This window comes from Microvirga sp. HBU67558 (assembly GCF_018069605.1).
Taxonomy (GTDB): Bacteria; Pseudomonadota; Alphaproteobacteria; order Rhizobiales; family Beijerinckiaceae; genus Microvirga; species Microvirga terrae.
The window spans coordinates 57,672-99,424 of the sequence record NZ_JAGPUP010000553.1; the positions used below are offsets into that span (position 1 = coordinate 57,672).

Consider the following 41,753-nt stretch of genomic DNA (forward strand, 5'->3'; position numbering starts at 1 on the left):
ATCAAGCCGGCTGGTTCTGTGTGATCATTGGGAGGATATGCGCCGCCTTGGATACATTTCGAACCGCGTCTTTGATGTCCTAGCGGCTGGTGGGAATTTGGCGGTCGATCCTGTTGAAGGCCTTTCCGACCTCCTGCCGAAGGACGCGTACAAAGTGTACCGCAATGGCGAGGAATTGGCATCGCTCATGAAGAACTCAGAAGAGGTGAACTTTGAAAGGCGCGCCGAGATCGCAGCTTACATTGCCGCAAATCATTCCTTCGATGCACGTGCCGAAACAATCATGCGCAAGTTGCGGGAGTGGCATATCTGATCTGATCGCAGCAACTTCGATGCAGAGCTCCGATCACAGATATCGTGCGTTAATCGATACGGGAGTATCCCTGCGGCTTTGGTGAACCGCTCTCGGAACGGCTCTGCTATGATCTCCATTCATTTCAGTTCCCGCACCATCTCGACATTTACCTAGAAACTGAGCCAGGCGTCGGACCCGCGCGTGCCCTGTCTCAGCGCTATGGGTCCAGCATTCGAAACAACTGCACGTGGCACGAACGGGAGGCGCTACACTGATAACATCACAGCAGCCGACCGTGAACTGAACGTGGGGCATAGAAGCGCTTGGCCGCACACGTGACAAGCCAATTGCATCGTGGAGCGCTTCAGGGATTGGGTGTGGCCTATAATTTTGGGCATCATGATCTGTTGCCAAACTGACGTTGGAGAACGGCTCGGCAGCCCAATCAGCCCTGCCACAGGAAGCGCCAGCGCGCACTCAAGGGTCTCTACTGAGGATGCTGTCTAGCAACGGCCGACCGGTGGGTTAAAACTAGCCGACTTGCAGTTTAACCTCCCAAGTTCCGCAGCATTGTCGAATGGTTCATAAGACGTTACTCATGCTCCGGACATTGCGGTGACGATAGCTGAACAGGAGAAATAGCTATTCCGCGATGTTGTCCAAAAGTGAAACTGATTGGTAGCTTGCGTGGAGCGAACAAGGTATAGAGGTACAGTCTCCTGTCAATTCTTACCGACTGCGCTGGAAGTTTTTCACGATATGGTCACTTATACACGTGAAGCACTGGGTGACATGGCCCAAGATCTCGGATGGGATATCGGAGAGCATACCTATGGCATTCCGACTGTTCTCACTTGGGGAGAAGGTACCACCCTCAGGATCGGCAAGTACAACTCCATTGCCGATGATGTAACCATCTTCCTTGGTGGGAATCATCGAACAGATTGGGTGACTACTTATCCGTTCAATGTGCTTGATCCCGTGGCTGAGCATATTAAGGGCCATCCGCATAGTCGAGGTGACGTAATCATTGGCAACGACGTGTGGCTGGGCAGAGGCTGCATGATCATGTCAGGCGTGACCATTGGAGACGGCGCCTGCGTGGCAGCCAATGCTGTCGTTACCCGGGATGTCGCTCCCTACACCATCGTTGGCGGCAATCCCGCGAGAATGATCCGCAAGAGGTTCACTGACGCTCAGATCGAACATCTGCTGCAAATTGAATGGTGGAATTGGCCACAGGAGAAGATTGTAACAGTCTATGAGCAATTGCTCTCGCCAGGTATCGACCACTTTATTGCTATCGCCACTGGAAAATCGAAAAGCCCGAAGTCATTACGGTCCGGAATTGTCGACAGACTGAAACATAGTGCGAAAGAGTTCAGAGCCGCCGTCCTCAAATCACGATAGCTGGTCCTCCAGCACTCATGCTTTAGAACGAGCAAGAATGCCCGCACAGGATATCTCGACAGTCATGATGCTTCATGATTTGGCGAGGACGAAGCTACGCTCCAGAGTGAGTGTTAGCCGTCTTGATCGAGGTTAGTGCTGAGAGAATCGAACTTGTCATTTCAATTGGCCGCTGCAGTCGCAGATCAGTTAACGAGGCCGCGACCTGCGGGACACACTTTGGGATTAACCCGCCCGCAGCGTCGAAGGGATCGCTTCGACGCTAGGTCCATTACGGGGCGCTGACTTTACATTTTCGACAAGCCCAACCAATGACATCACTGAATTTTGACACGTCGGGAGGACGCCGCGTGATGAATTCACCGAATATTTGGCAGCCGGCGGTGCCAGGTGCACAGAGCCTGATAGGGATTTCTACCGAGAAGGCTTATGGCTTGATGCTACGCCGTTGTCGCTTATTGTCTGCTCCCTTCTGAGGGCAATCCCATTGTCATTCCCTTGAGTGCGTTGGCGACCATCTTCAAAAACGACCTTCGACGGCAACTCCGCGCCATCGATGATAAGCCTCCATTTCTCTAGACGCACGCTGTCTGGCATTGGAACACCATAGGATGAGGTTGCTAAGACAATGTGCTCCCACGCGACTCGTTCCAGTAGTGTAACTCAGGCTAAAGCCCGTGAAAGTGAATTTACCTCTCTCTGTACGGGCCAATTTTCAGCCGCTGCAGGTCTGCCTTAAGTTGCCGGACAAAATCCTGGTTTGGATGGATAAATCCATCACGAGCAGTAGGCTCGAGGCCCGTGGGATAGGCTGTAGCCAGTGCTGCGCTGAAGAACCGCACATCCTGATAAATGCGGATGGCACGGTAATACGTGACGCCGGCCAATACGACACTGGCACTTACGGCCAGAGATGCCGCGAGTGATGGCCAACTCAAACCGCCTGATTGAGTTGGCGCTCCAGACGTTTCGCGCCCGGCCATCAGATAGGCAATATAGTAAACCTGTCCGAGCAACAGGTAGACACCGAAGATTGTATAGCGGCTGGCATTCGCATTTGAGACACCGGCAGCATCGAATGCCGCCCGGCCCCACCCTGTGACCAGAGCCGACCCGCCCGCGAAAAGAGCAAACCCAGCAAGGATTAGTGCTGCAGGCCGGCCGTTGCGCAGGTCACCCCAGGCTCGCCAGGCCCAGAAGCAGGCCGCAGCAACCAAAGCGACGCCGCAAATGCCGTTGAACATGGTCGAGACAGGAACATCGAACTGGTTCCTGAACGGAAACCAAATTAGGCTTCCGAGTGGAGCTCCAAGATAAACGAAAGTAAACCAGATCAGATCGATTACACTTGGGTGCGCCGACTCCATGGAACCGCTCATGCCTGGGAGATAGGTGAGCAGAACAGCTGCAAAGTTTGCAACCCAGAACAGGACCCACTTACTCGGCCGCCATAGAATAGGCGATCCGAGTTGCAGGGTGATGATGATAGCGATGAAAGCTACTAAGCCGTTCGTGAGGCAGTAGGTCGCCAACCAGCAGCTGAGTGCCCCCAGCACATGGTTCAACCACTTCGTGGGATTGGTGAATGTGACCAGGAACGCAACAGTGATTAGAACGTTGGTCGCGTTCAACTGAAACATCATCGACCACCAGTGATTGTTGTGGCCGGCCGGCGAGAATACAAAAATTGAGACCACTAGCAGTGCTGCAGGCAAGACAAGCCCGCTGGAAGAAGGAGCAAGCTTCTTCAGTGCCCACCAATGGCATGCGAATGTGCCGAATATCGCCACATACATGTAGATATATTCGGAACGGATGTCCCACGCTGTAAGGATGGCATTGGCCATCATCACACCGCGATAAACGAGAGGACGCGTATGGTTGTGGGGAGCCAGCAGACTAGAGAATGTGAAGGTCCCATCATGCCACGCCGAAATCCACCGGATTAGTTCAGTATGATCCCAAAATGGCAATGTGATAGCTGAATACTGTATAACAACAAATACATAGGCGGCAGGAAGCACCGCGAGGACATACAGAGCCCTGCGAGCGCCAGCAGAAATACCAGCTTCTCTCGAGATCTTCAATTTTTTGAGTTCCTGTGCTTATATGAGGCTTGTTTGGCCAACTGCCATCTGTCAGCGGCACGTGAATTTGTCAACTTATCCAGAACGAAAGGCCTTCGAACCGGTTGAAAGCCTTGGAGTATATCAATGCAGCCGGCAGCGAAGGGTTGGACAAGACTCAGCTGTTCAGACGGTTTATCGGCCCAAAGCGGTACTCAACCGCCGTGATCATCAGGTCCTACACGTCCCACCCTTGATCCCTTCGGTCGTCGCCACATGGCCCAGCACCTCCCGGTCGCAGCAGTCGAGGGCAAAGGCGACCCACACCTTCTCGCCGTTGTCGCAGCCGATCTCGAACCCGTCCGAGCACCAGCGCCGATTGGAGCGCTCCACGGCCACGCGCCCGTCGTGCCGGCGCGCCTCGTCCCCTCCGGTATGGCGCTGCAGCTCCCGGATCTGGTTCGGCAAGGCCCGGCACTCGGAGGCGGCCACCACTTCGTCCTGGGCGCTGGTGGCCGTCAGCGCTCCCTGGGCGGCGAGCTTGCGCCAGCGGAAGAGCTGGTTGGGCGCCACCCCATGCTGGCGGGCGACCCGACTGACCGTGGCGCCGGGTTCGTAGGCCCTCCTGAACGACGGACAGCTTCTCGGAGGCCGTCCAGCGGCGGCGGCATTGCGGTCCGTCAAGGATCTCTGACTTCGAGGAAGAACCCGTTATAGCACCAACACTGCTCCTACCTCTTAGCGAGGTGGGAGATCGTGTCCGGTCATTTCGGGGGCTGCTTCAGGTAGCAAGAAATGGCTCCAATGTTTTCGGATTCGAGACTGCGCCCGGCCTTTTACAGGGAATCCCTGATTTCTAACGCCTTAGAGGAAATACACCGGGATCGGACCAAATTAATGTAATGATGGTGCTTGGCCCAAGCCACCTCTTATTCGGTGTCGAGGTACCTCGCGGCGATACTCAAGGTGCACTACAGGTTCATCACCCTGGGAGTATTCGACGTCCGAGGCACTTTGAACTGGCAACCTTATTGCCGCGCCCCACAAGCTCTACATTCAACGAAAGTTGAACCTGATTGAGTTCCATACATCAGGAAAATTCAGGAACTCACAAATTTTTGATATAAAATAACATGCAAAATGCAGGCGAGGGTTGGTGCATCCGATCAATCGTACTGCGCTTAGCTGGCTGGTAGCTCTTGCCTTTAAGCTGAATTATGCGAGATGAGCAGGCTCAAAGTCCAAAGAGCAAGTGAAACGCTGGCGAATGTAGCTGCCGTCCAACATTCATATATAGGCATTCCTCTATGAATCCCTTCCAGAAGTTTAGATTGCCAGAATCGCGTTCGAGAAGGTCGAAGTCATTTCTCGTCCTTGCGAAGGTGGTCGTCTCGACGGCCATCCTCATTTTCCTTGGACGGAATCTGGAGATCGCTGCCATTGAGCGCACCTTCAGGACGATGACGGTGGAAATGTTCGGCCTTTGCCTTCTGCAACTCCTCCTCATTCCCGTTCTTGGGGCGATTCGTTGGAAGATCGTCCTCTCTCGCTTGGGTTACGCCCTGAGGTTGAGACCTTTAGGCCGAATCTTCTGGATCGGGATGGCGCTCAATCAAATTCTTCCTACGGCCGTCGGTGGTGATGCCATCCGGACTTGGATGATCTATCGGGATGGCGTCAATCCGGTTGATGCGACGATCAGTGTTCTTCTTGAACGCATTGCCTTGCTCGGCAGCCTACTGACTATGATCTGCATGGCGGGTTGGATCGGTTCGACATTCGTGCCCCATGCCCTCTTCAAACTGACGGGACTTGCAGTCCTTGCCGGAATTGTTGCCGTTGCCCTCCTTCCGTTTGGCGAAAGACTTTTTGCCCTACTACCCAACAGCAGGTTTGTCCGCTTGGGCCACAGCATGTGGTGTAGCTTGAGCAAGGTCATGCTCAACTACTGGGCTCTTCCCCTCGGAGTTCTCTGTATCCTGACCAACCTGAACTTCGCCATAGCAGGATGGTGGCTAGGTCTTGCCATGAATCTGCCTTTCGACGGTGCGGTTTACCTCGTCGCCATCCCGGTCGTAACACTTGCGACCGTGATCCCGATATCCGTCGGCGGATGGGGTGTCCGGGAAGCTGCCATGGTTGGAATGCTTGGGCCGCTTGCAGGAAACGACGTGGCCCTCCTCTATTCGGTGATGTTTGGTATCGCGCTCCTGCTGTCGAGTCTCCCGGGCCTTATTCTGTTGCTTTGGAACCCAGCCGTCGCTCACAACCCCAACGTAACCGCTAGCCCCGCCCTGAGAGGGTCAAAATGAATGCCATCGCCCAACCCACGCGACCGGTCCTCACGATCCTGTGCCCATGCTTCAACGAGCAAGGGGTCGTCAGTGCTTTTTTCGACCAGCTTCGCCCAGTGATCGAGTCGGTGTCAGCTCGCTATCACGTCAAGACGATCTTCCTCAACAACGGTTCCACGGACGGTACCCTTGATGAAATCCTCGCCCTTAGAGCGAAATGGCCGGACGTATATGTAATAACGTTTAGTAGAAATGTCGGCTACCAGCGCTCGCTCGATAGCGGCCTGCGGAATACAATCAGCGATCTATATCTCTTCATCGACGTGGACTGCGAGGATCCACCTGCACTCATCCCAGTGTTTCTTGAGAAGTACGAACAAGGCTACGACATCGTTTATGGCGAACGCGTCGACCGCGAGGAGCCTGAGGCGCTGAAGTCCGCTCGACGGTATTTCTATCGCCTCCTCAAGAGCCTAGCCGATGATGAAATCCTCCTCGATATGGCCGAGTTCGGTATGTTCACAGCCGAAGTGCGCGAGGCAATCATCAGCGACCAGAACTCTTTCCCGTTCATCCGGTCTTCCATTAGCCGAGTCGGATTCAGGCGCTGCGGCATTCCGTTCAAGCGCCAACGCAGGATTGGCGGTCAGACCCACTACAACATCATGGGAATGGTGATCTTTGCCGTCGCGGGGATCTTATCCGCGTCTACTCTTTTCTTGCGTCTCCCGATTTACATTCTCCCTTTCTGGATCCTGATACTGACAGGCCTGATGATTGCCTTCCTGCAGACGGGCGCGTCTTGGGTGGCGGCGCTTGGTTTGTACGTCTTTGCAATTTACATCGGCACAGCATTAGCATTCCTCAGCTTGTACGTAGCGCGAAGCTACAAGAATGGATTGCAGCGACCGAGCGCCTTCATCAACCGCAAAGACACCTATCTTGAACCCGCAGTCACTGGGGCGACCGCTTGATGACTGCCAGCATGGACCCGCAGCACAGGCACCGTTCCCCCGGCGTCGTGCCCGCCTCCCTGCATCTTCGGAGCTTCGATGGGGGAGTGCACTGCGACGTACATGCTCTCCGGCCAGAGTCCTATAGAGCCATATCTGCCCTGGCGGCAGGACACACCCCACTCGTCCCGCGGGGGCAGGGCCTGTCGTATGTGGCCGCGAGCTTCGGACCAACAAGCACGGCGGTCGACATGCGCTCCTTCGACCGGGTTCTGGATTACGATTCTGACACGGGCGACGTCGTCGTCGAAGCAGGCATAACGTTGGCGAGTCTCTTCGAATTTCTGCTGAGGAAAGGACGATACCTGCCGGTCCAACCCGGGCATGGTCAGATTTCGGTCGGAGGCTGCATCGCGGCAAATGTCCATGGCAAGAACCAAGCCAGGGACGGAACATTCTACGATCAAGTTCACCAAATTACCCTCTTTCATCCCCGCCATGGCATCGTCACAGTGAGCCGCGAACAGTCGCCAACGATATTCGAGACCACCTGTGGCGGCTACGGCTTGACCGGACTTATCCTGACGGCGCACCTCAAGACACGGCGCATCCCAGGCGGTACCGTGACGTTGAAGATCTCTGCGGTTGACCGGCCCGAGACCGGAATGGAACTGATGCGCACGGCAGCTTCAGCCTGCGACGTCATCTATTCTTGGCATGACCTGATCGGCTCAACAGGTTCGGGCCTTGTCGTGACTGGCTGCTTCGACGAGGGCCCATTGGGGGCCGAACGTCATCAGCGCCAGCGCGAGATTTCATCGAATTGGCGCGCTGCAATGCCGATCTCCTTGCAGACGGCGCTTGTCGGTCGAGCGGTCAACACCCTCTATCGCCTTTTGAACCAACCGGGCGAGAAAAAGGTCCATCTGCGCGAAGCTCTCTTTCCGGCGCAAGGTAAGGAAGTATATTTCCGTCTATTCGGGAGAGCAGGCTTCCACGAATACCAAGCCATCGTCCCAGGTTCGCAGTTCTCCGACTATGTTGCACAGGTGCAGGCGTGCGCACGCAAGCACAGATTGCCCATCGTCCTTGCGTCGGGAAAAAGCTTCGAAGGTGTTCCAACACTTCTTCGCTTCACCGGCGCTGGAACGTGCTTTGCCATCAATGTGCCGCGTACGGGAAGCTCGCTCAGTTTTCTCTCTGAGCTCGACGGCATTGCCATTGATCTCGGCTGCCGCCCTAACATCATCAAGGACGCGCGCCTACCCCGCTCTGTTGTAGAGGCCACCTACCCGGACTACGATCGTTTCAAGAGACTTCTCACTGAGTGGGATCCCGAACGCATGTTCCGATCTGAACTCTCCGAAAGGTTGGGCCTTTGACTGCCGTTATCCTTGGTGCGACCGCCGGCGTTGGACGCGCACTTGGCCGAGAGCTGGCCCGGCGCGGGGTGGATGTCCTTCTGATAGCTAGGGACGAGCAGAGCCTACAGGCCGAGGCGGCCCACCTTCGCTTGATGTACGGCATCCGCGCTTCCATCGTCGTGGCGGATGGCATGCGGCCTCAGGAACTGGATGCTAGGCTGTCCGAGGCATGTAGTCACCTGGACACCATCGACGCTCTGCTGTGTCCGATAGGGGCATCCCGTTCTGACGATGACGGTTCCCAACCGTTGCAGGAGACGCAGTCTCTGATCGACACCAACTTCACCGCGGTCGTAGTGGCTACGGACGTTGTACTTCCTGCTATGATTCAGGCGAAGCGTGGAACGATCGTCGGATTCAGTTCGATCGCAGCGACGCGGGGACGCAGCGCAAACGTCGTTTACTCTGCATCCAAGCGCGCGCTCGAAAGTTACTTCGAAAGCATGCGACACCGACTGGTGGATTCCGGAGTTCGCACCACAATTTATCGCCTCGGATATGTCGCGACTCAGCAAAGCTACGGCAAGGCTTTGCTTTTACCAATCGCTACTCCAGAGGCCGTCGCCCGCACAATCTGCGACCATCTACAGAAGCGGGAGGGCTGCATCACCTACCCGCCATTCTGGCTGCCGATTATCCGCATTATACGCGTACTGCCCTGGCCCATTTTCAAGAAGATGAAGTTCTAGATTTCTGATCCAGGGCTCTGTGATGCGTACTTTTCAGCAGCATGGCGAGGTATGCGATAGACGCACTACCTTCCGATAGTGCTCCTGGTGCACTCCCGCGAAGCTGGACCAGCGAAAGAAAGAGTTTTTGGCTAGGTTGGTCCTAACCCGAGACGCCAGTCGCTTTCGAAGACAATCGATCAAGCACCTACAGTCTCTTACTTCGGACGAGTGGAGACTCATCGGGCATCTGCAAGGAGCTGGATATCAGAAATATAGGTGTGATCGTAAACTGCGTCGGCTCCAGGGCCTGGATCGAACTCGATGCGCAGTTGCGTTATGGATCCTGGAGACCAATCGAGCAGTATTTGCTGTTGACCGCGGTCATCATTGCGCCGTGCGGGATCGAGGTAGCGGGAAACCTTCTTGAGAGGCTCTCCATCAGCACCGAGGCCGATTACGCGAATCTCAGCGCCGTTTGAAGCGGGCTCGTTCGGATGATCAGCATATTGAAGGCCGTACGAGAGCTTCACTCCATGCCAATCACTAATGACGGGAATCGTAGTCGAGCACGGCGCGTGAAACACGTATAGCGGCGAGGTTCCCCCCGAAACGACTTTTGGCGAGGGTGGAAACATACATTTTTCGGCGTTATGAACAAGATCGCGTAATATCAATGAGCTGGCGAGACGATCTGGAAGAAGACGCGGAGCGTCATTCCGGATCTCAAGTTCGAAAAGATCAATTTGGACACTAGAAGACCAAAACCATTCCATCTTAGGTTCGGTCTTTACGCGAATCGATATCACTCGGTCGCTCGGGCGGCTTTGAGTAACGATACTTGTCTGCATTAGACGCGCAAATGATGCGGTTTCGGCGACAAATGGCGAGAGCAGAAAGCCCGCTTCACCTAAGGCAGGTACAATTTGATGCCTTGTTTCCGTTCCGTCTGCAAGGGTTTGCTCCAGAATTACATGCGGGGCCTTGTAGAATGGCTTCAGAAGCCTGCCTAGAAGTGAGGGTTTCACCCGCATTTCCGCCCAGAGCAGCTTTTGCCCGCGAGGCAATCGCAATTCATCGCCCCAGCCTACGCGCTTGAGAGAGAGTGGAGCGAGTCTATATGGAAGCGGCTCAGCTCGTTTCTTAAGAATTAGGAACTCGTTGTCGGCATCATACAGTTCATAGCGAGATATCAATTCCGGCCAGGAAGGTCCGTCGGCTGTAGCTGGATGTCTGCTGTCTACGGATCGACTCGGGTGAAGCACTTGAAAAAGCACAACCTCCGGCCCATTGATCTTCAAGTACTCTGCGTTTCGCTTTGCAAGCGTAGTTGTATGCGCGTTCAATGACAGATATGCCGGGCGTGGAGTATACTGAAACTGCGGGTGGGCAATCACGACTGCAGTATGCTGCGGATATATGTCTGCTGAACCTTGAAGGTCAGTTCTAATCGGCACACCCTTACGAATGCTCGCCATTAGTAGGCCCCATGACTCTTGAGGGGCAGAAAATTCTCCGTTGATTACCCGAGCAAGTGCGCTCGATTTTTCACCGAGCTTTTTCGCAATGTTCTCTAAATAGCTTGAACCCGAGCCTTTGACGACCTGGCAGCCAAGGAACACTGTGAGAAGTGCTAAAGTGGCCGGCTGTAGTGATACCTTCCATGCATTCGGCCTCATCGGTGAGACAGCAATCAAGAACCACAGTGCCACAAAGATCTCGCCGATTCCTTGCTCAATCTGATTGCCGCCAATCGCGTGCTGCCATGCTAAGCCAGCACAAACTGCACAGCTTAGGAAAAATCCGCATCTAATACGCCGGCTTTCGAGCTGGGTCGCCACAAGCCATGCTGTCGCAAGGAAACATAGCAAAAAACCTGCCAGTATAGTGACCGTTGAAAGGTTGTAGGGATTGAAGAAACCTTTCGACATCGCATCGGCGTAGCCGCCAGATAGATCGAGGGATGCAAGAAACCAAATTGGGAGATGGCTGATCTGCTGCCCCGCCGCAACCCACGCGATGGCAGTTGTGCCTACCCAGACGGCAAAAATATATGGCAGCCGGCGGAAGGAGAGATCCAGTACCAAGATAATTATTTGGATAGAGAGGCCGAGTACGAAAACGTTAAACTTCACGAGCCCGACCCAAGCTGCTGCGACTGCCGCAACCAGCGCAAGTATGAGTTGGACCCGTGGACGCTTTTCCTCCGAGTGAAACACTTGATAAAGACCTAAGTAAAGACTCGGAAAGAACCAAAAGCCCTGATCGAGTCCTCCAACCCACAGTGTAATGAGACCAAGAAAGCCGAGAAATAATATCAGCCGAACGACAAGGCTGACTTTACTCTTCATAACGACTGTGAAACCAATGCTGATTACCGCAATCACAATCACACTGTTTATAACAACGAAAATCGGATAAATATTCGATGGAACAATAGGTGACGCGAGTAGGCCCCATGGACCGTACGTAAATACAACGTCTGACCCGTACTGCGCTCCCGACTGAAACAGAGCCGGTAGGGCAAGAACAAAAGCTGCATCAACCGATAGTTCCTCAATGGACTCGATCGTCCATCGGAAGGATTCCCAAGGTACAAGCATGAACAAAGCAAGCATACACGCGAGCAGTAGAATTAGACTCAAAAGGGGCGAATAGCGAGTGAGTTTCATTGAATACGGGCTGGCAATTATCGTGCGGAGAATTAGAAGAGATTCGCTCCTTCTCCTATAGTTTGACCCTGCATTCAAGAGGCTCCGCCCTGAGGGACGCTGAACTATCGGCCGGCTCAGATATGTTTGGCCGGCCGCCCATTCATTGGGCCGGAATGCACATCGATCTCGCAGGGCTGGCCTGTGAAGATTTGCCCGGCCCCATGGTATTGGGACCGCTTCGGCTGCGGTCTGAACAGGAATTTCCACGTAGCTGCTTGCTCATTTCCTCCTGTTAAGCAGCCACTCTGACAACAGCCAGACCAAGTCTCACGCACTACTGCCTCTGGCCCCGAACCACCTATGACTGTCAGGGTCTTTAATTTTCTTGACGCTTGGGGTATGTGCCCAAGTTCAAACCGTTTGAAGGGCCCAACATGAACGTGCGTAAAGCTGTGATTCTCGCTGGTGGATACGGCACTCGGCTATCAGAGGAAACTGGTTTGCGCCCGAAACCCTTAGTTGAGATCGGCGGACGTCCTATACTATGGCACATTATGAAGACGTATTACCATTATGGAATTACGGAGTTCATTATTTGCTTAGGTTACAAAGGGTATATGATTAAGGAATATTTTTCTAACTATTTCCTTCATATGTCTGATGTTACTTTCGACTTCAACGACAACAGCACGACGATTCATGATCGCCGCTCAGAACGCTGGAAGGTGACTCTTGTCGATACTGGCCAGGACACCATGACAGGGGGACGCCTCAAACGTATCGCTCCCTATGTCGGCGATGAGACGTTTTGCATGACTTATGGTGATGGAGTCGGTGACATCGATGTTGGTAAGCTTATCCAGCATCACGTCGATCGGAGGCGAGATGCTACAGTCACTCTCGTCCGTCCTCCTGGACGTTTCGGCGCGGCTGACCTTAGTGGCGACACCGTCCACGGGTTCAAGGAAAAACCAACCGGCGGCAGCGGCTGGATCAATGCCGGATATTTCGTGCTGTCCCCTTCGGTGTTCGACCTGATCGAGGGAGATGCGACGGTATGGGAGCGCGAACCATTGGAGCGCCTCGCAGCAAAGGCGCAATTGAGCGGATATAAGCATGAGGGCTTCTGGGAGCCGATGGACACATTGCGCGACAAGAACAACCTTGAGGACTTGTGGGCTCGCGGTTCGGCGCCGTGGCGCGTTTGGGGGTGAGCAACCTATGGATAGACTATCAGCACCTCAAGTGCTAGAAAGTTACAAGTCTCGTCGCGTACTTGTTACCGGGCATACAGGGTTCAAAGGTTCATGGCTCACTGCGTGGCTGCATGCGCTTGGCGCTGAGGTGACCGGCTTCTCGCTCCCACCTGATCAGGGACCTGACAACTTATTCGAACGGGCTGGAATTGGTGAGTCGTGCTGCTCGCGAATAGGCGACATATGCAACTTCGATGCCGTTCGACGTATTTTCGAGGAAGCTCGTCCAGAGATCGTGCTGCACTTGGCTGCTCAACCGTTGGTGCCGCGGAGTTATTCCGACCCAGTCGGTACAATGGCAACAAACGTGCTCGGAACCGCTCACGTCCTTGAGGCCGCTCGGCTCTGCCCCAGCGTCAATGCGGTCGTATGTGTAACCACGGATAAAGTGTACCGTAATCACGAATGGGCCTGGCCATATCGTGAAACGGACGAACTCGGCGGCTTTGATCCATACAGTGCGAGTAAGGCAGCGGCCGAGATGGTTGCCCGGTCCTATCGGACTGCTCTCGCCCCAAAAGACCGGCCTTTCGCACTAGCGACCGCACGTGGGGGCAACGTGCTGGGAGGCGGAGACTGGTCTGCCGATCGCCTTGTGCCGGATATGGTGCGAGCACTCCGTGCCGGCGTCCCTCTCGAGATCCGGCATCCGAACGCGATCCGTCCGTGGCAGCACGTCCTTGATCTCTGCTATGCCTACCTGCTCATTGGAGCCGTGCTCTTCCAGCAGGCCGAGGGTGTTGACGTCGATGCTTGGAATATCGGTCCCGATCAGGGCACTTCAATCCCGGTTCGTACTCTGGCAAGCCTGTTCTTCCAGGCTTGGGGCGCGCCAGATCACCCAATAGCTTCCACGGATGCGATTGGCTTTGAGGCGCGGACCCTGTCGCTTGACTCATCGTTGGCCCGCAGCCGTCTCGGTTGGGCACCGGTGCTCGGGCCAACGGAAACCATCCACTTTTCTGCCAAATGGTACCGTGCATATGTAGATGCGCCCGAACAGGCCCGCGCTCTTATGGATGCGCAACGTACCGCATTCGAGCAGCGTCTCTTCCATAACGATTTCTGACTAGCTCCTGAAAGCAGCTTAGCTCCATGCAACATTCAAGCTCCCCCACTTGCCGTCACTGCGGCACCGCATTGAAGCTCACCTTCGCTGATCTCGGATCGACGCCGATTTCGAATGATTTCCTGTCGGCCGATCAGGTGAACGGGCCGGATCCCTTCTATCCACTGAAGGCATTCGTTTGTCAGGAATGCAGACTTGTACAACTTCAGGACTTTTTCCGCTCGGATGACCTATTTCGCGAGGATTATGCGTACTTTTCGTCCTACTCGCCCTCGTGGCTGCAGCACGCTGAGCGTTATGCTGCGGACATGACCGAGCGGTTCAAGCTTGGCCCCCAGAGCCATGTCGTCGAAGTAGCAAGCAATGATGGATATCTGCTGCAATATTTCAGGATGCGGGGTATCCCGGTTCTAGGCGTGGAGCCTAGCCGATCAGTCGCAGATGTTGCCGTAGCTGAGCGGCAGATCCCGACTGAGGTTCGCTTCTTTGGCATCGACACTGCGCGCGATCTGCTGAACGATGGCCATGCGGCGGATCTGATGGCGGCCAATAACGTACTCGCGCACGTGCCCAACATCAACGATTTCGTAGGTGGTTTTTCGGTGCTCCTAAAGACAAACGGTGTGGTGACCTTCGAGTTCCCGCACCTTCTTAACCTGATACGCCTCAATCAATTCGACACGATTTATCACGAGCACTTTTCCTACCTTTCTCTTCTGGCGGTCGAGCGGATTCTGGCAAAGAACGGGCTACGCGCTTTCGATGTCGAGGAACTATCAACCCATGGCGGCTCCTTGCGAGTTTTCGCATGCCGCCCCGAAGCAAGCCACGAGGAGAAGCCTGCCCTCAAGGCTGTTCGTGCCAAGGAGGTTGAAGCTGAGCTCGACAGAGATGACGCATATTTGGCCTTTGGCGAGCGGGTTCGAGAAACAAAGCGCAGCTTACTTGAACTTCTCATTCGCCTTAAGCGCGACGGTAAACGCATCGTCGCATACGGCGCACCCGCGAAGGGGAACACTCTCCTGAATTACTGTGGTATTGGCACGGATATGCTCGACTTTACGGTTGACCGCTCCCCTTATAAGCAGGGGCGCTTTCTACCAGGCACGCGACTTCCGATCTACGATCCAGCTGCCATCGATCAGGCTCAACCAGATTATGTGCTGATATTGCCGTGGAATCTCAAGGAAGAAATCATCGAGCAGCTATCAACGATCCGCTCTTGGGGCGGGCGCTTCATCGTGCCTATTCCGTCTGCTACTGTACTTGACTGAATCTGGCGGCGATCACAATGCAGGTTCTCGATACTCCGCTTCCGGGCTGCCGGCTGATCAAGCCAGCACCCTTCAACGACGACCGCGGATACTTCGTTCGTCTTTTCGATGCCGAGGTGTTCGCGGCCTGGGACTTGAACCCAGTTCTTGCGCAGGCAAGTCTGTCCTTCAATCGGCATAAGGGCACCTTGCGCGGACTGCACTATCAGGCGCATCCCCATATGGAGGACAAGCTAGTGCGTTGCACGAGCGGGTCTATCTTTGATGTAGCGGTCGATATTCGGCTCGGATCCCCAACCTTCGGACAGTGGTTTGGGGTGGAACTCTCGGCCGATAACAACTATCAGCTCTATATTCCGGCCGGGTTTGCACACGGATTTCAATCCCTTACTTCAGATGCGACCGTAGCCTATCACATCAGCGTCCCTTACGACCCGGCGCTGACCGCAGGCTTGCATTTTGACGATCCGGACGTCTCCGTGACGTGGCCTTTGCCTCCGACACATATGTCCGAAAGGGACCGGAACCTGCCACGGCTTTCTGAACTGGAATCGAGCGGCCTCATGCCGTGTCCGGAAATTGCCGGGATTCAGCAGTGAGCAAGCGCCTACTTATAACTGGAGCTCGAGGATTTATCGGACGACGGATCGTCGCGGCTGCGCAGCAGGCAGGATTCGACGTGCATGCAGTCGGGACAGCAGCGCCCCCCAGTGATGAAGCACGATCGGTTCGGTGGCATGTCGCAAACCTACTTGTAGAAGGCGAGCCGCGCCGCTTGGTCTCTGAAATCAAGCCGACACATCTTCTGCACGCTGGTTGGGAAACAAGCCACGGGAGTTACTGGACAAGTCCGAACAACGTCCTGTGGCTCGGCGTTACTGCCGCCCTTGCACACGCATTTGCGAGTACGGGCGGGCGTCGCTTTGTACTTGTCGGTACCTGCGCAGAGTACGACTGGCATCAGGGGGTGATGGTTGAGGGTGTGACGCCAAACCGTCCTCACACGCTCTATGGTGCGTGTAAACTTGCCGCTCACGATCTGCTCCAGGCCATGGGTCCGGAATTGGGTTTCACAGCTGCGACAGGACGGGTTTTTTTCGCTTATGGCCCACGGGAGAATGCTCAGCGGCTAATCCCGTATATTTCGCGCACGCTGTCCGCTGGCGGCGTTGCTCACCTGACTAGCGGTCGCCAGATCCGAGACTTTCTTCACGTTGACGATGTAGCGCGTGCCTTCCTAGCATTGTTGAACAGCGATGCGAACGGCGCCTTCAATATCGGCATGGGTGAGCCCGTGCGGCTATCTGAGATCGCACGGATTTTAGGCAGAATTAGCGACGCATCAGATCGAGTACTTCTTGGTGCTCGGCCTGATCGACCCGACGACGTCCCAGTGTTGGTACCTGATATTCGGCGCCTGCAAGACCTCGGTTGGCAGCCGCTTACCTCACTTGAGCGGGGTTTGACCGACACCTACGCCTGGTGGGCGGCTCAAAAACTAGAGTAGCTTGGTTTCTCAGGTTTCAACATGGCTCTGTGTGATCAGACGGAGTCGCGGGCGCGTTGTTTGGAGCGTCTGCCAGGAACGTTGCTGCATGTTTGCTCGTTGAGCGAAAGAGCCCTGATGGGCGCGTTCTGATCAAGTTGCAGAAAGCCTTCGTCCACTCTCGTAGCTCCGACAATGGCCAGCCTACGGCGTGTTCGAATTCGCTGAATTCGTGTTCGTATTGCGCAAGACTCTTATCCACGAGTGGTACTCAAACTGCACCATCGGGCGCTAATCTGAAAGCAAACCCCAGAACTATGCCCGACCTCTCACTAACGCCTTCCATCCGGGAATACCGATTGTGCGATCGCATCGTAGTCGAGAATTGGGTAGCGGCATTCCAGCGATGCCACGGTGGCACACGCAGTCACACCCACCAAGTCGATGCGGTTCTTTGCGTCCTCAAGCGCCCTGGCAACGGCCTCAGGAGTGACCTCATCTAGGCTGATAAATTTATCCGAGCGCTTTGAAAGATCCTTCGATGCATATCTGTTTGTGATCGTCACACAGCCTGCGCTGGCCATTTCTAACGGAGGGTAACTCGGATGGGGACTTATCATTAGCGACAGTCCGATCGCTGACCGATTGAGCAGTTCAGCGTAGTCATCAAGTGACAACTTGCCCTCTACCGACACGTTCTCCAGCTCGCTCACCATATCAGGGCTGAAGCCCTCTCCAGCGAAAACGATTTTGTACTGGGTGTTTTCCTCAGGATTGTGGGCTTGCCACTGTCTCAATGCTTCCCGCACGATTGCGAAGGCGTTTCGTTCGACTGAGGGCCTACCATAGGCAAGCACGATCTTCTCTTTTTTGGTTGGGCGCAATTTCAGCTGTATCTTCTCGTTCATGGTGAAGGGAAGCACATAAGTTTCGGCGAAGCTGAAGCGCTTACCCATGAAGTCAGCCAATTCTTCCGAATTGATCAGTGCAATCGTATCCGCGCTATTTCTGTAAGTCGCATCTGCGAGCGCTTGTCGAGCCGACCATGGATAGAAGCCAGGCTCGTAATCCTGGATAAGATACAGCATCTTCTGGTTTGTACGGAACATGGTTCGCTGATTCCGCAGAAGGCGAAATCCGAGATCGGCAGTCCACCAAGCTGTTGCCAGGAAAACATCCCCGCTTCGGACCGTCAGCGGAGTGAATTGCCGTTCAGCCATACTGACGACCGAAACGTCACCAACATCATCATCTGGCTGCACCAGAACACATGACTTCTGAAGAAAGGATGACAAAGCGTCGAGCGAATCTGTGTCAACAGGATCAGATGTAATTACAATCCTTAAATCCACGTCGGAAGTACACGCCATAATGTCAGCGGCACAGCGAAGTGCACTTGAGACACCGCCATAGATTTTCTCCGGCTTGGCCGTGGGGAGCAGAAGGTTAAGTCGGGGCTTTACACCATCGGATCTGGCTGCCGTGACGGGGTAAACTTCGGTGACGGATTGGAAAATGGCAGATCGACGCCCTGAAGTACCCAATATCCTCGATGCGCGCCGATTGATGTGATAGCCAATCTCTGCGACGTCGAGGTGCATCAGCGCGCCAGTTGCCTGCGCCGAACGGTTAGTAGCGACGACACCAACATGTGTATACCCGCGACTCTCAGCTAAGAATAGAAGAGACCTCTCAATCGCGTGCGCGAGAGTTCCGTCAACTTGGCCCAGTTCCTCATCAAAATCATCATAAGCTAGGCCTAGTTGAAATAAAGGATCGATGGCGTCTTTCCGTGCCCAGAACATGGTACTGGTTGGAAACTCAAGCAGGTCATCAGCGGATAAAGTTATACCGACACGCTGAAGGAGTGAACGGGCTTTCCCAAAATCATAGCCCCAATTCCGCAGGCCCACGACTTCCTTATGATGGTCCGAGTAGACGATACCCACTCGAGGGTCATCGAACAGCGCCCAGATCGAGCGGACGATTTCCCTCGAACCTAGGAGGTTATCCCGCACATATGATCCCCAATCTGCATAACGGCTGTCATGAGGAGACTTCTTGGTATGGAGATGGAAGACCAACTCAGCATCATCAACAAAATTCTTGCCCTCGATTATAAACGGAGCAACATCGCGGCCGCGGTTCGGACAAACAACAGCCTTTCCGGACAAGTGAAGCTCTTGTAGCAGACGCTCAAGGTCACGCTGTTTTGATTCTGTGTCTGTGGTCAAAACAAGGTTCAGCTGCAGATCAAGGTTCGCAATCTCACGCAGGATTTCTTCAGCAACCTCTGGATAGAAGCAGTGAATGATCCCAACGACTTTAGGATCGCGCACTTCGCCCGACATGTCTCCTGAGAACGGCAGTACAAGGGCTGGATACCGACTGCTCGGTGGATTGAACGCCTGCTGCGCACCATACTCATTATAGAGCGCAGTTGTCGCTAGAGCAGGTTGAGCAGGTGTGTTTGGATCCCCGCCAGCCGGCTCAGTGCTTGCACTGCGCTCACGAACATGCTCCCCGAGCATTGCGGTAATTTCATCACCAAGAAAATCGCGAACGTCGGGATCAGAGACGTTGACTAGGCCAAGCGTAAAGAGTTGAACCTTCAAAAATGGATAGCCGTCACGTATCAACGCACGCCAGTTGTAGATTGTCGGATTTCTGCGAATTTTTGCCGCTTCCTCGCAATCATAAATCGCTTTTACCTGCAATCCAGCCGCAACGAGGCGCTCTGAAAGTGTAAGCTCGACCTCATTGATGAGTCTCTGCTTATCAGCGTAGCACGGGACGGAGGTAAGGATCTTGAATGCAGCTGAAGATGTAGATGGATTTTTGATACAGAAGAAATAGCTTTGCAGATGATGCCGATGCTCGAGGTTCTCAGTAGCAAAAACCACATCCGCTGCGGCCTCATCAACTTTGCGTCGCAGTTGCAAGATGCCACCGCGAGGAGCAATGACACTGTCATTGGTGAAGGTGATCGAACGCGCAGTCCCAACGCCCCCGATCAATCGGACAGCATGACTCCATGCGCCAAAGTCATAGCCCAAGTTTTCGCGTACTATCTGGATCGCAGCGGGAGAAGCCCCCGGGTCTCGATGCGATCCAAAGCACCCCGAGTTTACGACGAGAGCCACCAAATACCCAGCATCGTTGTACTCGTGAACGAGCTGACGCTGTAACTGCGTCAAGCGCCCGCTTGGACAATAGCAAACGAGAACGACGACATCCTGCCCAGTAATGTTCGCAATTCGATCGACGCGGTAGTGTGCGTTGATATCGCTCGTGCGCTGCTCCTGCGAGCGAGAGGCATTTGCAGTCTTCTTCTTATATGAAGATGATTGAGGTTGGGATGATTGAATAGAGATCTGCTTTCGTGAGCGCAAGAAGTCTATGCGCGCGGGGATACGATGAGGCGTCAATGCCCACCATACCGCCTTAGCACCTCGACGTAATGTGGCTCGGAGGGGAAGTGGAAGCTTTTGCAAGGCTCCGCGCAGGGGGCTGATTGTACGCCACATTGTGCTTCGCTGAAACTCGCTCAGAGTTTTTCGCGCCAGCAACTCCCTTTTGCTGACACGATTTATTTCCCGCTTCAGCTTTGCGACACGAGCACTGTGTTGACTGGCGGCCGCAGACAGTTGTGCCGCACTTGCAAGAGCAACCTCGGATACTGTCGTCTTCAATTGAGCGAGCGCACCGCGCAGTTCTGCACTCTCACTGCGAAGTTCTGCACTCTCACTGCGAAGTTCTGCACTCTCGCTGCGCAGTTCGGAGACCTCTCTACTCAATGCATTCTTATGATTCGTTTCTTCATGCAAAGCTAGTTCAAGGCTGCGCCTATGCTCCATTGCTTGGCGTGCCGCATAAGCTTCGACCCATCGAGCACCTAACTCACTGAAACGCTCTCGGACTTTTGCGGAGTCCTGAGCACTAAGCCTAACGAGTTCCACCACTTGTTCGGGAGGCTCGGTTCCTACAACAAGTACTCCAAGTCCATGGCAGTGGTAGAACTCAAATCCGACATATTCCTTGTTCAGCTCCTCCCAGAGGCGCCATACTCCGAAACCTCGCTCCCTGACGTTTATGTCATGAAACAGGACAACTCCCCGTTTCGACATCTTTGGAAGCCAAGTTTGGAAATCGTGCTTTACGGCTTCGTACGTGTGCAGGCCATCAATGTGTAGCAGGTCGATAGAGCCGTCAGCAAAATACTGCAACGCATCATCGAAAGTAGACCGAATTAGTCTAGAGAAAGAGCTATATCGCGCGGTATTAACGCTGTTAAGCTCTTCAAAGACCCTTTCATCATACTGTCCGGCATGCTCATCACCGACCCATGTATCGACTGCGAAGCATTGTGCCTCCAGCCTTTCGCGAAGAACTGCCTCACAGAATGCTCCATAGGACACACCTGCGTGTGTTCCGAGCTCCACTATCGTTCTCGGCCGTGCCGATTTCGTCAACCAGTGAGCAAAAGGAACGTGCCCCCACCAAGCGCTTACAGCTCCCGCTCGGGATGATGGCCAGAAAACGACGTCGAGCTCCGGAGCAAGAAGCAGGTCGATTGCACCATCGTTAGAGCTTCTTGGCCCCTGGTTACCAACTTCACGATCAGCGACAGGAAGGTTCGGGAGCATATATTTTCTAAGGACAAGTGGAATGTGAACGATGGTATCGATAGGCTTTAAACAAGGTGGCGAGTGATTTCAAGCAAGGAGACGCACCGGGAGCCGATGCCTCCATCTGGTAAAAACATCCTGTAAAGAACGACAATACACTCCAAGTTATTTCGCCTTGTCTGCTCGCCCTCAACTATTCGACAAGTTTGCAATGCTTTATTAAGTTGTTTATAGTGGAAACATAAAATTCAGAAAACTTCATAGAGCATCTTTTTACTACTATAATGTGAACTGTAAGCGCTTGCGAAATGGACCGGATAACAATGAGGCCCGGCATATGGGTACCCACACCAGCCGCAACCCCGCATGTGTCTGAACTCCGATCACGTATCGTGCGAGCTGCACTTTCCGAGATCTGAAGCGACTGCTCCCTTTACTGGCGCGCTGTAGCTATCTGGAGTAGGTACTGTCCGTAGGTACTCTTGGAGAGCTTCGTGCCAAGCTCGACGAGTTGTTCACGTTCAATCCAGCCGGCGTTATAAGCAATCTCTTCAGGGCATGCGATTCGAAAACCCTGACGCTTCTCCAGAGCTCGCACGAACTCGGCAGCTTCGACAAGACTGTCTGGCGTTCCAGTGTCGAGCCACGCATAGCCGCGCCCCATGAGCTCTACCTGGAGCTGTCCTGCCTCCAAGTAGACGCGATTCACATCAGTAATCTCAAGTTCCCCTCGCGAAGAGGGTTTCAAGTTTGCAGCAATCTCAACGACTTGGCTGTCGTAGAAGTATAGTCCAGTTACAGCCCAATTTGAACGTGGGTGCTTCGGCTTCTCCTCAATGGAAATGGCCCTGCCGTTGCTGTCGAATTCTACAACGCCATACCGCTCAGGGTCAGTGACGTGATACGCGAAAACCGATGCTCCCAACAGACGGTTAGCTGCCGAACGCAGTAGATCTGTTAGGCCGTGACCATAATATACGTTATCTCCAAGGACGAGAACGGAGGGCCCACCAGCAACGAAATCCGCACCGATAATATAGGCTTGGGCAAGCCCCTCCGGCTTGGGCTGCTCTGCATAGGAGAGACGAATGCCCCACTGCTCACCGCTTCCGAGAAGCTGCTTGAAGCGCGGCAAGTCCTCAGGCGTGGAGATGATCAGGATGTCCTTTACACCGGCCAGCATGAGCGTGGTCAGTGGATAATAGATCATCGGCTTGTCATAGATCGGAAGCAGTTGCTTCGATGTGACATAGGTCATCGGATGCAACCGGGTTCCACTACCGCCGGCAAGAATGATGCCCTTCATTGATGTTCCTTGTTCCATTTTAGGTGCCGAACCAAGTATAAATCTATGGCTCAGTCACTATTAATCGAAGTAGTTTATCAGTTCCGCTAGCGTCATCTGACGGCGATCTTTGTCGGACAGCGTTACCTGATCTGGTTTGACCGGCCAAGCGATGGCCAAAATAGGATCGTTCCAGAGAATTCCGTGATCATTGGCGGACGAGTAGTAGTTGGAAACCTTGTACTGGATCTCTGTATTCGGCTCGAGAGTGCAGAAACCGTGTGCAAATCCAATTGGCACGAGAAGCTGACGTCCATTTTCAGCCGATAGTTCGATAGCCACATGCTTTCCATACGTCGGTGACGATCTGCGGATATCAACGGCCACATCTAAGATGCGCCCACGAACGACACGGATAAGCTTGTCTTGAGCGAAAGGAGCGCTCTGGAAGTGCAGACCTCGCACTGTGCCGACTGCAGCCGACATAGAGTGATTGTCCTGCACGAAGTCGATTTCAATGCCGGCCTCGGCGAACTGCTGCTTGTTGTACGTTTCGGAAAAGAATCCCCGATGATCTCCAAACCGATCAGGAGTTATTACTTTTACATCTGGGATTGTGGTTGGCTCCACAGTTAACACGCGGCATTTCTCCTCGATTGATATTGCGCCACGCTCGGACGCTGCACACTGCAGAAATTTAGAGGATTTTAGATAGTTGCTCCCAACCGTTCACCGCGGTAGACCCCGGAGCGAATACGCTCCCACCAAGCCTTATTGTCGAGATACCAGGCAACGGTCTTCCGCAGGCCAGTCTCGAACGTCTCCGCTGGGCGCCATCCAAGGTCGCGCTCGATCTTGCTGGCATCAATGGCGTAGCGTAGATCGTGGCCAGGCCTATCCGCAACATAGGAGATGAGCTTGTCCCGGGATCCAATCGTACTGCTCGGCGCCATCTCGTCAACAAGGTGACAGATGGCACGCACCACATCGATGTTCGTGCGCTCGTTCCAGCCACCGATATTGTAGTTCTCACCCACCCTGCCCTTTTCGGCGACGAGGATCAAAGCCTCTGCATGATCCTCGACATAAAGCCAGTCACGCACGTTCTCACCCTTGCCATAGACCGGAAGTGCCTTTCCCTCCAGCGCGTTCAGAATCATGAGAGGGATCAGCTTTTCCGGGAAGTGGTACGGGCCATAATTGTTGGAGCAATTTGTAACGAGCGACGGCAACCCGAAGGTATGGTGCCAAGCCCGAACGAAATGGTCTGATGCTGCCTTAGAGGCCGAATAGGGTGAGTTGGGCTGATAAGGATATTCCTCATGGAAGAAGCCTTCATGTCCCAGGGAGCCGAAGACTTCATCGGTTGAGATGTGATGGAAACGGAACGCATCGCGGCCTGTGGCGTCTAGCTTGTTCCAGTAAGCCAGAGCGGCTTGGAGCAGAGTGAAGGTGCCGACGACATTAGTCTGCACGAACTCGCCTGGACCATCAATCGAGCGATCAACATGACTTTCAGCCGCGAGGTGCATAATCACGTCCGGCTGGTACTCGTCAATCACTGCTTGCATTTGGCGGAAATCGGCAATGTCGGCGCGCACGAAACGATAGCGTTCGCTTTCGGCTACAGGTTTCAAGGAGTCGAGATTGCCCGCATAGGTGAGTTTGTCGAGGACGAGAACCTGATGCGGTGTGTCCGAAATCAGCTTGCGGACAACGGCCGATCCGATGAACCCAGCGCCCCCAGTTACCAAATATCTCTTTGCCATGTCCCGTGCTCTTCTTCATCCTCAGTTGCCGGGTATGCTTTGCAGTCTAGCGATAGCGACCCGCCGCTTGCTTCTCCGGCAGGGTACTAGCCTATAATGGTAATATCGTCCACGCCTTCCCACTCACCCTTCGGGCGTGGGGGCAATAAGCCACATTAGTTATATTATATCATTAATAATCACAAACTACACCGCTACTGCAGGTCTTGAACCGAGGAAAGAAAGCGCCGAGCCTCTTTGCGCACCCGCTCCAGCAGAGGGTGCTCCTCCACCTGCCGATAGGCTGCCAGGATCCTGTCGGCGCCATAAAGTTCCCGCAGACGCTTCCAAGCCTCTGCCATGTGGACCATCCGCTTTTCCTCATCGATGCTTCTCGACTTGCGGTGATAGACGAAAGTGTTGGTCGCGACGGCCAGTTCGAAGCCTGCCGCAAGCGCTCGAAAGCAATAATCGTTCTCCTCGCCATAGAAGAGCTTGAAGTTCTCATCGTCAAAGAACCCGATGCTCTCGATAACTTCCTTCTTGATGCCGAAGCAGAAGCCATGGACGAGGGGCACGCGCGGCACGAGATCCGCGTTGCTCCAGACCTCACAGGCGAGATCGAGGTCGGAAGGCGTCACTCCTGGCGGCAGGAGATTGATCGCTGTGTTCTTGCCTTTGGCCTTGATCTGGGGAATCGACTGCGCTCCCGCGGCATTGGAGAGCGGGCCCACGATGCCGATTCTTGGGCTCTGGTTTGCCGCATCGAGAAGCTTTAGAGCCCAGTTCGGGCTGACAATGGTATCGCTGTTCAGGAGGATGCGAAAATCCGAGGTTCCGGAGGCAAGACCTCTGTTCGCCGAGCGGGTATAACCGAGGTTCTCGTCGTTCTCAAGCAGCGTGATCTGGCTCTTGTCCGCGGCGAACTCCCGTAGATAGACGGTCGTTGCCTCGTCGGACCGATCATTGACGAGAATGATCCTATGATGGGGCAGGAGGTTCGCCCACGCGGACTCCAGGCAGAGGCGAACATCCTCTAGGGCATTGTAGACGCACACGACAAGGTCGATGGGAACCTCGGCCAAGGACTGCAGCCGCTGATCCTTCACTTCGGCGAAGAAATGTTTGGCCAAGGGGTCGGCCAGGGCGCCCAGCCTCAGGAGCGCCTCTGGTACTATCAAGGCCCGTGCGAAGCTGTGTCGGAAATACGCGAAATCCCTGTGATCCCTCACGGAGGCCCCGTGCGGAAGCAGTGAAGTGATGTCGAGGTCGGGACAACGATAGTTCACCCATGCTAGGCCAAGCTGATCCCGGCGGCTGTACCGTTCAATCTGCTGCCACCACAGGTTAAGGGCCTTGGAGGTTGCCCGTTTATCGAGGGGAACAACCATGAAGCCCGTCTCGAACAGGGGCTGCTTGAGGGGCAATCCCGCCTTTTGGTAGTCCTCGACCTGCCGATCGATGAGTTTCGCGGCATCCTTGTTCAGCCGCTTGCAGGCTTCCGCCTCGTCATAGAAGCATCCGCGATGCGGATGAGCGATGAGTCCGAGATCGCCGTTCTTGCCGACAACAAGGTTGATGTAGTGGTGAATATCGCCCTTCAGGATGATGTTGGCATCAAGCCAGACGGCGACTTGATGACCCGGGAACAGTTCATGAGGATGGGTCTTGACCCAGCGGGCAACTCGCGTCGGGTCCGGGTGATAGTACGGCGCGGCCCGCATCTGCCAGACACCATAATCGTTGCGCGGACGATCCGTGAAACATACGTAATCGACGTCCAAATCAATCCGCTCTGGGAGGAGCAGGTTATCGTACTCACCGAAGATTGCCGTGTAGAAAACAATGCGACGCTTCCTTCGCGAGGAGCTGCGATAGGCGGAGATCTGTCCTGGTACATCCTCCCGGACTTCCCATCTATTGTCGAACAGGGCACGCGTGGCCCGCCTCGGCAATCTGGTGACCAGAATGTCCTTCGTCCGGTCAACCGTACGTTGAACCAGGGCAGCCGTTCCAGGGAGGCCACGGGCAAGGAAACGTAGGGGGCGCGTCACTGTCCAGGATAGAGATCCGCGCAACCCTCTGATTTCGGCCTGTAGGCTGCGGATTGTGGCCTGGAGTTCAGCGATCTCTTGGGTTTGCCTCTCGATCTGCTCACGCAGGGGCGCGACCTGGACGGCGGCGCTCGCCTCAACGTTTTGGGGCAAGGAATGCTGCGTATCCTGTATCATCGGTCCAAGCCCTTGCCGTTCAGGATCATCGGATTCGGCCACTGGGCGCATGAAAATATGCATCCTACGGTGATCCAGCCGCTTCCATCAGTCCTTTGCTTCCGGTCCAGCGAATGACACGTCAGCATCGTGACGTCATCCGTCCCTTGAATCGACACCCGCAGAGGCTGAATAGTTCTCGATGACCTCTTCAAGGTCTCCGAATGCCTTGATGCGACCGTGCTCGAGGAGGACCGCTTTATTGCAGAGATCCCGCAGGACCCTGTTGGAGTGTGAGGCTAAGACGAGCAGCTTGGATTCTCGTGCAAAGCTCTCCAATTTTTCATTGGCCTTTTTCAGGAAACGGGCATCGCCCGTTGCCACAACCTCGTCCAGGAGCAGGATATCTGTTTCGACATGCGTCGAGATCGCAAAAGCCAGGCGGGCGCGCATACCGGAGGAGTAGGTGCGCATGGGCAGGTCGAGAAAGTCCCCGAGCTCGCTGAACTCCGCAATGGTATCGGCCTTCTGCTTCAACTCGGCCTTGGTCATCCCAAGAAAGAGGCCACGAATGAAGATGTTGTCGTACCCGGTCGAATCCATGTCCAAGCCGAAGCTAAGGTTCAGCAACGGGGCGACACGTCCCTGAATGGTCACGCGTCCATGAGTGGGAGCGTAAAGCTTGGCCATCACACGCAGAAGCGTACTCTTGCCTGCACCATTATGGCCCAGCAGAGCCAGGCGGTCCCCTGGGCCGAGGGCAAGTGACAGCTGGTCAAGAGCACGCACGACCATCTGACCTGTCTGCCCAGACGATAGTTGCCCGCCGATAGGCTTCTCCCCGGACGATGCACGCTTCCTATCAGACTTCCATGCCTGAACGGGGTACTCCAGTGTCACATTCTCAAGCTTAATCAGCGCCATCGTCAGACCTCAAACCCAGAATGCAATCCGACGACGCCAATGGGCATAGATCGGGACCGTGATACCCCATCCAACCAGGGTGATCGCGAGAGTAACAGTCCAGATCATCGCGCTCGGTGTCTGCCCCAGAAGCGGCGCACGCACGAGCTCGATGAAATAGTAGAAAGGATTGAAGTCTACGAAAATCGTCCGAAGTCCTTTGACACTATCCGGATACCAGAGGATCGGCGTCACGAAAAAGGCAAGGCGCATGGCGTTCGGTATCAACTGCCCCAAGTCTCTGTAACGGACGTTAATCAGGCCTAGTAGAAGGGCAACCCAAATCCCATTCAACACCACAACTGCCAAAGCGGGCAGAACGAATATGACATTCGGAAACGGCGAAACCTGATAAAGAAGCATAACGGCGACGTAAACAATGGCGTTATAGCAGAAGATGATCAGGTTCTTCCAGAGAAGCTTGTAGACATAAACCGTTGCGGGAACAGCAATTTCTCGGATCGCCGATGCATTGCTCACAAATGCATCCTTGCCCTCGGTCACGAGCGCCTGCAACAAGGTCCATATCATGTAGCCGGTAACGAGATGCGGGATGTACTCTGACATCGGGCGCCCCATGATTCCGCCGTACAGGCCACCAATGGCGGCTGCGACGAAAGCGAGGCTGAGAGTATTCCAGAACGGTCCTATCTCCGATCGACGATGGCGCATCTTAACCTCGCGCCAGCCAAGCGTCATCCACAGCTCACGCCAGCGCCAGCCGTCGCGAACCTCGCGTAGCACCTCCAAGGCCTTCTCATCCGCTCTCAAATTCGCTTCCTTGATCTCAATCCTGGCGTTGTGCTGTCGATCCAAGGCGGGGGCAGATCCAATTTCGGACCCTCCCCGCCAGCTCTATCGCAGGCTGACACCCGTACTCCCAGTCAGCTCCGCAGCTTTTACGCCTTCACCACGTTGCGACGAGCGCCCAGGTACCGTCCACGAGTATCCACGATGAGCTTGGCGTGCTTCTCGATGGTCTCATAGTCGAACTTGTCGTGGTCCGTGGCCAGCAGGACAAGATCGTAGCCGGCCAGCACCTCCGGACTTAGCTCGACGCTCTCCAGATCGAACGAATAACGCCGCATCTTCGGGAATCTCGGAACATGCGGATCGCTGTAGGCGATCATCGCGCCCTTCGCCTGGAGCAGCGTCATCAACTCGACAGAGGGCGACTCCCGCATGTCATCAACGTTTTTCTTGTAGGCGATGCCGAGGACGAGGATCTTGCTGCCGCGGATCGGCTTCTCGCGCTCGTTCAACGCGTTGGCGATCTTCTCGACCACCCATTCAGGCATCGTGCTGTTGATCTCGCCGGCAAGCTCGATGAAGCGTGTGTGCAGCCCGTATTCGCGTGCTTTCCAAGTCAGATAGAAGGGGTCGATTGGAATGCAGTGGCCGCCAAGTCCAGGTCCCGGATAGTACGGGACGAAACCGAACGGCTTGGTTGCAGCCGCGCGGATCACCTCGTGGATGTCGATCCCCATGCGATCCGCGATGATCTTCATCTCGTTGACAAGGCCAATGTTGACCGCGCGATGGATGTTTTCCAGAAGCTTCGTCAGCTCGGCCGCCTGAGTCGAACTGACTGGAACGACTGTATTGATCACCTGACCGTAGAGCGCCATGCCGACCTCAAGGCAGGACGGGGTGGAGCCGCCGCAGACCTTGGGGATCGTGTGCGTGCTGAACTTGGCATTGCCTGGATCCTCGCGCTCCGGCGAGAAGACGAGAAATGCATCCTCACCTACCGTGAAGCCGGCCTTCTCAATCCGAGGCCGCAGTTCCTCTTCAGTGGTGCCGGGATAGGTCGTGCTCTCCAGTGACATGACCTGACCAGCCCTCAGATGCGGGACGAGAGCATCGACGGTGTTCAGAACGAAGCTGAGATCCGGCTCGCGGTACTTGTTTAGAGGTGTCGGAACGCACAGGATCAGCGCATCTACCTCGCGGGCGCGGGACAGGTCGGAGGTCGGCTCAAAGCCATTCCCGATTGCCTTGGCGATGCCCTCGGAGCCGATATGCTCAATATAGGTCCGTCCCTGCTTCAAGACCTCGACCTTGCTCTGGTCGATGTCGAAGCCGACAACCCTGTAGCCAACCTCGGCATACCGGAGAGACAACGGCAGACCGACATAGCCCAATCCCACGATACCGATCACAGCGGTTCTATCGTTCAGCTTTTTCAGCAGCGTATCTTGGTGCATCGAAAATCTCGGCTACAGGCTCGTGGGGAAGCGAGTCCCTTCTATAAGGGCATTGATCCGGACCGCATACCTCAGGAAAGCGCCATAGTGCCGCGCCTTTCGCAAGGGAAGAACCTCTCGGCCGGCAAGCCTGACCGGAGTCCCTTCGAACGCCGCTATACCTCTTCGGCTGTTCTCCAGCAACCCTGGCCCCTATCTGCCTCAACGCGCGAAGGTTGGAACCAAGCCTGTTGATCCCGGCCGGTGTGCAAAAAGGGCTAAGATACTGATGGAGTTGAACTTCCGGCGAGGTCCGGACTCGATTGTCCCGCAGGAATGCGCAGGCGGGGCGGGCGAACTCGGGCAGTCTTCGAGAGACACCTGGGATAGGTCAGTGACCTGCGTCCCTCCCGGTGCTTGCCCGTCTTCGAACATCGCTTTACTACGCTCGCCTGATCCAGGGGGCTTCCATGCGCATCTTGGCCGTCGCGGTCACATATAATCCGGAGATTGCGCTTCTGGCTCATGTCCTCGGGTCGGCCTCATCGCAGGTCCAGGGCCTTGTGGTCGTCGACAATGGGTCGGCCAATGTCGAAGACATCCGGCGAACGGCCGCCCAAGCTGGAGGTCAAACCCTTGAAAATCATGAGAATATCGGGATCGCCGCGGCACAGAACCAGGGCGTTGCCAGAGCCTTGGCCAACGGTTTTACCCACGTCCTGCTGCTCGACCAGGATACGGTTTTCAAACCTGGAACGGTGATGAACCTGGCGCAAGATCTTTCGTCGCTCGACCGGGACGAAGGGAGAACAGCCGCCATTGGCCCAGCCTATTTTGAACTCAACAGCCAGCGACAAACGCGAGCCTATCGCGCCGGTGGGGTGCGCTTGTCCCGGCTCTCTCTTGCCAACGAGACGCGTCCAATTGCCAGCGACTTCATCATTGCTTCGGGCTCTCTGATCCCTTTGTCAGTTCTGAAGGCGGTGGGAGGATTCAAGGAAAATCTCTTCATCGATCTCGTCGACGTCGAGTGGTGCTTTCGCGCCCAGGCGGCAGGGTACAGGAGCTATCTCTCTCCCACAGCGAACGTGGAACATCGGCTCGGGAGCGGAACCGTGCAGGTCGGGCCGCGTGAGGTTGCTGTCCACGTGCCCATCCGGAACTATTACTGGGTGAGAAACGCTCTCTGGCTTGCTCGCCAGCCCTACACACCCCTCGCCTGGAAGCTCTACTTCGTCAGCCGAAGCTTGGCGTTCCTCGCGACATACCCAACTCTCGCCGACCAGCGAGCGGCCAGGCTGAAACTCATCCTCAAGGGCATTCGCGATAGTGTTGCCGGCCGCCTCGGCCCTATCAATCGCTGATGCCGGGCTTACCCGACCCGCCGCCTGGCCTCAGCCAATCCCCATTCCAATAGCTGTTCGGCTCGATCTGCTGCCGCAGCCTCCACATAGACCCGCAGTTCGGGTGCGTTACCAGACGGGCGGAAATGCACAACCTCGCCATTCTTCGCCGTGATTCGCAAACCGTCGCGGGCATTGACCGCGGCCACACCGCCTAAGGGAGCCATCAGCTCGGCCCGGAACGCCTCTTCCTGCTGCAATCGAGCAACGAAAGCTGCGCTTCTGTCCGTCGCAACATTCTGAAGACGGTTGCTGGCCGCGGCCTTGAAGGCGAAAGTCGCACCTATGTCGGCAAGAGGCTTGCCTTGCGTGACGATCTCGCCGAGGGCGCAGAGAATCGGCAGCATCGCGTCCCGGGTCGGGAGGGCCACAAGCCGGCGCCCGTCCCGCGCGATGTCGGAACCGAGCAGCACGCCGCCGTTGGCCTCGAACCCGACGACAGCCTGCGCCCCGGATGCGATGGCCTCAGCCATGCCTTCGATGACGTAGGGTGACCCTACCCGGGTGCGGAGAACTGTTCCGAAGGCACCGAACTCCTCGAGAGCGGAGTTGGAGGTCACAGGCGTGACGATCGCGTCCGACCCGAGAGACTTGGCCGTAATCGCCCCCACGAGATCTCCGCGCAGGAATGTTCCGCCTGAATCCGAGATCAGAGGGCGATCTGCATCGCCGTCGGTCGACACGATGGCGTCGAGCGACTGTTCGCCGGCCCATTGCCGGGCCAGAATCTCGTCCTCTTCGCGCAGGGCTTCGGTGTCGACCGGGATGAAGCTGGTGGCCCTCCCGAGCGGCACGGCCCGGGCTCCTAGGGACTCCAGCATCTCGACGATGACATCCCGAGCCACCGACGAATGCTGGTAGACCCCGACCGTGAGGCCCTTCAATGCCCCGTCCCCGAAGAAGTCGCGATAACGAGCCTTGTAGGCGGCTACGAGATCGATGTCCGGCCTCCCTGCACGGATCCCCCGGGCGGCCTCGGGCACGGAGGCGATCCCCAACTTGCCATGCCAGGCCAGAATGCTCGCCTCGTCCTTTTTGTCGATCTCGCCCTGGGCCCGGTAGAATTTCAGCCCGTTGCGATCCTCCGGGATATGGCTTCCGGTCACCATGATCGCCGGAATGCCGAAGCGCATCCCATGAAAAGCCAGCGCCGGAGTGGGAAGAGCGCCGCAATCGAGCGGTACGAGGCCGGCTTCATGCAGCGCCGCACAGCAGAGTTGGGCAATGCTCGGGCTGCTCTCGCGCAGATCCCGCCCGACCAGCACGACATTGCGGGACGCCGCCGCGGAGCCGTCCTCCTTGAGCATCTCGGCGAATGCGCGGGTATAGGCGAAAGCCGGAACGCCGTTCAGTTCGACCACCAGACCCCTCAGCCCACTCGTGCCGAACTTCAAGGACGACGGGACGATTGCTGGGTTCATGTCCATCCGGGGCTGCCTGCTTCTAGGTTGGGGGGCTCAAGGCCGCTTGCGATCAAAAGCGGCGTTCCTCGACATTCGAATGCGAGAATAATTTCGAGCCCGCCCTTGCAAGTCAACGCACCCGGTCGGCTCGGACGGGTCACCCGGATGGATGACGGAGTTATACGGATTACCGCAAAGGCATCGCGACTTTAAGCCTTGAGCCCTGGTGCTAAACGCTTTCCCATGCGGCGGACACTTCCGATTTCCGCAACGCATCCAAGATTCGCATGTTCAGGATGGCGTCTTCCAGACCGAATTCGAGTGGTGCCGCGCCTCTGACCGCCCGGCTGAAGGCCTCCCCTTGAAGTTGGTACTGATCCACCGCGGGAAAATCGAGGGCTCGCGCGGAGCGATCGCCATGCTGGCTGCCGTCATCGACGAAGATCCGTGTGGGGCTGTCGGGCGGTGCGTTGAAGGGAACCTCGATCTCGATTCGCCCCTTCGTTCCGAGTATCTGGACTATCTGATAGGGCACCGCCTGGGTCGAGACCGTGAAGGCCAGCTGCCGCCCTCCTCCGAAGTCCATAAGGGCACTGGCGGTGCGGTCGACGCCGAAGCCCGGATCACGATCCACAAGCGCCACCACCCGCTGGGGCTCGGCGTTAAAGGCATAGCGCCCGGCCACGACCGCATAGCAGCCGATATCGAGGAGCCCTCCCCCGCCGATATCGGGATTGTTGCGGATGTTGCCCGGGTCGACGTTGAAATATGAAAAGACGACGTGGATCGCGCGCAGATCTCCGATCTCGCCGCTGCGAATCACGTCGCGGGCCCGATGCCATTGTGGATGATGGCGGACCATGAAGGCCTCCGCGAGCATGACCTGCGACGCAGCGCGCTTGAGCTGCTCCGCTTCTCCGGCCGTGATGGCGATCGGCTTCTCGCAGAGGACATGCTTGCCAGCGGCGGCCGCCTCCAAGGTCATCGGCACATGCAGATGATTGGGCAGCGGATTGTAGACTGCTTCGATCTCAGGATCGGCAAGAAGCGCCTCATAGGAGCCGTAGGCCTTCGCGATTCCGAGCTCCGCAGCCATGTCCCGCGCGGATGCCTCGTCTCGTGACGCAACCGCAATGACCTTGCAGAGCGGGCTCTTCATCATACCGGGGACAACCTTCACCCGACCGATCTTCGCGGTGCTCAGAATTCCCCAACGGACAGGCTGCATGGCGTTCTCCTCGATTGGTCTCTCGTGGGCGGCTTCGATCTCACATCGCCGATCGGCGCAGCGACTTGTAATCCTTATGCAGAACAGGTCCCGTGGTGTCCCGCTCCAGGAGCGTCAGCGGCAATCGGACATTCCAATCCGCGGCCTTCATCTCGCCTCTGATCAGCTTCATGAGAACATCGGCGCCCACGCGCCCCAATTCATGCAGGGGCTGCCGAAAGGTTGTGAGCGTAGGCTCGGTATAATCCGCAAACTCGATGCCGTCGAAGCCGATAACGGAGACATCCTGCGGGACCCGGACGCGTTCGGCTCTGACCCGTTTGATGAAACCGATCGCGCTCTCGTCACAGGCCGCGAAGATCCCGGTGGGGCGGTCCTTCATGGCCAGGAAGGCTTCGGCCGCTGCGACGCCTGTCGCGAAGACGAAGGACCCCTCCCAGCGGACGAAGTCATCCTGCCGGAAGCCGCTCGCGGCGATACCCTCGCGGAACCCCTGGAACCGTTCATGTTCGATGATCGAACTCGGCGTTCCGGAGATATAGCCGAAACGGCGATGCCCGAGCCCGGCTAGATATTCGACAGCCCTGTGGGAGGCTTCGCGGTCCTGAACGACCACGTTCGGAATCGCCTCGTCCTCGATGGCAGCGCACACGGCGACGATGGGCAGCCCGGATTCCCGCATGTCACGGGTGCCGTTTTCCGGAATGTACCCAGTCAGCAGAAGGATGCCATCCACCTGCCGGGACAAAGCGAGGTCCACATAGCGGGCCTCCCGCTCCCTGCGGTTGTCAAGGTTGCCGATGATGATCCCATATCCTGAGTGTGTCAGTTCGTCGTCGACTCCGCGGAGGATCTCGGCAAAAACCGGATTCGTAAGACGCGGGGCGACCACCAGCACGTTCATGGTGCGGCGCGTGCGCAGCTTCTGCGCCGTGCTATTGGGAATGTAGCCGCTGCGGCGCACCGCCTCCATCACGACGTCGTGCGTCTTCTGCCGCACCTTGCCAGGTTCGGACAGAACGCGGCTGACGGTCGCCGTCGAGACGCCCGCAAGACGAGCCACATCGGCGATGCGTATCTCCTTCACGGAACGCCATCTTTTCCGACTCATTGAGGTTTCCCCCACCCCCTTATCAAGACATGTTACCTTCTCTCATAGGATATAACTTCCCTCAACTAGTGTCTTGACTAATCTAAAAAGCCACTACAACCTATACCCCAAGATGTAATCGATTACAACAATCGATAAGACGCTTCTGGGAGGAAGCCATGAGCATGAAGACACGCGTTTCCGCGTATACCCTTTCTATTGCCCTGATCTGGAGCAGCGGTGCGTTCGCGCAGCAGATGAAAGCAGAGGTTCTGCACTGGTGGACCTCGGCCGGCGAATCCGCATCGGTCAAGGTCTTCGCCGATCAGTTCACAAAGGGCGGAGGCACCTGGGTCGACAATGCCATCGCCGGCGGCGCGAATGCCCGTACGGCCGGCATCAACCGCATGGTGGGCGGCAATCCCCCGACCATGATGCAATTCAACACTGGTAAGCAATTCGACGAGCTGGTCAGCAATGACTTGGTCCGTGACGTCGACCAGCAGGCACAGGCAGGCAAGTGGCGGCAGATCATGCCCAAGCCGATCGTCGATGCGACTGTGCGCGAAGGTAAGTTCTTCGCTGTCCCGGTCAATATTCACGGCCAGAACTGGATGTTCTACAACACGAAGATCTTCGCCGATGCCGGTCTTGAGCCACCCAAGACCTTCCCAGAACTGGTCGAGAGTGGTGAGAAGCTGAAGGCCAAGGGCATCATTCCGCTGGCGCTCGGCGGCCAGCCGACCTGGGAGCACAACCTGTTCCGGGCCGTCGTCGTCGGCCATGGCGGAGCGGACATGTTCCGTCAACTCTACGGCACCCGCAAACCGGATGTGGTGAAGACCCCCAAGTTCAAGGAAACGGTGGAACTCTTCGGAAAGATGCGCGGTCTTGTCGATCCGGGCAGCCCGGGCCGCAACTGGAACGACGCGACGGCACTCGTCATCACCAACAAGGCGGCGATGCACTTCAACGGCGACTGGGCCAAGGGTGAATTCATCGCGGCAGGCCAGACGGCAGGCAAGGAGTACGGCTGCACGGTTGTCGGGCAGGAACCCAAGCTGGTCATCGGCGGGGACGTGTTCGTCTTCCCGGCGACCAAGGACAAGGCGGCGCTGGCCACCCAGGACAAGTTGATCCAGGTCCTGCTCGATCCCACCACGCAGATCGAGTTCAACAAGAAGAAGGGCTCCATCCCGGTCCGGATGGATGTTGACGTGTCATCCATGGATATCTGCGCTCAGAAATCCCACTCCATCCTGAGCGATCCGGCCAACCAGGTGGAAAGCATGGAGATCCTGAGCCCGCCGAATTTCTCGGGCGCCATGCAGGATGCGGTCACGCAGTACTGGAACAACCCGAACATGTCGGCTGACGCCTTCATCGAGAAAATCGTCAACGCCATGCGCGACGCCACCTAAATCACCCCACCTCGCCCCGGTCACGCCGGGGCGAGGTCTCCATCATTGAGTCTTGATGCACTCGCAATGGAGCCTGCCTGGTGGAAACGATCTCGATCTGCGCACCCAGTACCTCTCCGAGCGGCACGAAAGCGCGACGCAGCGCACGCACACGCCTGCCCGCAGCCGTTGCCCTCCTGCCGACGGCGCTCATTGTCCTCGTCGTCTATATCGGCTGCATGCTCTGGACCGTGCGGCTCTCCTTCACGAGTTCGACCCTCCTGCCCAAGCTCGACTGGTTTGGCCTGACGCAGTACACCCGCCTTTTCGCCAATGACCGGTTCGTCACCTCGGCCGAGAACATCGTCATCTTCGGCGCCCTGTTCATCTCGGGCTGCCTGATCATCGGCTTCCTCATGGCCGTGTTCATCGATCAGAACGTGCGCGGCGAGGGACTTTTCCGAACTGTGTTCCTTTACCCCTATTCCATGTCCTTCGTGGTCACCGGCGTCGCGTGGCAGTGGTTCCTCAATCCCGGACTTGGTCTGCAGAAGCTGGTCCGCGATATGGGCTTCGAGAGCTTCACCTTCGACTGGCTCGTCAACCAGAGGATGGCGATCTACACCATTGTGATCGCTGGCCTCTGGCACGGCTCCGGACTTACCATGGCGATCATGCTCGCGGGCTTGCGCGGCGTGGACAAGGACCTGTGGAAGGCCGCAAAGGTGGACGGCATTCCGACCTGGCGTGTCTACACCTCCGTCGTCCTGCCGCTGCTGCGCCCCATGGTTGTCACCGCCACCGTGCTGCTTGCGACCGGTGTCGTGAAGCTCTACGACCTCGTCGTGGCCATGACCCTCGGCGGTCCCGGCATCGCCACCGAAGTGCCGGCCAAGTTTGTGATGGATCATCTGTTCGAGCGCAACAACATCGGCCTCGGAACGGCTGCCGCGACTATCATGCTGATCACAGTGGTGATCGTCCTGGCTCCCTGGGTCTACACCCGCTACGTTCGTCCGCAAGGGAGGCATGCATGAGCACCGCTGTGCCACAGGGCCGCCGTCCTCGTCACCTCACCATTGGCCGCATCGGCGTCTACGTCTTCCTGGTTACGGCCGCCCTGTTCTTCCTGCTGCCGCTCTGGATCATGGTGGTGACGTCGCTCAAGCCCATGGACGAGATCCGGCTCGGCAACATCCTCGCGCTGCCCGCCGCCATGACCATGGATGCCTGGACCAAGGCCTGGTCTTCCGCCTGCACGGGCCTGGAATGCAACGGCATCAGTGTGGGTTTCTGGAACTCCGTGCGCATCCTGATCCCGTCGGTGATCCTCTCGATCATCGCTGGTGCCATCAACGGCTATGCGCTGTCGTTCTGGCGCGTCAAGGGTGCGAACGTCATGTTCGGCATCCTGCTGCTCGGGGCCTTCATCCCCTACCAGGTGTTTCTCTACCCCCTGGTGCGCATCTTTTCGATGACCGGGATCTACAATTCGCTCACCTGCATCGTTCTGGTTCACGTGATCTTCGGTCTGCCGACCATGACCCTGCTGTTCCGCAACTATTATGCCGGGTTGCCGATCGAGTTGTTCAAGGCGGCGCGCATCGACGGTGGCGGGTTCTGGTCGATCTTCTTCCGGGTGATCCTGCCGATGTCCACGCCTATCTTGGTAGTCGCGACCATCCTGCAGGTCACCGGCATCTGGAACGACTTCATCTTCGGTCTGACCTTCGCGGGGCGCGAGAACCTGCCGATGACCGTGCAGCTCAACAACATCGTCAACTCGACCCAGGGCGAGCGTGCCTACAACGTGGACATGGCGGCGACCATGCTCGCAGCCCTCGTTCCACTCGTCGTCTATTTCGTCTCTGGCCGCTGGTTCGTCCGCGGAATCGCCGCCGGCGCTGTGAAGGGATAAGGCATGTCGACCGTTTCCGTTCGTGATGTGACCGTCGCATTCGAGTCCGTTCAGGTCTTCGACGGGCTATCCCTCGATATCGACGAGGGTGAATTCATCGTCCTGCTCGGGCCGTCGGGGTGCGGCAAGTCCACCCTGCTCAACGCCATCGCGGGCCTGCTCGACGTGGCGGAGGGTCAGATCTGGATCAACGGCAAGAACGTGACCTGGGAGGAGCCCAAGGACCGCGGCATTGCCATGGTGTTCCAGTCCTATGCTCTCTATCCCCGGATGAGCGTGCGCGAGAACATGTCCTTCGGCCTCAAGATGGCGAAGACGCCGCGCCCCGAGATCGAGAAGCGGGTCACTAAGGCGGCCGAACTCCTTCAGATCACACCCCTCCTCGACCGGCGCCCGGACCAGCTCTCCGGAGGCCAGCGCCAGCGCGTCGCCATCGGCCGAGCGCTTGTCCGCGACGCCGCCGTCTTCCTGTTCGACGAGCCGCTTTCCAACCTCGACGCCAAGCTGAGAAACGAACTGCGCGTCGAGATTAAGCGGCTGCATGCACGGCTCGGCAAGACCACCATGGTCTACGTCACCCACGATCAGATCGAGGCCATGACACTCGCCGACCGGATCGTGGTCATGCGGGAGCAGAAGATCCAGCAAATCGGCACGCCCGACGAGATCTATCATCGCCCCGCCAACCTGTTCGTGGCGGGCTTCGTCGGCTCACCGCAGATGAACTTCATCAAGGGCCGCCTCGAGAACACCGGAGAGGGACTGAGCTTCCTGGCCGGGGACCGCCGCCTGTCCCTGTCGGCCTACCCGTTCGCGACCGCCCCGTCGTCGGGTCAGGAGGTCGTGCTCGGCGTGCGACCCGAACATCTCGAGATTGCGAGCAACGGCATATGGCCCGGCTTCAAGGTCGACATCGTCGAGCCCATGGGCGCGGACACCATCATCTGGTGCAGCGATCCGATTGGCTCGGTTCAGGTGCGCACCACAGGCAGCCGCCGGGCCGCGCCGGGCGAGAGCCTCACGCTGCATATCGACCCCATGCAGGCCTCCCTTTTCTCGGCAGAGACCGGCGAGCGCCTGTGACCACCCCACATCGCGACCGGCCCCACCGCATGGCGGGTCGCGCCTGTCGTCACGAACCTTGAGGATTCCATGAGCGTCACGGACAGTCTTTCCATTCAACTCTACACCCTGCGATCGCTCGAGGACCTCGACCAGATCCTCGACACGGTGGCCGAGGCCGGCTATCGCCATGTGGAAGCGGTCGGCTCACACTTGGACAAAGCCGCCGAGGTCCGCACGAAGCTCGATGCGCGGGGTCTCAAAGCCTCGTCCAGCCATGTCAGCATGGCGGCCCTGCGCGAAAAGCCCGACGCCATCGTCGAGGCATGCCGGACGCTTGGCCTCACGGACCTCTACATGCCGGCCGTTCCGCCGGACGAGCGCGACATGGCGGCCGACGGCTGGCGCTCGCTCGGCCGCGAGCTCGGGCAGATCGCCGAACGCTTTCAGGACAATGGGATCCGTCTCGGCTACCACAATCATCACTGGGAGCTGAAGCCGAAGGATGGGGCGAAAACGGCTCTCGAACTGATCTTCGAGGCCGCCGGATCGAGCCCCCTCACCTGGCAGGTCGATGTGGCCTGGCTCGTGCGCGGCAATGCCGATCCGAAACAGTGGATCGACCGGTACCGTAGCCGGATCACGGCCGCCCACGTGAAGGATATCGCCCCCGCCGGTCAGAATGAAGACCAGGATGGCTGGGCCGATGTGGGCTCGGGCACCTTGGACTGGCGCGACCTCTGGCGCGTGTGCCGTGCGGCGGGCGCGAAATGGATGGTCGTCGAGCACGACAAGCCCGCGGACCCGAGACAGACAGCCCGCAACAGCTTTGCCTTCCTGCGCACGATCGAGGATTAAGGACCATGAACTCCCTCAACGTCGGCATCATCGGATGCGGCAACATTTCAGGTATCTATCTCCAGAACATTCCCGCCTATCGCGGCCTCACCCTGCGGGCCTGCGCGGACATGAAGCCCGAGGTGGCACAGGCACAGGCAAGCCGGCACGGCATCGAGGCCCTGACCGTCGACGAACTGCTCGCCCGTGACGACATCGACCTGGTGGTCAACCTCACCGTCCCGGCGGCTCATTTCGGCGTCTCGCTCGCGGCACTCAGCGCCGGCAAGCACGTCTTCTCGGAAAAGCCCCTTGCGGTCGATTTCGAGCAGGGTCGCCGGCTCGTGGACGAAGCGGAGGCGCGTGGCCTTCATCTCGGCTGCGCCCCTGACACCTTCCTCGGTGCGGGCGGGCGCCTCGCCCGCAACCTCGTCGATGAGGGCAAGGTCGGACGCATCCTGTCAGGAACGGCCTTCCTGATGTCGCACGGCATGGAGCACTGGCATCCGGATCCGGAATTCTTCTTCAAGCCCGGCGGCGGACCGATCCTCGACATGGCGCCCTACTACTTGAGTGCCCTCGTCAATCTGATTGGCCCCGTCCAGCGCGTCCTCGCCATGTCGAGCATCGGGTTTCCAGAGCGCATCGTGACGTCCGAGTCCCCGCGCAAGGGTCACCGGATTCCGGTCGAGACGCCGACCCATGTGATGTCGCTTCTCGAATTCGCCTCCGGCGCGCAGGTGACCTTCTGCATGAGCTGGGACGTGTGGAAGCACAGCCATCCGGCGATCGAGATCTATGGCTCGGAGGGCTCGCTCCGCGTACCGGATCCGAACTTCTTCGGCGGCCACGTGGAGATCACCGAGCGCGGCGGCGACTGGCGCGCCGTCGATTCGAGCGAGATGCCACTGGGCTCTCCCAACTGGCGCTCGCCCAACTGGGCTCCCGAGGTTCCGAACAAGGCCAATTACCGTGCGCTCGGCCTCGCCGACCTCGCGAGCTCGGTTCTGAACGGTAGCCCGCACCGCTCCAGCGGTCGCCTCGGTCTGCACGTCCTCGAGGTCATGCACAGCGTCCTCGAAGGAGCAGCGACCGGGCAGCCCCGGGCGATCACCACGACGCTTGAGCGGCCGGCGGTTCTGGAGGATGCCGACGCGGCGCTCCTCTGGAAGGGGCAGCCTCAGACGGCCTCTGCAGCCTGAGATCGATCACAGCGGAAGAAAGAAGGAACGATGCGCGAAGCACTCATCGTGTGGGGCGGCTGGCCCGGCCATGAGCCGGAGCAATGCGCCACCATCGTGGCCGGCCTGCTGCGGGACGAGGGTTTTCAGGTTCACCTGGAGACATCGACCCGTGCCTTTGCCAGCCCTCAGCTCTCCACGATGAGTCTCATCGTGCCGATCTACACCATGTCGAAGATCGAAAAGGACGAGGTGGCCAATCTCTCCAAGGCTGTCCGCGAAGGCACGGGCCTCGCGGGCTATCACGGCGGCATGGGGGACGCCTTCCGCGAGGCGGTCGAGTACCAGTTCATGTGCGGCGG

Annotated in this window: 32 protein-coding genes and 1 pseudogene (1 of these 33 only partly in view); 19 read left to right on the forward strand and 14 right to left on the reverse strand. The window is 57.0% G+C overall.

Annotated elements, in window-relative coordinates:
- Both KBI52_RS25410 and KBI52_RS25415 read left to right on the forward strand, forming a co-directional pair.
- Nucleotides 1-313: the 3' portion of a glycosyltransferase gene (locus KBI52_RS25410; RefSeq protein ID WP_210812148.1), read on the forward strand. 4,076 nt of this gene lie to the left of the window's left edge; only the last 313 of its 4,389 coding nucleotides appear in the window; its start codon lies beyond the left edge, outside the window; it ends in the stop codon at nt 311-313.
- 774 nt (nt 314-1,087) lie between these two features.
- Entirely contained in the window at nt 1,088-1,705 is a 618-nt protein-coding gene (locus KBI52_RS25415; protein ID WP_247654650.1) for a CatB-related O-acetyltransferase, read from the forward strand.
- Nucleotides 1,706-2,394: 689 nt separating this feature from the next.
- On the opposite strand, the gene KBI52_RS25420 is transcribed toward KBI52_RS25415, so the two are convergent.
- Both KBI52_RS25420 and KBI52_RS25425 read right to left on the reverse strand, forming a co-directional pair.
- Nucleotides 2,395-3,792: a hypothetical protein gene (locus tag KBI52_RS25420; protein WP_210812150.1), complete on the reverse strand. Its 1,398-nt coding sequence runs from the start codon at nt 3,790-3,792 to the stop codon at nt 2,395-2,397.
- Between the two features lie 175 nt (nt 3,793-3,967).
- Nucleotides 3,968-4,486 (reverse strand): annotated as a pseudogene (locus tag KBI52_RS25425) (transposase); the annotation flags it as partial.
- A 592-nt stretch (nt 4,487-5,078) separates the two neighbouring features.
- Here KBI52_RS25425 and KBI52_RS25430 point away from each other — a divergent pair.
- From KBI52_RS25430 to KBI52_RS25445, 4 genes are read left to right on the forward strand one after another with little or no spacing between them, the layout of a single operon-like run.
- Nucleotides 5,079-6,083: a lysylphosphatidylglycerol synthase transmembrane domain-containing protein gene (locus tag KBI52_RS25430; protein WP_210812151.1), complete on the forward strand. Its 1,005-nt coding sequence runs from the start codon at nt 5,079-5,081 to the stop codon at nt 6,081-6,083.
- On the forward strand, nt 6,080-7,039 hold the full coding sequence (locus tag KBI52_RS25435; RefSeq protein WP_210812152.1) for a glycosyltransferase family 2 protein: 960 nt from the start codon (nt 6,080-6,082) through the stop codon (nt 7,037-7,039). The genes KBI52_RS25430 and KBI52_RS25435 overlap by 4 nt, the downstream gene beginning before the upstream one ends.
- Before the next feature lie 11 nt (nt 7,040-7,050).
- Nucleotides 7,051-8,400 (forward strand): FAD-binding oxidoreductase, encoded by a 1,350-nt coding sequence (locus KBI52_RS25440; RefSeq protein ID WP_210812153.1) that lies wholly within the window; start codon nt 7,051-7,053, stop codon nt 8,398-8,400.
- Nucleotides 8,397-9,131 carry an SDR family oxidoreductase gene (locus KBI52_RS25445; protein WP_210812154.1) on the forward strand — a complete coding sequence of 245 codons (735 nt, stop codon included), beginning with the start codon at nt 8,397-8,399 and terminating at the stop codon, nt 9,129-9,131. The genes KBI52_RS25440 and KBI52_RS25445 overlap by 4 nt, the downstream gene beginning before the upstream one ends.
- 218 nt (nt 9,132-9,349) lie before the next feature.
- Here KBI52_RS25445 and KBI52_RS25450 read toward each other — a convergent pair whose 3' ends face one another.
- The gene (locus KBI52_RS25450; protein ID WP_210812155.1) at nt 9,350-11,782 is read right to left on the reverse strand and encodes a hypothetical protein; all 2,433 of its coding nucleotides are present in this window, start codon (nt 11,780-11,782) and stop codon (nt 9,350-9,352) included.
- Nucleotides 11,783-12,198: 416 nt separating this feature from the next.
- Between KBI52_RS25450 and rfbF the strand changes: the two genes are divergently transcribed.
- From rfbF to KBI52_RS34295, 5 genes are read left to right on the forward strand one after another with little or no spacing between them, the layout of a single operon-like run.
- Nucleotides 12,199-12,978 carry a glucose-1-phosphate cytidylyltransferase gene (gene rfbF / locus KBI52_RS25455; RefSeq protein ID WP_210812156.1) on the forward strand — a complete coding sequence of 260 codons (780 nt, stop codon included), beginning with the start codon at nt 12,199-12,201 and terminating at the stop codon, nt 12,976-12,978.
- A 7-nt stretch (nt 12,979-12,985) separates the two neighbouring features.
- Nucleotides 12,986-14,089 (forward strand): CDP-glucose 4,6-dehydratase, encoded by a 1,104-nt coding sequence (rfbG, locus tag KBI52_RS25460; protein ID WP_210812157.1) that lies wholly within the window; start codon nt 12,986-12,988, stop codon nt 14,087-14,089.
- 26 nt (nt 14,090-14,115) lie between these two features.
- Nucleotides 14,116-15,363 (forward strand): class I SAM-dependent methyltransferase, encoded by a 1,248-nt coding sequence (locus KBI52_RS25465; protein WP_210812158.1) that lies wholly within the window; start codon nt 14,116-14,118, stop codon nt 15,361-15,363.
- A gap of 17 nt (nt 15,364-15,380) precedes the next feature.
- Nucleotides 15,381-15,962 (forward strand): dTDP-4-dehydrorhamnose 3,5-epimerase, encoded by a 582-nt coding sequence (gene rfbC / locus KBI52_RS25470; RefSeq protein ID WP_210812159.1) that lies wholly within the window; start codon nt 15,381-15,383, stop codon nt 15,960-15,962.
- Nucleotides 15,959-16,870, forward strand: a complete 912-nt coding sequence (locus tag KBI52_RS34295; RefSeq protein ID WP_210812160.1) for an NAD(P)-dependent oxidoreductase — start codon at nt 15,959-15,961, stop codon at nt 16,868-16,870. The genes rfbC (KBI52_RS25470) and KBI52_RS34295 overlap by 4 nt, the downstream gene beginning before the upstream one ends.
- 311 nt (nt 16,871-17,181) lie before the next feature.
- Here KBI52_RS34295 and KBI52_RS25480 read toward each other — a convergent pair whose 3' ends face one another.
- The 8 genes from KBI52_RS25480 to KBI52_RS25515 all read right to left on the reverse strand — a co-directional run bounded on the left by KBI52_RS25480 (nt 17,182) and on the right by KBI52_RS25515 (nt 29,890).
- Nucleotides 17,182-21,495 (reverse strand): rhamnan synthesis F family protein, encoded by a 4,314-nt coding sequence (locus tag KBI52_RS25480; RefSeq protein WP_210812161.1) that lies wholly within the window; start codon nt 21,493-21,495, stop codon nt 17,182-17,184.
- 415 nt (nt 21,496-21,910) lie between these two features.
- Nucleotides 21,911-22,783 carry a glucose-1-phosphate thymidylyltransferase RfbA gene (gene rfbA / locus KBI52_RS25485; protein ID WP_210812162.1) on the reverse strand — a complete coding sequence of 291 codons (873 nt, stop codon included), beginning with the start codon at nt 22,781-22,783 and terminating at the stop codon, nt 21,911-21,913.
- Between the two features lie 60 nt (nt 22,784-22,843).
- Complete coding sequence (gene rfbC / locus KBI52_RS25490) at nt 22,844-23,401, reverse strand: dTDP-4-dehydrorhamnose 3,5-epimerase (RefSeq protein WP_210812163.1); 558 nt, start codon at nt 23,399-23,401, stop codon at nt 22,844-22,846.
- 68 nt (nt 23,402-23,469) lie between these two features.
- The gene (rfbB, locus tag KBI52_RS25495) at nt 23,470-24,531 is read right to left on the reverse strand and encodes a dTDP-glucose 4,6-dehydratase (RefSeq protein ID WP_210812164.1); all 1,062 of its coding nucleotides are present in this window, start codon (nt 24,529-24,531) and stop codon (nt 23,470-23,472) included.
- 194 nt (nt 24,532-24,725) lie between these two features.
- Entirely contained in the window at nt 24,726-26,717 is a 1,992-nt protein-coding gene (locus tag KBI52_RS25500; protein WP_210812165.1) for a glycosyltransferase, read from the reverse strand.
- A gap of 159 nt (nt 26,718-26,876) precedes the next feature.
- Nucleotides 26,877-27,644: an ABC transporter ATP-binding protein gene (locus tag KBI52_RS25505; protein ID WP_210812166.1), complete on the reverse strand. Its 768-nt coding sequence runs from the start codon at nt 27,642-27,644 to the stop codon at nt 26,877-26,879.
- Nucleotides 27,645-27,653: 9 nt separating this feature from the next.
- The gene (locus KBI52_RS25510; RefSeq protein WP_210812167.1) at nt 27,654-28,499 is read right to left on the reverse strand and encodes an ABC transporter permease; all 846 of its coding nucleotides are present in this window, start codon (nt 28,497-28,499) and stop codon (nt 27,654-27,656) included.
- 83 nt (nt 28,500-28,582) lie between these two features.
- Nucleotides 28,583-29,890, reverse strand: coding sequence for a nucleotide sugar dehydrogenase (locus tag KBI52_RS25515; protein WP_210812168.1), 1,308 nt, complete (start codon nt 29,888-29,890; stop codon nt 28,583-28,585).
- Between the two features lie 458 nt (nt 29,891-30,348).
- Between KBI52_RS25515 and KBI52_RS25520 the strand changes: the two genes are divergently transcribed.
- Nucleotides 30,349-31,233, forward strand: a complete 885-nt coding sequence (locus KBI52_RS25520; protein WP_210812169.1) for a glycosyltransferase family 2 protein — start codon at nt 30,349-30,351, stop codon at nt 31,231-31,233.
- 8 nt (nt 31,234-31,241) lie between these two features.
- On the opposite strand, the gene KBI52_RS25525 is transcribed toward KBI52_RS25520, so the two are convergent.
- The 3 genes from KBI52_RS25525 to KBI52_RS25535 form a co-directional block, all read right to left on the reverse strand.
- Complete coding sequence (locus tag KBI52_RS25525) at nt 31,242-32,681, reverse strand: phosphomannomutase (RefSeq protein WP_210812181.1); 1,440 nt, start codon at nt 32,679-32,681, stop codon at nt 31,242-31,244.
- A gap of 223 nt (nt 32,682-32,904) precedes the next feature.
- The gene (locus tag KBI52_RS25530) at nt 32,905-33,903 is read right to left on the reverse strand and encodes a Gfo/Idh/MocA family protein (RefSeq protein ID WP_210812170.1); all 999 of its coding nucleotides are present in this window, start codon (nt 33,901-33,903) and stop codon (nt 32,905-32,907) included.
- 40 nt (nt 33,904-33,943) lie between these two features.
- A complete protein-coding gene (locus tag KBI52_RS25535) occupies nt 33,944-34,990 on the reverse strand; it encodes a LacI family DNA-binding transcriptional regulator (protein WP_210812171.1) in 1,047 nt (348 codons plus the stop codon).
- 182 nt (nt 34,991-35,172) lie between these two features.
- On the opposite strand from KBI52_RS25535, the gene KBI52_RS25540 reads away from it, so the two are divergent.
- The 7 genes from KBI52_RS25540 to KBI52_RS25570 form a co-directional block, all read left to right on the forward strand.
- A complete protein-coding gene (locus tag KBI52_RS25540) occupies nt 35,173-36,414 on the forward strand; it encodes an ABC transporter substrate-binding protein (protein ID WP_210812172.1) in 1,242 nt (413 codons plus the stop codon).
- Nucleotides 36,415-36,503: 89 nt separating this feature from the next.
- Nucleotides 36,504-37,430 (forward strand): carbohydrate ABC transporter permease, encoded by a 927-nt coding sequence (locus KBI52_RS25545; RefSeq protein ID WP_371823212.1) that lies wholly within the window; start codon nt 36,504-36,506, stop codon nt 37,428-37,430.
- Complete coding sequence (locus tag KBI52_RS25550) at nt 37,427-38,311, forward strand: carbohydrate ABC transporter permease (RefSeq protein WP_173948556.1); 885 nt, start codon at nt 37,427-37,429, stop codon at nt 38,309-38,311. Before KBI52_RS25545 ends, KBI52_RS25550 begins: the two co-directional genes overlap by 4 nt.
- 3 nt (nt 38,312-38,314) lie before the next feature.
- Entirely contained in the window at nt 38,315-39,394 is a 1,080-nt protein-coding gene (locus tag KBI52_RS25555) for an ABC transporter ATP-binding protein (RefSeq protein ID WP_210812173.1), read from the forward strand.
- Between the two features lie 69 nt (nt 39,395-39,463).
- The gene (locus tag KBI52_RS25560) at nt 39,464-40,231 is read left to right on the forward strand and encodes a sugar phosphate isomerase/epimerase (protein ID WP_210812174.1); all 768 of its coding nucleotides are present in this window, start codon (nt 39,464-39,466) and stop codon (nt 40,229-40,231) included.
- A gap of 5 nt (nt 40,232-40,236) precedes the next feature.
- The gene (locus tag KBI52_RS25565) at nt 40,237-41,412 is read left to right on the forward strand and encodes a Gfo/Idh/MocA family protein (RefSeq protein ID WP_210812175.1); all 1,176 of its coding nucleotides are present in this window, start codon (nt 40,237-40,239) and stop codon (nt 41,410-41,412) included.
- 30 nt (nt 41,413-41,442) lie between these two features.
- A partial coding sequence (locus KBI52_RS25570; protein WP_210812176.1) for a ThuA domain-containing protein occupies nt 41,443-41,753 on the forward strand: 311 nt, incomplete at its 3' end.

Coding starts and splice junctions, on each gene's coding strand:
- KBI52_RS25415 (WP_247654650.1), top strand. CDS start 1,088: ATGGCCCAAGATCTCGGATGGGATATCGGAGAGCATACCTATGGCATT.
- KBI52_RS25430 (WP_210812151.1), top strand. CDS start 5,079: ATGAATCCCTTCCAGAAGTTTAGATTGCCAGAATCGCGTTCGAGAAGG.
- KBI52_RS25435 (WP_210812152.1), top strand. CDS start 6,080: ATGAATGCCATCGCCCAACCCACGCGACCGGTCCTCACGATCCTGTGC.
- KBI52_RS25440 (WP_210812153.1), top strand. CDS start 7,051: ATGGACCCGCAGCACAGGCACCGTTCCCCCGGCGTCGTGCCCGCCTCC.
- KBI52_RS25450 (WP_210812155.1), bottom strand. CDS start 11,782: ATGAAACTCACTCGCTATTCGCCCCTTTTGAGTCTAATTCTACTGCTC.
- rfbF (WP_210812156.1), top strand. CDS start 12,199: ATGAACGTGCGTAAAGCTGTGATTCTCGCTGGTGGATACGGCACTCGG.
- rfbG (WP_210812157.1), top strand. CDS start 12,986: ATGGATAGACTATCAGCACCTCAAGTGCTAGAAAGTTACAAGTCTCGT.
- KBI52_RS25465 (WP_210812158.1), top strand. CDS start 14,116: ATGCAACATTCAAGCTCCCCCACTTGCCGTCACTGCGGCACCGCATTG.
- rfbC (WP_210812159.1), top strand. CDS start 15,381: ATGCAGGTTCTCGATACTCCGCTTCCGGGCTGCCGGCTGATCAAGCCA.
- KBI52_RS25480 (WP_210812161.1), bottom strand. CDS start 21,495: ATGCTCCCGAACCTTCCTGTCGCTGATCGTGAAGTTGGTAACCAGGGG.
- rfbA (WP_210812162.1), bottom strand. CDS start 22,783: ATGAAGGGCATCATTCTTGCCGGCGGTAGTGGAACCCGGTTGCATCCG.
- rfbB (WP_210812164.1), bottom strand. CDS start 24,531: ATGGCAAAGAGATATTTGGTAACTGGGGGCGCTGGGTTCATCGGATCG.
- KBI52_RS25505 (WP_210812166.1), bottom strand. CDS start 27,644: ATGGCGCTGATTAAGCTTGAGAATGTGACACTGGAGTACCCCGTTCAG.
- KBI52_RS25515 (WP_210812168.1), bottom strand. CDS start 29,890: ATGCACCAAGATACGCTGCTGAAAAAGCTGAACGATAGAACCGCTGTG.
- KBI52_RS25530 (WP_210812170.1), bottom strand. CDS start 33,903: ATGCAGCCTGTCCGTTGGGGAATTCTGAGCACCGCGAAGATCGGTCGG.
- KBI52_RS25540 (WP_210812172.1), top strand. CDS start 35,173: ATGAGCATGAAGACACGCGTTTCCGCGTATACCCTTTCTATTGCCCTG.
- KBI52_RS25550 (WP_173948556.1), top strand. CDS start 37,427: ATGAGCACCGCTGTGCCACAGGGCCGCCGTCCTCGTCACCTCACCATT.
- KBI52_RS25555 (WP_210812173.1), top strand. CDS start 38,315: ATGTCGACCGTTTCCGTTCGTGATGTGACCGTCGCATTCGAGTCCGTT.
- KBI52_RS25560 (WP_210812174.1), top strand. CDS start 39,464: ATGAGCGTCACGGACAGTCTTTCCATTCAACTCTACACCCTGCGATCG.
- KBI52_RS25565 (WP_210812175.1), top strand. CDS start 40,237: ATGAACTCCCTCAACGTCGGCATCATCGGATGCGGCAACATTTCAGGT.